The sequence below is a fragment of the Arcobacter caeni genome (assembly GCF_003063245.1).
GTDB lineage: Bacteria > Campylobacterota > Campylobacteria > Campylobacterales > Arcobacteraceae > Aliarcobacter > Aliarcobacter caeni.
The window spans coordinates 57,672-115,342 of record NZ_MUXE01000006.1; the positions used below are offsets into that span (position 1 = coordinate 57,672).

Below are 57,671 nucleotides of genomic sequence, written 5' to 3' on the forward strand. Positions count from 1 at the left end.
ATACACAAAAAATAATTGTTTGTCAATAGTTTTATTTTACTAATTTGACAAAGAAACAACACAATCTTTTAAGATATTTGGTTTTGATATTTTGATATTTAGCTTGTTTATTTTGTAACTATTTTGTAATAATGATTCAAAATATAAAATCGCATCTTCAAGAAGTAAGAACTTTTGTTTTTTCATAGTTTTTTTTACAAGTGTAGATATTTCTGAGTAGTCTATAAATAAATCTTTTGAAAAGTCGTATTCAAAAGAGATATTTATTATAACTTTTTGTTTTTTTGTTCGTTCGAAGTCTAAAATTCCTATTATACATTTAAATGTTAAATCAGTAATTTCAATTTTCATATAACTTTTTTCTCTTCACCTTTTATGATTCTTAGGATATTTGGAATATGTTTATATATAATGATAAAAGCAATAATATACATAGGAACATTTGAACCTACATTTAATCCGTCATTTAAAAAACTAGCACTTACAATAACTGCGATAAGTCCTAAAAGAGAAGATAATGAAGATATTTTTAAAACTTTTGCACAAACTATCCAAACAACAGCACCAATAAGTGTAGGAATTGGAATAAGCACTAAATAAACACCAAGTCCAGTAGCAACACCTTTTCCACCTTCAAGTCCTAAATATATTGAATAACAGTGTCCTAAAACAGCTAAAATCGCAATAGCCCAAAGTGTAGATGGACTAACTTCAAAATACATCGCTACGAGTAATACAACTGCACCTTTTAATGCATCTAATAAAACAGTTGCAATTCCTAGTTTTTTTGCTAGTTTTGGATTGGTTTCTTTTACCACTCGAAGAACATTTGTCGCTCCAATTGATTTACTTCCAGAGGCTGTAATATCAACTCCTGCAAATGTTTTTGCCAAGATTGAACCAAAAGGAATAGAACCCACTAAATAGGCAGCTAGAAAAAATAAAATATTTATATTTGTGAAAAAATCCATATATAACCCTTGTTTTAAGTGTGTGATTAAATGAGATTATAACTAAAGTTTTGTTATATTCACATTTAACAAAAATTTGAAGGTTTATTTTGAATTTAAAAGAAGAAATACTAAAATTAAAAAAAGAGTTAGATGTTACATTAGTTGCTCACTTTTACCAAAGGGACGAAGTATTTGAATTAGCTGATATTACAGGTGATTCATTGGAACTTGCTAAAAAAGTGATGCTTACAGATTCAAAATATGTTGTATTTTGTGGAGTTGGTTTTATGGGCGAGAGCGTAAAAGTTATGAGTCCAGAAAAAACAGTTCTTATGCCAAAAATCGCCTGTTGTGCAATGGCTAGGATGATCGATGTTGGATATTTTGAAGAGAATCTAAAAAAGATAAATGAAGCTGGAATTTCAAACGATGATATTTTACCAATAACTTATATAAATTCAAGTGCTGCTGTTAAAGCAAAAGTTGGACAAATGGGTGGAATGGTTTGTACTTCTTCAAATGCTTATAAGATTATTGAAAAAGGTTTGAAATCTGGTAAAAAAATATTTTTTGTTCCAGATAGATGTTTGGGACAAAATTTTGCAAAATCTTTAAATCTAAAATCTGCAATAGTTGGTGATGGAAGTGATTTAAATGAAGCTGATGTTATTTGTTATAACGGCTTTTGTTCAGTTCATCAACAATTTTCTGTAGAAGATATAGCGTTTTATAGACAAAAATTTCCAGAGATTTTGATAGCTGTTCATCCTGAATGTGATCCTAGTGTTTGTGATGCGGCTGATTTTGTTGGTTCAACTTCTCAATTGATTACTTATATTAAAAATCTAAAGCCAGAGCAAAAAATTGCAGTTGGAACAGAGTTTAATATGGTAAATAGATTAAGAGATAAAAATACTTATATTTTAAGTTCAACAAAACCAGAATGTCCAACAATGAATGAAACAACACTACAAGATGTTTACAATACTTTAAAATCTATAAAAGATAATAATATATCAAAAGAGTGTGAAATTGTTGTTTCACAAGATACAGCAAAGTGGGCGAAAGTTGCTCTTGAAAGGATGTTTGAAGTATGATAAATATTAAAAGATTTGTTAAAAATGCCATTATTGAAGATAATGGAAGAGGAGATTTATTCTTTGATGTTGCTCCAAAAGGAAGATTTACAGCTCGTGCGATTTGTAAATCAGATGGAATTTTAGCTGGTGTTCAATATGCAAAAGTATTAGCCAGAACTGAAAAGTTTGATTGTAAATTTTTGAAACATGATGGTGATGTATTAAAAAAAGGTGATGTTATTGCTGAACTTGAAGGAAAAGCATCAATTTTACTTTCATCAGAGAGAACTTTTTTGAATATGCTACAACACGCAAGTGGAATTGCAACTATGGCAAATAAATATGCAAAACTAATTGAGGGAACAGGTGTAGTTTTGCTTGATACTAGAAAAACAAGACCACAACTTAGAGATTTTGAAAAATATGCTTCTAGAGTTGGTGGAGCTATAAATCATAGACTAGGACTTGATGATTGTTTGATGTTAAAAGATACTCACTTAAGAACAATAGATAATCTTGAAGAGTTTGTAAAAAAAGCTAGAAAAAGAATTTCTTGGGTTACAAAAATAGAAATTGAATGTGAAACTTTTGAGCAAGTTAAAGAAGCTATGCATGCAGGTGGAGATATTATAATGTGCGATAATATGAATATTAAGCAAATCGAAAAAGTTGTAGCTTTTAGAAATGAAAAATATCCTCATATTTTATTAGAAGCTAGTGGAAATATTAATCTTGATACTATAAAAACTTATGCTTTATCAGGTGTTGATGCTATTAGTAGTGGAAGTATTATTCATCAAGCAACTTGGCTTGATTTTTCTATGAAGTTTGATTAGAGTTTGATTTGAAAAAAGATTTTATAACATGCAATAAAGTAGATATGTCTGAATATACAAAAGCTTTACAGCTTATTGAAAAAAGTAGATATATTTTAATAATTACTCATGTAAATCCAGATCCTGATTCGATTGGGTCTGCCTTGGCACTATCTAATTTATTTCATGAAAATAAGATAAAACATAAAGTTTTTAATATAAGTTCAGATTTACCACAAAACCTTGATTTTATACCAAGATTTGATAAAATTAGCGATCAGTTACCAGCGTTTTTTGATTTAGCTATTAGTGTTGATTGTGGAACTTATAAAAGATTGGGGTTTGAGCTTGATCCTACAATTCCACTAATAAATTTTGATCATCATAAATCAAATAATAATTTTGGAACAGTAAATATAGTAGATTCACAAAAAAGTTCAACTGCTGAATTGGTTTTTGAATTTTTTAAACATAATGGATTGTATATTACAAAAGATTCAGCGACAGCACTTTATGTTGGTATTTATGATGATACTTTAGCATTTTCTTTGGGAAGATGTGATGAAAAAACATTTGAAAAAATAAATTTTTTAGTGGAGTGTGGAGCAAGTCCCTCTGAAATAGCAAATAAACTTTTACGAAGAGATTCTTTGGCAAAATACAGAATTATTCCAAGAATTTTAGATAGTTTAGAGTTATTTAAAGATGGAGAAGTAGCTTCAATAGTTGCTTACGAAGAGTGGTTTAAGCAAACGGGCGCTCATAATAGAGATTGTGAAGATGCCCTTGATATGATTATGAGTATAGCAATTGTAAGAATTGCATTTTTTATAAGAGTAGTAAATGGAGTATCAAGGGTATCATTACGATCAAAAGGGCAAATAGATGTTTCTAAAATTGCAGGAGAATTTGGTGGCGGTGGTCATTTTAATGCTTCTGGTTGTACAATAGAAACAGCAGATGTTGAAAAAGCAAAAGAAATAGTATTAAAGGAAATTTTTGAAATTTACAAGTAAAAACGGAACAGCATTTGGGATTTTTATAATCCTTTTAGTATTGGTTTTGGCAATTGTTGCCTTTTTATTTTTATCACCTACATTCGAAAGGGTTGCTCCTAAAGTATTAGTTGAAAAAGAGATTTACTGGAACTTACAAAAACCAATAAAAATAAATATTACAGATAATAATGAAATAAAATCATATATGATTAGTTTTAATGATGGACAAAAACAAATTACATTAGATACAAAAGTTGTTAAAAATGAAAAAGGTTCACTAGAATTAGAAATATTACCTCCTTCATTTGATGAAAGTTATAAACCAAAAGAAGGAACGCTTAAATTTGATGTTTATGATGCAAGTAAATGGAATTTTTTTAAGGGAAATCAAACAGTTGTAACTTCTAAATTGATAATTGATAGAAAAAGTCCAATTGCAAATGTTATTTCAAATTCTTATTTATTAAGACAAGGTGGAGCTGGAGTTATTGTTGTTGAAGTTTCGGATGAGAATTTAAAAGATTATTATATTTCATTTAATGATGAAGAAGTTTTTGAACTTTTTCCTTTTTATAAAAAGAATTTTTATATATCTATTATAACTTGGCCTGTTCAAACTAAAGAGTTTAAAAGAGTAAATTTGGTGGCTGTGGATATGGCTGGAAATAAAACTGTAACAAAAGTTCCTTTTTATATTAAAAACTTTGTAGAAAAAACTGATGATATAAAGGTATCTGATGATTTTATTAATAGTGTAAGTAGACAAGTTTTAGAAACAAGTGAAATGAGTATCCCAAATGATGCTCCTGAAATATTTGTAAAATCTAATAAAGAACTTAGAGAAAAAAATATTAAAACTATTAAAGAAGTTGTGAAAAAGAATTTTTCTAATACTTTAATTACTTCATATGATATTAAACCTTTTTTAAGATTAGAAAATGCAGCAACAGTTGCTGGTTTTGGAGAAAGAAGAAGTTATTTTTATAATGATCAAAAAATTGATGAAGAGTGGCATTTAGGAAATGACTGGGCAAGTGTTAAAAGAGCACCAATTAAAACATTTAATGATGGAAAAGTAATATTTAAAGATTATTTAGGAATTTATGGAAATGCAATTATTTTAGATCATGGACTAGGAATTGCGAGTCTTTATGCACATACAAGTAGTGCAAATGTTGAATTAAATGATGAAGTAAAAGCTGGACAACAAATAGCAAATACAGGTGCAACAGGAGCTGTATTTGGAGATCATTTACATTTTGGTATGTTAGTTCAAGGAATAGAAGTAAATCCTAATGAATGGCTTGATTTTACTTGGATGAAAACTAATGTTACAAAAACAATAGAAGATTCTATAAAAATAATAAATGGAAGCACTAAATGAAGCAAAGAACAATAGCAAAATCTATTGAAATAGTTGGGATTGGACTTCATAAAGGAGTTCCTGTAAAAATGAAACTTGAACCACTTGATAGTGATATGGGAATTGTTTTTTACAGAGTTGATGCAGGAGTTACAATTCCATTAAAAAAAGAGTATGTAGTTGATACAAAAATGGCAACTGTAATAGGAAAAGATGGAGTGGTGATTTCAACAATTGAACATCTTTTATCAGCTGTTTATGCTTATGGAATTGATAATTTAAGAATAGTAATTGATAATGATGAAGTTCCTGTTCTTGATGGAAGTTCTGCTGGATATTGCATGTTACTTGAAGAAGCTGGAATCAAAGAATTAGAAAAATCAAAAAAAGCAATTAAAATCAAAAAAATGGTTGAAGTAACAACTCCTGATGGAAAAAGAGTTTGTTTAAAACCATCAAATAGAATTGTTTATGATTTTGAAATTGATTTTGAACATCCAGCAATTGGAAAACAAAAGTTTCATTTTGATTATTCGATTTCAGAATATAAAGAAAATATTAGTCGTGCTAGAACATTCGGTTTTTTACATGAAGTTCAATATTTAAGAAGTATTGGATTAGCTCAAGGTGGAAGTATGGAAAATGCTATTGTTCTTGATCAAACAAAAGTTTTAAATCCTGAGGGTTTAAGATTTGATGATGAGTTTGTAAGACATAAAATCTTAGATGCAATTGGTGATATGGCACTTTTAGAATATACAATGGTTGGAGAATATGATGCAATTGCTGGAAGTCATCATTTAAATCATTTACTTACGAAAAAACTTTTTGAGAGTGCTGAAAATTATGAAATAATTGATTTAGAAGAAGCAAGTAGTGAAGCTGTTGTATTTGAAATGGCTTATGCGAATGCTGATAACTAAGGTAAAAATTGATTGAAGTTTTAGTAATTACTATTTCAAATCCATTATTAATTGGAATTTATGAAAATAAGAAATTAATAAAAGAACATAAATTAGATGGTAAAACATCTGATTTATTACCAAGTTTATTTGAACAACTTCTTAAAGATTATAATATTGATAAAATAATTTATGTAAATTCACCAGGCTCATTTATGGCTATAAAAATAGCTTATATATTTTTGAAAACAATAAGCATAATAAAAAATATTAAGTTAGAAGCTTGTGAGGGCTTTGAATTTAACCAAAACTCACCAATAAAAGCTCTTGGAAAAAAATACTTTATAAGAAATGAAAATGAAGTTAAAGTGGATTTTTTAGAAAAAGAGTGTATAATCCACGACTTTAAATTACCAATGTGTATAGAAAAATATAATTTTAACGAAGAAACACTGCCAATATATAATTTACCAGCTGTTTAAAGTTTAAGAAGGAAATGGATGAAAGTAAGCGTTCCCGCTACTAGTGCAAATTTAGGCCCAGGTTTTGACTGCTTAGGTCTAGCAATCTCAATGAAAAACCAAGTAATCATAAGACCATCAAAATTTCATAGTGTTTCTCTAAAAGGTGAGGGTGCTAATAATCCTGCTTTAAAAGATAACAATATGTTTATTTCAATATTTAATGATTTTTATCATAATTTATCGTACAAAAAAAGACATTTTAGATTTGAATTTCAAAATGAAATTCCATTATCAAGAGGTTTAGGAAGTTCATCTGCTGTTATAGTTTCAGCAATTGCAAGTGCTTATGCGATTGAGGGAATTAAACTTGAAAAAGATAAATTATTAAATTTGGCTTTAGCTTATGAAAGTCATCCTGATAATATTACACCTGCTGTTATGGGTGGATTTAATGTGGCTTGTGTTCAAGAAAATGAAGTAAGATATATAAGAAAAGAAATACCAAAAAGTTTAAAAGCTGTTGTAGTTGTGCCAAATAGAGCAATTTCAACTCAACTTTCAAGAAAAACTCTACCTTTTAAATATTCAAAAGAAGATACAGTTTTTAATATTTCACATTCATCGTTATTAACAGCTGCATTTATGGCTGAAGATTGGGAAATGTTGAAGCATGCTTCATATGATCAAGTTCATCAAAAATATAGAATGAAACAAATGCCAGAACTTTTTGATGTTCAAAAAACTTCATTAAAAGAAGGTGCTTTAATGAGTACATTATCAGGTTCTGGATCAACTCTTTTTTCAATGAGTTATGCTGATGATAGTAAAAATTTAGAAAAAGCCTTAAAGCTTAAATTTCCTCATTTTAAAGTATTTGTTGCTGATTTTGATAATAGTGGTGTAAGAGTTGAAATTTGAAAATCTTTGATATTAAGTATATTTTAGGTATAATATTTGCCTAGTTTAAAAAATATCTTAAGAACTTGCGTTGTTTGCCGAGGCAAATTTGAACAAAAAGAGTTATTAAGACTAAAATGTGAAGAAAAAAAGTTATTGTTTTACAATAATTTTGGTAGAAGTTTTTATATCTGTTGTGAATGCGAAAAGCTATTACAAGCAGATATAAGTGGAAAAGATTATAAAAGAATCGAAAAATCACTTTGTAAAGAGTGTAAAAATAAAGATAAGTATGTCACACAACTTAAGGAGATGCTAACAGATGTCAGATAAAGTAAGAGTTTATGAAATTGCAGAAGAAGCGGGAGCAAGTAGCCAAGATGTTATTGCAAAAGCTAAAGATTTAGGAATAGAACTAAAATCACCCCAAAGTGCAGTATCATATGAAGATGCTGAAGAAATTACAAAATATATCATGACTGGAAACAGTTCAAAATTACCAAGTAAACCAGCATCTAAAGCAAAAAAAGTTATTGAAGACAAGACGCAAGAAATTGCTGAAGAAGTAAAAGAGACTAAAATTGAATTAGAAAAAGTTGAAGTTATTGAAAAAAATGAGCCTGAAGCTACAAAAAAACCAGAGTTAAAAAAAGTTATAATTTCAAAACCTATTTCAAAACCTGCTTTAAAATCTGCTCAAGAAGAATTTGATAAACCTGAAGTTAATCCTGATAATGCAAGTAAAATTGTACCTAAAAGAAGAGGTTTAGTTATTGTTAAAAAGAATAAACCTAAAGAGGAAGAAGTTGTTGTAAAATCATATGATTCTGATCTTCAAAACAAAAAGAAAATGAAATCATTGAGTGAAATTTTAGGTGTAAATGAAGAAGATGATAAATCAAATAGCAATAATTACAATTTAAGTGAAGAACAAAGAAGAAATAGAATTAAAAAAGAGAAAAAGAAAATTATAGTAAAAGCTCAAGATCATGGAAAAAGACTTGATGTAGATAGAGCTTATACTGATGATTTTGTTAGTTCTGATGATTCTTTACTTGGAGAAGAAGTTGTTTTATTAGATATGGGATTAAACGATAATCTTAAAATCTTTGATGAGCCAAAACCTCAAAATCCTGCTAAACAATCAAGAAGTTCAAGACCAGCTGCTTTTGGAAATTCACCTCAAGGTTTAAAAAGAGGGAAAAGAAAAAAAAGAATAGCTAGAACTCAAGAAGTTATTGAAATAACAGAAGTTGCAATTCCTGAAGATATTAGAGTTTATGAATTTGCAGAAGCTTGTGGTAAATCAACAGCTGAAGTTATAACTGTTCTATTTTCTTTAGGAATGATGGTTACTAAAAACGATTTCTTAAAACAAGATGAGTTAGAAATTTTAGGTGAAGAATTTGGTATTGAAGTAACAGTTAGAGATGCATTGGAAGATGTAAATTATGTTGGTGAATATCATGATGAAGAAACAGATGATGATAATTTAGTTACAAGACCTCCTGTTGTTACAATTATGGGACATGTTGACCATGGTAAAACTTCACTATTAGATAGAATTAGATCTTCTAAAATAGCTTCAGGTGAAGCAGGTGGAATTACTCAACATATTTCATCTTACACAGTAGAAAAAAATGGACAAAAAATCACATTTGTGGATACTCCAGGACATGCTGCTTTCTCTGCTATGAGATCAAGAGGAACTGCAATTACTGATATTGTTATTATTGTTGTTGCAGCTGATGATGGTGTTAAGCCTCAAACAGAAGAAGTTATTTCACATGCAAAAGCAAGTGGTTGCCCAATTATTGTGGCAATTAATAAAATGGATAAAGAAACTGCTAATCCAGATATGGTAAAAGCACAAATGGCTGAAAGAGGACTAACTCCAATCGATTGGGGTGGAAATACAGAATTCATAGGTGTTTCAGCTCTAAAAGGTACTGGAATTGATGAATTATTAGAAAATATTTTAATTCAAGCAGAGTTATTAGAACTAAAAGCTGATCCAACAGTAAAAGCAAAAGCTGCTGTTATAGAATCTTCACTAGAAAAAGGTAGAGGTCCAGTTGCCACTATTATTGTTCAAAATGGAACACTAAAAATTGGTGATAATATTGTTTGTGATACTACTTTTGGTAGAGTAAAAGCAATTACTGATGATAATGGGAATCCAGTTAAAGAACTTGGGCTTTCAGAAACAGGAACAGTTTTAGGATTAAATGAAGTTCCAATTACTGGTACTGTTATGGTTGTTATGGATACAGATAAAGAAGCTAGAGATATTGCAACAACTAGAGCTGAACATGCACGAGCTAAAGAGTTGTCAAAATCGACAAAAGTTTCATTAGAAGAAATGAGTGGATTAATTGCAGAGGGTAAAATAAAAGCTCTTCCTGTTATCATTAAAACGGATGTTGGTGGTTCTTTAGAAGCAATTAAAGGTTCATTAGAACAAATTGCAAATGATGAAGTAAAAGTAAAAGTAATTCATGCAGCTGTTGGTGGAATAACTGAATCAGATTTAGTTTTAGCTGGTGCATCTGATGGTTGTATTATTTTAGGATTTAATGTAAGACCTACAGGTTCTGTTAAATCAAAAGCAAAAGCTGATGGAATTACTATTAATACATATTCAATTATTTATGATTTAATTGATGATATTAAAGATACTTTATCTGGAATGATGAGTGCTGTTATTAGAGAAGAAAATACTGGTCAAGCAGAAGTTAGAGATACATTCGTTGTTCCAAAAGTAGGAACAGTGGCTGGATGTTTAGTAACAGATGGTAAAGTTATCCGTGGTGGACATGCAAGAATTATTAGAGATGGTATTGTTACATATACAGGTAAAATTTCATCATTAAAAAGATTTAAAGATGATGCTAAAGAAGTTGCTAACGGTTATGAGTGTGGTATTATGTTTGAAAAATTTAATGATATTAAACCAGGCGATTTTATTGAGACATTTATTCAAATTGAAGAGAAAGTTTCAGTAGATAAAAGATAATGAAAAGTATTAATTTACAAAGAACAGAATCTCTACTTATGGAGTTAATTCCTGAAGCACTATCAAATTTAGTTGATAGTAGAATTAACTCTTTAGCAATTACAGCAGTTAATTGCAAAAATGGTAAATATGATGCAATAGTTTATTTTGATGCTACTGATTATGACAAGGTTGAAATAAGAGAAATTATTGCTTTATTAAATAAGGCAAATGGAAGATTAAAGACACATATATTAGCAAGTACAGGTTGGTATAAATGTCCAAACTTTACTTTTCTAAATGATACATCTTTAGAAAAATCAAAAAATATTGAAGCATTATTTGCTAAAATAAGAAAACCAAAAAGTGAAGAAGAATGAGTTTAGAAGAATCAATTAAATTAGCAGTTGAAAGTTTAGGTGCTAATCTTTATGACATCGTAAGTACAAAAGAACATGATAGAAATATTTTCAGGGTTTTAGTTACAGCTGAAAATGGAATTAGTTTAGATAAGTGTGCAGAAATTTCAAGAATGATTTCACCTATTTTGGATGTAGATGAACCAATGGGTGGAGAATATATTTTAGAAGTAAGTTCACCTGGAATTGAAAGAAAACTTAGAAAAAAAGATCATTTTTTAGGTTCTGTTGGTGAAAAAGTTAAAATTAAAAACTTTGCAATGGAAATATTTAAAGGTGAATTAATTTCTGCTGATAATGAAAAAATAGTTGTTAAAACAGAATTTGGTGATGATGAAATTACTTATGATTCGATTTTAGCAGCAGCTACATACTTCGAATGGTAAAATAATAATTAATAGAGAGAACTCTCTATTAATTTTAACACTAATTAAAACTACTTTATATATATTAACTTCTTTAAAAAATCAGAAAAGTGAATTAAAATGAAAATAGATGATAACTTTTATATGAAATTAGCAATTGATGAAGCTTGGAAATATCAACTTTTAACTTATCCAAATCCAGCTGTTGGTTGTGTAATTGTTAAAGATGGAAAGCTTTTAGCAATAGAAGCCCATAAAGAAGCAGGACAAGCTCATGCTGAAGTTAATGCACTAAAAGCTGCATTTTTAAATTATAACCCAAATTCTGTACTAAAAACAAAACAAAATTCAGAGGATATACATGATTTTTTAATAAAAAATCATAATAATTTTTTTAATGATTGTGAAATTTATGTAACATTAGAACCATGTAATCATATTGGCAAAACACCTGCTTGCGCAAACCTTTTAAAAGAGCTAAAACCTAAAAGAGTAATTATAAGTGTTAAAGATACAAATAATATAGCTTCAGGTGGCATAGAAACCCTTTTAAATGAAAATATAAAGATAACAGTAGGTGTACTTGAAAATGAAGGAAATAACCTGATATTACCATTTCTTTCATGGCAAAATAAAACATCTATATTTTTTAAAATCGCTCAAACATTAAATGGGGCAACTAATGGAAAAATCTCTTCAAATAGAGGATTAGCTTATGTTCATGCATTAAGAGATAAAATAGATTTATTAGTAATTGGTGGAAATACAATTAGAATTGATAAACCAACTTTAGATACAAGATATATTCAAGGAAATAATCCTGATATATTTATATACAGTAAAAATAAAATCTTTGATAAAAATATTCCATTATTTAAAACAGCAAACAGAAAAGTAATAATTTCAGATGATTTATTTAAATTGCTTGATTATAAATTTGTTATGATAGAAGGAACTTATAATTTACTTGAAAAGTTAAAGCAAAGAATTGATTTTATTATATTAATTATTAGCCCAAAAATCAAGAACGGTGACAACGCTTCAAATGAAATAAATATGGATTTTGAAATAATGCATGAAAATTATATTGGAGAGGATAAGATAGTTTTTTTAAAAAGAAAATAAGAAAGTAAAATAGTAGCAAAGCTACTATTTTACTTTTTCTAAATATTCACCAGTTCTTGTGTCACATTTAATAATGTCACCTTCAAGAATATGAAAAGGAATTTGTACAACAGCACCTGATTCTAAAGTAGCAGGTTTTCTGCCACCTTGAGAATCACCTTTATAGTTTGGTGGTGTTTCTACAATTTTTAATTCAACAACCATTGGAGGCTCAACTGTGATAGCTTTTCCATTGTAATACATCATATCACAAGTCATTCCATCAATAATCCAATCAAAAGCTTCTCCAACTTGATCATAAGTTAAACCCTCTTGTTCATAAGTTGTGTTATCCATAAATTGTAATAATTCACCATCATCATATAAAAATTGCATTTGTTTTTGTTGTAAATTTGGAACTTCACACTTATCACCTGCATGGAAAGTTTTTTCAATTAGTTTTCCATTTAAAAATGATTTGATTTTACATCTAACAAATGCAGCACCTTTACCAGGTTTTACATGTTGATATTCTGTAATTTTATAAGGAATACCATCTACTTCAATTTTTAATCCTTTTTTTAATTCGCTCATACCAATTGCCATAGTTTCTCCTTATATTTCTGCGTATGCAACTGCAATTGCAGCTTCTAAATTATCTAGTTTTTTTAATATATCAGAATTAACTTTTTCATCAACAAGAATAACAGCTAAAGCACCATCTTTTCCTCTTGAAAGTCTAAAGTCAGCAATATTAATATTATTATTGCCTAAGATTTTTCCAACTTCACCAATCACACCTGGTACATCATTGTTTCTCATAACAATCATTTTACCTTTTGGTTCAATATCTAATGAGAATCCATTAATTTCAACAACTCTTTGTACATCTTCATTAAATACAGTTCCTGAAATTGTTTTTACACCAGTTGGTGTAGTGATTTTAATAGAAACTTTATTTTGGTAGCCACTATGATTAGATAATCCAGATGTAGTTAATTCTATACCTTTTTCTTTTGCAATAAAGTTAGCATTTACATAGTTAACTTCATCTCCTGAAGATACAGATAATACACCAACAGTAGCGAAAGTTTGTAAAGAATCAAGATATTCAGAAACTTGACCCTCAGCTGAGATATTAATTGATCTAATTTCGCTTTTACTTAATTGTGCAATTAAAAATGCCATTTTTTGTGTTAATTCAATATATGGTTTTACAAATGATGGAATTTTACTTTCATCAATTGGAAGATTTAATGCATTTGGATATGCAATTCCACGAGCTGATTCAATAGCATTATTTGCAGCTTGAACAGAGATTTCTCTTTGTGACTCTTTTGTATTTGCTCCTAAGTGAGCAGTCACAGTTACATTTGGTAAATCTAATAAAGGATGATTAGTTGCAGGTTCTTTGATAAATACATCAATTCCAGCCATTGCAATTTTTCCAGATTTTAAGTTTTCTACCAATGCATCTTCATTGTATAATCCACCTCTTGCGCAGTTAATTAAAACTACACCATCTTTCATTTTTGCAATTTCTTCAAAACCAATCATATTGATTGTTTCTTTATTTTTTGGCGTATGAATTGTAATAATATCACAAGATAAAATATCGTCAAAATTAGTTGTGTATTTTATACCTAAATCAGTTGCTTTAGTTGAAGGAATATATGGATCGTAAGTAATTACTTCCATTTCAAATGATTTAGCTCTAAGTGCAACTCTATGACCAATATTTCCAAAACCAATAACACCTAGTTTTTTACCATAAAGTTCATTTCCATACCAATCTTCTCTTTTCCAAACTCTATCAATTTTTAACTGATTATGAGCATAAGGAAATTTTCTCATACAAGATAACATGTGAGTCATAGTTAATTCAACTGCTGCTATTGTGTTTGCAGTTGGAACATTCATTGCGATTATCCCTCTTTTGCTACAACCCTCAATATCAACATTATCATAACCAACACCAGCTCTAATAATTGCTTTTAAATTAACAGCTGCATTTAAAAACTTTTCATCAACATCAGTTGATGATCTAGTAATTGCAACATGCGCATCTTTGATAATATTTAATAATTCTGTTTTATTTACATCTGCTGCATATATATAATTTACATCTTCAGTATTTTGAAGAATTTGTAACCCAGCTTCATGTATATGGTCACAAACTACAATTGTATGTTTACTCATCTAAATAAATCCTATTATTTCATTTGATCTTTTATAATGTCACCTAAAGTCATAGATGAGTCATCATTTACAGATTTTAAAACTTCTCTTTCTAATTGTTGCTCTAATCTTCTAACAGATAATCTAACTCTATTTTTTTTAGTGTCAATATTTACAACAACAGCTTCAATTTCATCACCATTTTTTACTTCATCAGCTTTTAATGGACCAAAATCTTCATTTCTAATTAAACCATCAAGATTATTTTCAAGTTTTATAAAGATACCAAATTCTTTTGCATCTTTAACAATCCCTTTTACAATATCTCCGATTTTATAGGCATCTTGGAATTTTTTAGCAGGAGAATCAGCAATTTCTTTAATTGATAATGAAATATTTTCTTTTTCTTTATCTATTTTAATAATTCTAACTTCAACTTCATCACCTTTTTTATAAAGTGTTTTACATTTTGCATTTGGTTCCCATGAAGCTTCTTCGTTATGTAATAAACCATCAACATCTCCGATACTAACAAATGCACCAAAATCAGTTAATGTAGCAATTTTACCTTTAATTACATCACCAATTTTATGTTCATTTGTGAATTTTGCGAAAGGTTTTTCTTGAAGATTTTTTAAAGAAACTCTTAATCTTTTTTGTGCGATATTTAATTCAATAACTTCAACATTGATTTCTTCACCAATTGTTAAAAGTTCTTTTGGATTTTTTAAGTTTTTATTCCATGAAATTTCTGAAATATGTAATAAACCTTCAATATCATTTCCTAAATCAACAAATGCACCATAAGATTCGAAATTAGAAACTGTAACTGTAATAGTATCTCCAACTTCTAATTCATCTTTGATTTCTTCCCAAGGATTAGAAAGTGCAGCTTTGATAGATAATGATAAATGTTGTTTTATTTTGTCATAAGATAAAACTACAACAGAAACTTCATCACCTTCGTTGTAATAATTTGCAGGATTTACAGGACCTTTGTACGAGATTTCATTGTAGTTTACTAAACCATCAATTCCACCTAAATCTACAAACATTCCATAAGAAGTAATTTTTTTGATAGTTCCAATAACTGGTTCTTTATTGTCTAAAATTTCAGTTACTTTATTATCTTTTACAGCTTTTGATTCTTCAATTAATTTTTTTCTTGAAACAATAATTGAATTTTGTTCTTTATTTACTTTAATAACTTTTGCTTTAACAGTTTTTCCAATTGCTCCGATAGCTTTTAAATAAGATTGTGCCATAGGCATGAAATATTCACAACCATCAATATCTTCAATTATAAAACCACCTCTTTGTTTAACAGAAACGATTTTACCTTCAATAGTTACATCTTCTATATTTTCACCATGAGTTTTTACAAAAGCATCAAACTTTTCTTTTTGTAAAACTTTTTTATGTGAAATACTTGGTCTTTCACCTCTGCTTCCCATTAACATAACAGGAATTGTGTCACCAACTTTGTATTTAACTTCACCACCAATTGTAATTTCTGAAATGTTTAATTGACCTTCGATTTTTTGACCAACATCAACTAAAACTCTTTCACTATTAATTTCAACAATTACACCATCAACTACAGAGTTATTTTCTGCATTCTCGAAAGACTCATTAAGCATTTGCTCAAAATCAAAGTCTTCACCTAAATCAATATCTTCGATACCCATTTTATTCCTTCATATTTACCAGTTTTATTAAATGGGACGATTATACAAAAAATTGGCTTAAAAACTCTTAGTTAATTGATTCTATTTTGTCTACAACTTGCTGTATTATCCAATCAGGAGTACTAGCACCTGCTGTTACACCACATAACTTTTTATTTAAAAACCAGTGATTATCTAGTTCAGTTTGGTTCTCAATTAAGTAAGAATCAGGACAATTTTCTAAACAAATTGAGTGTAATTGTTTTGTATTTGATGAGTTTTTTCCTCCAATTACAATCATGACATCTACTTCTTTTGAAAGTTCTCTTGCAGCATCTTGATTTTCAAATGTTGCATCACAAATTGTATTAAAAACTCTGACTTCTTTATTTTTTAGAATCAAATAATTTACAATTTCTAGATATTTTTCTTTCTTTTTTGTTGTTTGTGCAACTGTTGCAATTTTATTATTTTTGAAAATAATGTTTTTTAAATCATGTGGTTCTAATACAATATGAACATCATCTTGATTTTCTGCATAAGATTGAACACCTTTAACTTCTGGATGATCTGCATCACCAAAAATAAGAATAGAATAGCCCTCTCCTGACATTTTTTTAACTATTTGTTGTGGAGTTGTAACAAATGGACAAGTTGCATTTATGATTTTTGCATTTAATGTTCTTAAATGTTTCAAATCATTTTTTGGAATGCCATGGGTTCTAATAATAACTGTATCGTTGTCTTTTACATCACTTAAATTATTATATAATCCTACTTTAAAATCATTTTTCAATCTATTTATTTCATCTTGATTATGAATAAGAGGACCCATTGTTGCAGAATTATCATACTCCTCTGCTATTTTAATTGCTCTTTTTACACCAAAACAAAATCCATAATTTGATGCTAATTTTACTTTCATATTAATTTGCCTTTATTTATATAAAGAGTCTAGTATTTCTTTAAAATTTGGGAATGAAGTATCTATACATTGTGTATCTTTAATCTCCATATCACTATTTAGTCCAGCAATTGCAAAACTCATAGCAATCCTATGATCTCCATGTGAGTTTATTGTGGCTTTATTCATTGTTCCACCAATTATCTCATATCCATCTTCAAATTCTGTATATGTAACTCCACAAAGCTTTAGGTTATTTACTACCCTTGAAATTCTATCTGACTCTTTTACTCTTAACTCTTTTGCATTTGAAACTTTTGATTTTCCATTTGCTAAACTCATAGCAATTGATAAAGCTGGTAACTCATCAATTAACCAAGATATATTTTCACTTACAACAACCCCATTTAATTCATTATTGATTATTTCAATATCACCAATTGGTTCATAAATATTTTCTTTTTCAATGAAATTTACGATAACACCCATTTTTTTTAAAACTATATAAGCTTCTATTCTTGTTGGATTTAAAGTTACATTTTTAATAAAAACTCTTGAACCTTTTGTTATAGCAGCAGCTAAAGCAAAGAAAAATGCTGATGAAGGATCAGTTGGAACCGTAATATTTAACGGTTTTAAATGTCCAGATAAAGGATGAATATTTATAAATCCATCTTTATCATTTTCAAGTTTTGCACCCATTCCTTTTAACATTCGTTCGGTATGATCTCTAGTTAATTCATTTTCTTTATATTTTGAAATACCAGAGGCTCTAAGAGCCGCTAGAATCATTGCTGATTTTACTTGTGCTGAATCCACTGGCGAATGATAAGTAAATGGCTGTAATTCTTTTACACCTCTTATAAATAAAGGAGCTTTATTTCCATTTTCTCTTCCATCTATTAATGCACCAATACTTCTTAAAGGAACAGCAACTCTATTCATTGGTCTATTTCTTAAGTATTTATCTCCTGTTAATGTAAATGCACCATCAATTGAAGCCAATAAACCACAAAACAGTCTCATTGCAGTTCCAGAGTTTCCGCAATCAAGTACATCGGATGGTTCATTTAAAATAGGAGTTGGAGTTATTTCAACACTTGAGCCATCTCTTTTGATAGTTGCTCCAAGTTGTTCCACGATACTTAAAGTATTTAGAGTATCCTCAGCTGTTAAATAATTTTTTATATATGAAGTTTGATTTGAAAAAAGTGAAAACATCGCACATCTGTGAGATATAGATTTGTCACTTGCAATTGAATCTATTTCTATATCAAATGCTTTTGTTAATTTTTTTATAGTAAATTTTTCCACTTTTTTCCTTTTGTAATTATTGTCTTAAACCAATTGATAATTCATTATTTAGTACATCTAAAATTGAGTTTATAGTTTTTGTAATATCTTCTTCTTCCATTGTTTTTTCATCATTTTGTAAAACAAATCTTATTGTTAAACTTTCATTATCTGCTAATTTTTCATCATGATAAATATCAATTAAATTAAACTGTTTAATATTTTTATTATTTAAAGAATTAATTACTTTTTTTACTTCTTTATATTCTAACGATTTTGGAGCAATAATAGTTAAATCTTTTTTTGATGATTGAAACTTTGAATAAGAACCTGTTTTAATAATCTCATTTTTAATTGCTTCAAAATCAATTTCAGCAATAAATGTATCATTTAAATCATAATCTTCACAAACACTTGGATGTAGTTTACAAATATATCCAACTACTTTCCCATCAATTAAAACATTAGCATTTTGGTATGGATGAATAAATAAATTATCTATTTGTGTCATTGGTTCTAAATCAAATTTTCCAATTGTATTTAATACTTTTTTTGAAAAAGAGAAGAAATCAATATTCTTTGGTTTTCCAGCATTTGAAATCTCTTCTTGCTCAATTGAACCTGTTTGAATAAATGAAATCTTTTTAGATTCATTTCTATTCTCATCAAAAATAGTTCCTATTTCAAAAAATGCGGTTGATCTAGCTCCAACTTTAAAATTATTTGCACAAGCTTCTACTAAATTTAATAAAATTGTACTTCTAAAAGTATTTAGTTCTTTCACAATTGGATTGATTAAATCAAGTTCATCTTTTACTGTTTTAAAACCATATTTTTCTAAGCTTTCTTTTGAAGAAAATACATAAGTTAATGTTTCATAAAAACCATTTTCTATTGCTTTAAATCTTAATTTATTTTTTTTAATTAAGTCATTTGAAGTTTTATTAACTCTATTTACTTCATCGATTTGCAAAGGTTTTGCAATAATGTTATCAATTCCAATAATTCTTACAATCTCTTCTGTAATATCTGCAATATTTTTTATGTCATGTCTATAATAAGGGATTTTTATAACTAAAACACTACCAATATCTTTAACTTCAAAACCTAATGAAATAAGAATTCTTTCAATTTCAATTTTAGGTATTTCTTGACCAATAATAGCATTAATTTTATTTACACTTATATCTAATGTTAGTTTTTCTTTATCTTCTACAAAAGTTTCACAACCACCATAAACAGAAGCACCAAATTTAGAAACTAATGTTGAAAGATAATTCATACCAAAATCAATATTTGGTTCACTTCCTCTTGAAGCTCTATAATAAACTTCTCCAGTTTTTATTTTTGCATCAAAAACTTTTTTTGATATTAATTCGGGATTAATATATGAAGCTTCGATAATAAAGTTTGTATAATCTTTTTCTATATCATTGTGTTCAACACAAACTTTACTTAATTGCTCTGTTCCATAAATGTTATCAAATCCTAATTCATCTTTTTTAATATACATAATATTAAGATTTTCACCTTTTATAGTTTTTTCTTTAGGATATGCATTTAAAATTACACCAGTTGTATGAGTTGTATAAGTTAAAATATTTTTTACATCATTATCTTCTTGGAATTTACCAATTATTGCAGTTCTTAGTTTTTGTAAAATATTTAGTTTAAAATCTGAAAAATCAATAACAATAAAAGATAAAGATGAATCAATATATTTATCGCATTCTATTTCTAAAAGTTGACCAATACCTAATTTATTGTAATTAATTTTTTTATCACATTCAATTAATACAATTGAATAAAATGCACTTAATTCTCTTACTATTCCATATATACTTAAACAATCACCTCTATTTGCAGTTAATCCAATTTCAATAATGTCATCATTTAGTTTTGAATATTCTTTTAACTCTTTTCCTAAAACTAATTCACCAATAGAATCATCAAGTTCTAATATTCCATCATTTAATTTTGGAAGTCCAAGTTCAGTTGAAGAACAAATCATTCCATTTGATTCAACACCTCTTAATTTTGCTTCTTTAATGATAAAATTATTTCCTAAATCACATCCTACTGTTGCAACTGGTACAAATTGTCCCGCTTCAACATTTTTTGCACCACAAACTATTTGAACTTGATGAGTTCCTAAATCAACTTGACAAATATTTAATTTATCAGCATCTGGATGTTTAACTTTTTCTAAAACTTTTCCAACTACAACTTTAGGAGCAATTGTAATTTTTTCTAAACTATCAACCTCAAAACCAATAGCATTTAGAGTTTTACAAATTTCATCTGTTGAAATTTTTGAAATATCAATAAATTCTTCTAACCAACTTCTAGTAATTATCATTTGAATTGTCCTAATAGTCTTGTATCACTTTCAAATAGTGATCTTAAATCTCCAATATTATGAATTAGCATTGCGAATCTTTCAACTCCTAATCCAAAAGCATATCCTGATTTATTTTCATAACCAACAGCTTTGAATACATTTTCATCTACAATTCCACAACCTAAAACTTCAAGCCATCCTGTTTGTGAACAAACTCTACAACCATCACCTTTACAAAACACACATGAAATATCAACTTCAGCAGATGGTTCTGTGAATGGGAAAAAAGAGGGTCTAAATCTAACTTCTACATCTCCAAACATATGTTGTAAAAATTCAACTAAAACATGTTTTAAATTTGCAAAAGATACTTTGTCCGCAACATCCACAACTAATGCTTCAATTTGGTGAAACATAGGAGTATGAGTAATATCAAAATCTCTTCTAAAAACAGTTCCTGGAGCTATCATTCTAATAGGCGTATTTGGGTCTTGTTTTAGCATAGTTCTTATTTGAACAGGTGAAGTATGTGTTCTTAATAATGTGTAATCTTTGTTATAAAAAGTGTCTTGCATATCTCTTGCTGGGTGATATTTAGGAAGATTTAATGCTTCAAAATTATGAAAATCATCTTCAACAAGAGGTCCTTCTTCCACTGCAAAATTTAGATTTTGGAAATATCTTATAATTCTATCCATTGTTTCAACAACAGGATGTGTTGCACCACAAGTTAATTCATTATTAAATCTTGTTACATCAATTTTTTCATTTTCTAGTTTATTATTTAGTGCAATTTTTTCTAAAACAATTTTTTTTGATTCTAGTGTTGCTGTAATTAACTCTTTTTGAGTATTTAAATTTTCTGCAAAAACTTTTTTTTCTTCGTTTGGAACACTTTTCATTTTAGCAAATTCTAAAGTTAAGATACCTTTTTTACCTAAAGTATCAATTCTAAGATTTTCTAATTCTTCAAGTGATGTTGCATTGGTTATTTTTTCAATCCACTGTGTCACTTTTTTCTCCCTAAATTTATAAATAATTATCTTGGATTTTAATTATTTGTATCAGTATTTTAGGGATTATACATAAAGATTTATTAGAGTTTGGTTATAATATTTTACTATTTAATTTCAAGGAAAGATAATGTGTATATTCTGTAAGATTGTAAAAGGTGAGATACCAAATCAAACTATTTTAGAGGATGAAAAGTTTTTAGCATTTAATGATATTAATCCTACAAGAAAAGTTCATGTATTAATTATTCCAAAAGAACACTATGCTTCTTTTGATGTAATACCTTCTCATGTTATGGTTGAAATGACAGAATTTATTCAAAAAGTAGCTGGTATTTTAGATGTAAAACAGAGTGGTTACAGATTAATTACAAATGTTGGAGATGATGGCGGACAAGAAGTTCATCATTTACATTTTCATATAATTGGTGGTGAACCAGTTGGTAGATTAGTTAGATAACAAGAAGTTTTAAAACTTTTTGTTATCTTTAAACTTATTTTTCTAAAAAAGAACCTAAGTTCATGATTTTTTGATATTTATTTTCTAACCTTTTTTCAGGAGTTAATTTTTTTAACTGCTCTAAAGATGATAAAAAATATTCTTTTAAAGCTAAAATAGCTTCTTCTTTTTTTCTATGTGCTCCAATTAAAGGCTCATTTATAACATCATCAATAAGTTTTAACTCTTTTAAATTTTCTGCAGTAATCTTTAATGCATTCGCTGCCGTTTCAACTTTTGTAGGGTCATTCCATAAAATTGCACTACAGCCCTCAGGCGAAATAACAGCATAAACTGAATATCTCATCATTGCTAGTTTATCAGCAACTGAAATAGCTAATGCTCCACCTGAACCACCTTCTCCGATTACAACCGAAACAGTAGGAGTTGTTAAATCCGCAAATTCATATAAATTTCTAGCAATTGCTTCACTTTGACATCTTTCTTCAGCTCCAATTCCTGGATAGGCACCTGGAGTATCAACTAGCATAAGAATAGGAATTTGAAATTTTTCAGCCATTTTTGCAGCTCTTAATGCTTTTCTATATCCCTCAGGGCTAGGCATCCCAAAATTTCTGTGAAGTTTATCTTTTGTTCCTCTACCTTTTTGTTCACCAATAACTAGTACTTTTTGAGTACCAATATATCCCAAATAACATACTATTGCATGATCATCAATATAGTGTCTATCCCCATGAATTTCATAAGCATTAGTTAATAAAGCATTTATGTAATCTAATGAATAAGGTCTGTCTGGATGACGAGCAAGTTGGAGTTTTTGATAATCACTTAAGTTTTTAAAAGTTTTTTCAACTTCTTTTTCTAGTTTTTTTTCTAAAATATCAACAGCATGTTCATCTGATTTTGTTTTTGCTGTAATTATCTCGTCTTCAATCTTTTTGATTTTGTCTTCAAATTCTAAGTAAGTTGCCAATTTTTTCCCTTTAAAAAAAAAGAGATAATCTACAATTATCTCTTTTACACTTAGGTTTTATTTTAATTATTTTATGTATTTTCTAAATATTACAGAACCATTAGTTCCACCAAAACCAAAATTATTGCTCATAACTGTAGTTAAGTTAGCTTTTCTAGCAATATTTGCTACATAATCTAAATCACATTCAGGGTCTTGATTATCTATATTGATTGTTGGAGGAATAATTCCCTCATTTAATGCTTTAATAGTAAAAATTGCTTCAATTGCACCAGCTGCACCCAAACAATGTCCAATTTGACCTTTTGTTGAAGATACCAATGGAATATCTTTTCCATCAAATAGTGCTTTAATTGCTGCTGTTTCATTTTTATCACCAACAGGAGTTGATGTTCCATGAGCATTGATATAATCAATTTTTGGATATTCTCCAGTGATATTCTTTGCCATTTCAAATGCCGCTTTCATAGCTCTTAAAGGACCATCCATAACAGGTGAAGTAATATGATTTGCATCACCTGATTCACCAAATCCAATAATTTCAGCATAAATTTTAGCACCTCTTGCAAGAGCAATTTCTAAATCTTCTACAACTAAAGCTCCAGCACCCTCACCCATAACAAAACCATCTCTATCAATGTCAAATGGTCTTGATGATTTCTTTGGATCATCATTTCTTGTAGATAATGCTTTCATTGCAGCAAATCCTGCAACACCTGCAGCACAAACAGCACTTTCAGCTCCAACAACTAAAACTCTGTCAGCTCCACCAATCATAATAGTTTTTACAGCATCATTTAATGCATGAGTTGAAGCAGCACAAGCAGTTACATGTGCTAATGATGGACCTCTTAAATTATGTTCAATAGAAATAAATCCACTTAGCATATTAGCTAGTGATGATGGAATAAAGAAAGGTGAAACTTTTCTTGAACCTTTTGTTTCACAAACAACAGAGTTTCTTTCAATAGTTGATAAACCACCAATTCCAGAACCTGAAATCATTCCAAATCTATCAGCAATTGAGGCATCAACTTTTTTATTTTCTTGCGTTATATAACCTGAATCAATCATTGCTTCAAGAGCTGCTTTAATACCTAATTGAATAAATCTATCAGCTTTTTTTACTTCTTTTTTGTCCATTACAGTTGTTGGATCAAAATCTTTTACTTCTCCAGCAATCTTTACAGAAAATTCACTTGCATCAAATAGTGTAATAGTGTCAATACCACAAACACCATTTACAACAGCTTCAAAAGAATCTTTTACATTATGTCCTGTAGAATTAATAGTACCAATACCCGTTACAACAACTCTTCTCATTTAAATATGCTCCATGTTTTTATATTATTTGAATTATTCAATCTTTTACAAAAAAACTCAATAGTTTAAATATAAATAGAAGAATTAATCTTCTATTTAAAATAGCGTATAAATTACGCGTTATTTTCGATGTATTTTATAGCATCAGCAACAGTTAAAATTTTTTCAGCATCTTCATCTGGGATTTCAATGTCAAATTTTTCTTCTAAAGCCATAACTAATTCAACAACATCTAGTGAATCTGCACCTAAGTCTTCAATAAACTTTGAATCTTCTTTTACTTCTGCTGGGTCACAATCTAATTGCTCAATAACAACTTCTTTTACATCATCTAATAATGCCATATTTATTTCCTTTTATAAAATTATTTATGTATTATAACAAAAAAGTTTTTAAAAACTCTTTTAAATTAAATATTTGAACTCTTATTAAAAATATTAAACGTACAATCCACCGTTAACTTTTAATATTTCACCTGTAATATATGAAGCATGATCACTTAATAAAAATGCCACTGCATCAGCTATTTCTGCGGGTTGACCAAATCTTGAAAGAGGAATATTTTTTTCATATTCAGCTTTAACTTCGTCTTTTAATTCATGTGTCATATCTGTTTGAATGAATCCAGGAGTTACTGCGTTATATCTAATTCCTCTTGAAGCTGCTTCTTTTGCAAATGATTTTGTCATTGCATTTAATCCACCTTTTGAAGCAGAATAGTTAGTTTGACCAGCATTTCCCATCTCTCCAACAATAGATGAAATATTTACAACTGCACCAAATCTTTTTTTACTCATTACTTTTAAAGCTTCTCTACATCCAATAAATGAAGATGTTAAGTTTGCATTTATTACATCATTAAAATCAGCAACACTCATTCTTAAAGCCAATTTATCTTTTGTAATACCTGCATTGTTTACTAAATATGCTAATTCACCATCTGAATCAATAATCGTTTTTATTGCTTGTGAAAACTCTTCTTCATTTGTAACATCTGCTTTTATAATTGCAGCAGTTCCACCAGCTTTTTCAATCTCTTCTTTGATAGCAAGTGCAGCATCTGCACCACTTCTATAATTTATCCAAACTTTTAGTCCAAAAGAGCCAAGTGTTTTTGCAATTTGAGCTCCAATTCCTTTACTTGCACCTGTGATTAATACATTAGAACCTGTAAATTTCATTTATATCCTTTTAATTTTTTACATTAATTGTTTATTATATCAACACTTTTATAATAAAAGCATTTTAATTTTAAACACCTCTTTTATTATCCCAAACTCTAATATGCAATCTATCACAATATTTAAAACCATTTTCTATTGCCATATTTATTACATCTTCACAATTTTTATTAATTTCATTTGCTGTATCGCCAAGTGGCATAAGATAAACCTCGCATTTTGGAATATCTTTTAAAATCTCTTGTATTTCACTGTTTGCTTCTTGTAAAAAGTCTTTTCCAATTACAAATTTTAAATATGATTCACTTGTATTTGTTAGAATTTTTGCAATTGTTTCTTTATTTATTCTTTTTTTAAAAGGTTCAAGTGAATTACTAAGTTTTACACTCATTGAAAATAGAATATATTTTTGATAATCAAATTCAAAATTTAGATTTAAAGAAGCATTTGTTTCAATTGTGACTTTATGTCCATCATTTATATAGTGTTTTAAAAGTTTCTGAAACTCTTCTTTATTCCAATATAATAAGGGTTCACCACCTGTTATTACAATATCTATTTTATAATTATTAGGATATTTAGAAAGTAAAGTATCAACTTTACTTACAATTTCTTCATAAGATTTATATTTTGTCCAAGTATCTCTAAACTCCATATCAACAGCATAAAATGAATCACAAGCGCATTTTTTGATTCCACTTGGAGTTTCATACTCTACTGAAAAACCCTCACATTTGAAATTACATTTCCCAAATCTTATAAAAATTGAGGGAGTTCCTACAAGTTTTCCTTCGCCTTGAATTGTTGGACCAAAAATTTCATTTATTTCAAGCATAAAATGTGCTTCTACTTTTTGGTGTTTCTAAAAATTCCACATGAGAAACTTTGACATTTAATTTATCCATCTTCTTTTGAACAATTTTTAAAAACCATGCAGATAAATTTTCACTTGTTGGAACAAAATCTACAATTATATAACCTTCATAAAGTTCTTTAATATGAATTTCATCATCTTTAAATTTTGTAAGATTTACTAAATAATAACCTTCCTCAAAGTTAATTAATTCATTTTTATTTACATTTGGAATTAATGTAAAAAATAAAGGATCATTAATATCTAAAATAAATTTATGGTCAAGAATATCATCAATAAATTGTTTAAACCAATTTAAATGCTTAAAATCTGTAACCATTCCATCTTTTAATTCTTGTGCTTCTAAATAAACTAAGATTTTTCCTTGATGTCCATGTAAATGTCTACATTTTAAACATGAATCTAATGAAAATTCTGTATCTAAAGTTTGTGACCAAACTCTGTGACCATAACAAAACTCAAATTCTTTTGATATTTTCCAATGCATTATAAAACCTTATAAGTTATTGGATCAGTTTGGTTTGCAACTTTAAATCCATTAAGTCTAAGTCTACAAGAATCACAAATTCCACAAGCTTCATTTTCTTCTTTATAACATGACCAAGTATGTTCAAGTGGCACATTTAATTTTATGGCTTCTAAAACAATTTGAGCTTTTGATAAATGAACTAAAGGTGTAATAATATTAATATGCGTATCTTCTCTTGTTCCTTGATTTATAGCTTTTTTCATATCAGCTATAAATTCGTCTGTACAATCAGGATAACCTGAACTATCTTCTTGTACAACTCCAATATACATAGCAGTTGCCTCTTCTTTTTCAGCAATTGCTGCTGCTATTGATAAAAATATTCCATTTCTAAATGGAACATAAGTAATAGGAACTCCAGCTTCAATTCCTCCTGTTGGAACATCAATATTTTTATCTGTTAAAGCACTTGCACCAATTTGTGTAAAAAAAGGAATATCAACTTCATATTTTTCTAAAATTTTTAAATCATTACAAATATCTCTAAATGCTTTTAATTCTCTATCTTGTGTTCTTTGTCCATAATTAAAATGAACAGCAATTATTTCATAACCGTCATTTTTTGCCATATATGAAGCAAGTGTGGAATCCATTCCACCACTTAAAATACATATTGCTTTTTTTGTTCTGATATTACTCATGTGTTAAAAAGTCCTTTTTTTTATCGCTAAAGAATTTCCAATTTATTGGTAATATTTTTATTAAACAATTTTTTTCTAATTTCTCAACTTTATCATCTATTATAATCATTGAATTACAAGAACTTAAAACGCAAACCATTCCCGCTGATCTTTTTTGAGAAGCTTCAAAATATTCACCATCAAAAAAACCAGGAATTAGCGTAGTTTTTCCTTTTTTTGTTGAAAAGTCATCTTTTAATTTTCCTAAAATATAATTTGAATAAATATTTCTTGAACCAATAAGTTTTTGAATTAGGATTTTTCCAAACATTTCAAATATTAATGCAGATGCAAGAGGATTTCCTGGAAGATTTAGAATATAAGTATTTTTAATTTTTCCAAAAACTGTTGGTTTACCTGGTTTTACATCAATTCCATCAAAAATAGTTTCAATGTTTAGTTGATTAAATGCTTCTTTTGTAAAATCCGCATCTCCAACTGAAACTCCACCAGAAGTGATTAATAAATCTGCATCTAAAGAGTTATTAACCAAAGTTTTTATATCTTCAATTGTATCTTTTGCTTGACCTATAAAAACTACATCACAACCTAATTCTTTTGCTCGACTTATAAAAGTTGGTGTATTAGAATTATAAATTTGAAAAGATTCTATTTTTTCATAATGAAGTTTTAACTCTTCACCACTTGCAAAAACTACAACTTTTGGTTTTTTATAAACTTTTATATGTGAAATTCCTTGACTTGCAAGTAGGGTGATTTTTGAGAAATTAATGTCATCACCAATATTTATTAAAAGTTCGTCTAATTTTATATCTTCACCAATATATCTTATATGTTGAAATTCTTTAACATTTTTTAAAATTTTAATTTTATTATCATTAAGTTCTTCTACATCTTCTTTTGGAATTATTGCCGTTGAATTATCTGGCATTTTTGCGCCAGTCATTATTTTTATACAAGTATTTTTTTCTAATAATTTATTATTGTTATCACCTGCAAAAATAGTATCAATTATTTCTAATTCATTGTCTTTATCTTCATAAATTATTGCATATCCATCCATTGCTGAATTATCAAATTTTGGTAAAAAACTTGTGGCAAAAATCTCTTTTGCACATATTCTTCCCGTTGCATTTTCTATGGGGATAATTTCAAAATTTAAATCTAAAGTTAAATTTGAAATGATTTCTATAGCAGTTTGTACATTTATAGCCATATTATTCCTTTTTGTAGTTAAAATAAAAACTTATGACAAGTTAGATATAATACCAAAATTTTTTAAAAGTGAGATAAACAATAATGGAATTAATGCACAGTGCGGTTCAAACCCACATTTATACAATATATTTTTTCTTAGCAATTATGGTATTTAATCTATATTCTGTATATAAAGAAAAGGAGTTTATAGTTTTAGCAAAACGACTAAAATTTTTGACACCTTTATATCATTCAATAAATGCAGTAGTAATTTATACAGGGACAATAGTGGCTTTTTATGCACAAACTTTTAGTTTTACAATAGCTTTAATGATTCCAGCTTCTATATTTTTATTAGTTATTGAAATAAAAAGATATAAAAAAATGAGAGTTATAAAACATGACCAAATTGAATTACAAAATGAGTTTTATATTTATGCTAAAAAGATTTATACGATAGAAATTTCGGTAATTATTGCTGTTTATATTTTAAGTAAGGTATTTTAATGCAATTTACTTATGATGAATTTTGTGGAAGTGATATTTTTGAAATAAAAGATGAAGTTTATAATTATTTGATAAAAGCTAGACGACACAAAATTGATGATGAAATATATTTTAGAAATTTAAAAGATGATAATATTTATTTATATAAAATTAATTCTATTGATAAGAAAAAAGCATATTTGAATTTAGTTTCAAAGGAAGAAAAAATTGTAATTAATGAAAAAAAATTACATCTTGGTTGGTGTGTTGTGGATCCTAAAACAGTAGAAAAAAATATAACTTCATTAAATGAAATGGGAGTAAATAAAATCACATTTATTTATGCTGATTATTCGCAAAAAAACTTTAAAATTAATATTGAAAAGTTGGAAAAGATTTTAATTAACTCTTCAAGCCAATGTGGAAGATCGGATATTATAAAACTTGAAGTTTCAAAAAGCTTAGAAAATTTTATAAAAGAAAATAGTGATGTTTATTTTTTAGATTTTTCTACAAAAATGATTGATGATAAAAAAGATGAAATTAAAACTTTAGTTATTGGATGTGAAGGTGGTTTTTCTAAAAATGAAAGAGAAAAATTTAACAAAGAAAATATTGTAGGATTCAATTCAAATTTAATACTTCGTTCTGAAACAGCAATAATAGCTGCAGGAACAAAAATACTCTTATAAAAAAAGATAAACTTTTAAAGTTTATCTTTTTATTTCCTTACCAATTTCTAACTATTGAGTGGCAGCTAGAACATGCGTTTAACATATCAGAATAAGCATTTGTAGCTTTTATAAATGCTTTATTATCCAAATTAGATTCTAATTCAGTAATATCTAAAGATATTCTTTTTGAAGCATTTTCAGCCATATTTACCATATGCTTTTTATTGTCAGGTAAATATTGGTTTATAACTTTTGTATCTGAGAAAAGTGCATTTCCCTCTTTCACAAGTTTAGTTCCCTCTTTAATCAAATCAAGGTTATTATTTAAAAAACCTTTTTGAATTTGAGTCATACCTTTTTCCATAGTTGACATTGAGTTTTGCATTACATCATTTGCATTTACGATTCCAAATACTAATGAGCAAGCTAAGATTATTTTCGTGATTTTCATTTTATGTTCCTTCTACTTTTGGCTTTAAATATTACTATCTAAGCATTTAAATAAAACTTAAATTATTAAAATATAAGATTATAATTAATTTACTTTGATTATGTACAAAAAAAAAGGCTTAGGAAAAAATCCTAAGCCTTTTTTATTTTATGAAGGGTGTTCTAGTGAACATCTCTCCATTTACTTGCTTTCCATAAGAAACCAAAGATTGCAAAAATCACTAGATAAATTAAGAATTTAGGTCCTAATTCTTCTCTTTGAGATTTTTTAGAATCACCAATTTCTTCTAGGTAAGAAACAACTTGCTCTTGAGCTTCTTCATTTAATCCAACTCTAGGCATTGCTGTACCTTCTAAATGTTTCTCAGGATCATTAACAAATGTTTCCAAATATTCATGACCTCTTGATCTAATAAATTGAGATAAGTCAGGAGGTAATTTCCCCATATAGTGTTTAATGTCAGCATTTGGTGTAAATGCAACCATTGTCCCACCTTTCATATCAGCATATTTAATAGAGTGACATCTTTGACAAGCGTCATGAAAAACTTCTTTATTAGTCATTTCTTTTGGTGCAATTGATTTTAAGAAAGCAACCATATCAGCTACTTCTTGTGGTTGCATCCAATCATAAGCAGGCATTGGATGAACTCTACCTTCAACAAATTTATGAGAAACTTTTGAAGCTTTAGCAGGATTTTTAATAAATGCTGCTAAATAATCTGCATTATAAAGTTTTCCAGCACTACTTAAATCAGGAGGAGTTACTCCATAAGCAGCAGCAGAACTTGCATTATCCATAACTGCCGGGAAGCCTTTTGCTTCAATTGAGTGACAAGCTGTACAGTTTGATGTAACTAATGTTTCACCATTTACTGCATCACCTTGTAATGCTTTAATATCTTTTATATCTTCTTGAACATCAGAAAATGTAAAATCAGCAGGAGCAACATGAGGGTGCATTTGAGAGTGAGCAAATGGCTCAACTCCCCAGTATGTAATTAGCGTTAAAGCAACTACTACTGCTAATATTTTTAATTCTCTCATAGTGATCCCCTTTTCTTAGCATCAATTTTAGTAACAATTGGAAGTATAATAAATAATAATATAAATGAAACAGCTGCAAAGAATCCAACCCATGCATTAGCACCTGTTGGTGGTAATTTACCATAAACAGTTAATACAATTAAGTCAATCATTAAAATCCAGAACCATGCAAAGAAAACTGGTCTTCTATGAGCTGGTAAAATTTTTGGATCTCTATCTAACCAAGGTAATAATAAGAAAATAACATTTGCAAATGCAAATGCAATTAGTCCAATATTAAATGCTTTAAATCCAAACATATCAAAGAAGAATCCTCTTAACACTTCGTATGACCATAAGAAATACCACTCAGGATAAATATGAGCTGGTGTTACCATATTATTTGCAGGATCAAAGTTTACAGGGTCCATAGCAAAATCATAATGGAAGAATACTAAGTAGAAATAGAAAATTAAGAATACACCAAGTACTGCTAAATCTTTTGAGATAAATACAGGCCAGAAAGGAATAACTTTTGACTCTTTTTTATTTCCAGCTAAATATTTTTCAGCTTCAGTATCAAAATCAAATTCGTCAGAATTTTGATTATTAACATGAGGAATTCTAAGAGTATAGAAGTGTAAAGCAATAATTCCCATAATTGTAATTGGTAATAAGAATACATGCAACATAAAGAATCTTGTTAAAGTAGCATCAGCCACATTAAAGTCACCTCTAATCCATACAACTAAAGCATCTCCAATAACAGGAACTCCACCAAATAAGTTAGTAATAACCATTGCTGCCCAGTAAGACATTTGTCCCCATGGTAACATATATCCAGAGAATCCAGCAGCACTGAATGTCATAAATAATAACATACCAGAAATCCAAATCATTTCTCTACCTTGTTTGTAAGAACCATAATAAATTCCTGTAAACATGTGAATATAAATAACTAAGAAAACAACTGATGCTGCAACCCCATGAATATGTCTGAATAACCAACCAAATGCAACTTCTTGCATAATTGTGTAGTTAACTGAGTCAAATGCTAAGTTAATATCTGGTTTGTAATACATCATTAAGAAGATTCCAGAAATAATTAAAATACCAAATGTAGTAGCTAATAATACACCCATTGCCCATAAGAAGTTAATATCTTTTGGAATCCAATATTCAGTCATCATTACTTTGTTGAAAGTAGTTAAATTTAATCTTTGATCTAACCACTCACCAACAGAGTTAGATTTTTCAAATTTTGCCATTAATTAACTCCTTATGCTTTCATCGCAGCTGCGATAGCTTTGTATTCTGGACCTTCTTCACCTAAAACGATAGAAGTACCTTTTACACTAAATGATGGTAAATCAAGAGGTCTTGGTGGTGGTCCAAAAACTTGTTTACCACTTGGATTAAATTCCCCTCCATGACATGCACATTTCCATTTATCTTTTTTCCATGCAGGAATACAACCTAAGTGAGTACAAAGACCAATAGCAACGGTAAATCTATCTGCACCTACTACTAGATCTCTAGTACTTGCTTCCATATCTGGAGTTTTCTTTAATACAAATATTGGTTTTCCTCTCCATGTAAAAGTTTCTGGTTCACCAGCTTTTATAGCTGATAATTCGATTTCAGTAAATCCCCCAGCAAGTACACTTGGAAGTGGATCCCAAGCTTGTTTCATACCAACGAGCGAAGCAGCACCACCTACTGCAGCAACTGCAGCAAATGAGTAACCAATAAAATCTCGTCTATTTATTTCTTTAGACATATTTGGCTTCCTTTTTTTTAATTTAGAATTCGATGATTATAGTACGAAATTACTTAAAATGAATTGACTTATGTCAGTTAAATGATGTTTTAAAAGAGTTGCTGTGAATTTATTACACAGTGTATATTTTTTATATAGGTATAATTTCTTGCAGAGATTATTATTAGAGAATCTTATGATTCTCTAATAAATTTCACTATTTCTAGTTCAATATTTTCTTTATCAATAACTAAAGAGTGATTTATTTTTGCTGAAAATAACTCTTTTATACTTTGTGGTAAAGTTGCATTATATTTTGATGAAATTTCTTCTAATGCTTCTTTATCAGCATATTTTTCATTATTTTGTTTTAATGCATTTAAAACAGTTGGCGAAAATTTTGTCCATTCAGCAGTTGAATAAATAACAGTTTTTAATGGTTTGTCTTTAAGCTCTTTATATGCTTTTATACAAGTTGCAGTATGAGGATCCATTAAGTATCCATTATCCAAAAATTCTTTAATTGTTGTAGTACCAAAAGTATCATTTGAATTAATCGCTGAAAAATATTTTTGAACTTCTTTTGTTTCTTTTTGACTCATTGTGAAGATATTATTGTTATTTAAGTCTTCCATCAATTCTTTTGTTCGTTTTGCTCCAAATAATGAAAATATTACTCTTTCAATATTTGATGATTTTAAAATATCCATTGCAGGAGAAAGTGTTAGTTTTAACTCTTTTCCTCTAATATCATAAATACCTGTATTTATCCATTGCGTTAAAATATTGTTTTCATTAGATGCAACTAAAAGTTTTTCAATTGGTAAACCCATCTCTTGAGCATAAAATGCACCTAAAACATTTCCAAAATTTCCTGATGGTACAACTAAATATATTTTCTCGCCATTTAAAATTTCATTTTGTTTTAAAAGTTGAATATATGACCAAAAGTGATAAATTATCTGAAAAATGATTCTTCCAAAGTTTACAGAGTTTGCAGCACTAAGTTTAATATTATCTTTTTCTAACTCTTCTTTAAATGTTTTTGAAGCCAAAAGTTTTTTTAGTGCATTTTGTGCATCATCAAAATTTCCTTTTATTCCTAAAACTTTAAGATTTTTTCCATCTTCACAAACCATTTGAAGTCTTTGAACATCACTTGTTCCACCATCAGGATAAAGACATACAACTTGAATATTTTCTTTATTTTTAAAAGTATTTAAAGCTGCTGGTCCTGTATCTCCAGAAGTTGCTGCTAAAATTAAGTATTTTTCATTTCTTTTTTTTGCAATTGATGAAAGAATTGAACCAAAAGGTTGTAAAGCCATATCTTTAAAAGCCCTTGTTGGTCCATGATATTGTTCATGTACAAATAAATCATCTTTTACTTTTACCACAGGACAAGGATTTGAGGCATCATCAAAGTTATCATATAAAGCTAAAGCTTTATTTATTTCTGTTTCTTCAATATCAATTTCAAATGCTTTTAAAATATCAAATGCTAATTCTTTGTAACTTGAGTTTACATGATTTAAAATAAAATTATCTTCTAATGTTGGTAAGTTTTTTGGTACATATAATCCACCAAAAGAAGTACTAGGATTTAGAATTGCTTCACTAAATGGTACTTCAATTGGTTTTATACCATCATTTCCTCTTGTTTCTATAAAATTCATTTTTCGCCTTTTAATCGTTTAATAATTTCTCTAAATCTATCCCATTATTAGGGTTATCAAGTCTCACAAATTGAGTTCCAATTCCATCACTTGTAAATAATTCAAGTAAGATTGAGTGTTCTACTCTTCCATCAATTATATGTGCTTTATTTACTCCATTATGTATTGCATCTATGCAAGAATCAACTTTTGGTATCATTCCACCAGCGATTGTTCCATCTTTTTTGTAGTTTTCAACACTTTGTTTATCCAAAGTCTGAATTAATTTTCCCTCTTTATCTAAAACACCAATTGTGTCTGTTAAAAATAGAACTTTTTGTGCTCCAACTGCAGCTGCAATTTCGCAAGCTGCAACATCTGCATTTATATTAAATCCTGGATGATTTGGTTCAGCACTATCAGCAATTGGTGCAATTACTGGAATAAAACCCTCTTTTATAAGATTATTAATCATACTTCCATTTACTTTTGTGATTTCGCCTGTATATCCAAATCTTCCATTATCTTTTGGAATTGCATTTATTAAAGCTGAATCTTTTCCTGAAATACCAATAGCTTTTGCTCCATGATGATTTAGTAAAGATGTAATATTTTTATTGATTTCACCACTTAAAACCATTTCAACAACTCTCATACTTTCTTCACAAGTAACTCTATGTCCATCAACAAAATGTGAAGGGATTTCTAATTTATTTAATAATTCAGTAATTCTAGCCCCACCACCGTGAACAATTACAGGTTTTATTCCTAAAAGTGAAAGAAAAACTATATCTTGTGCAAATTTTTCTTTTAAATCAGGGCTTGTTTGTGCAGAACCACCGTATTTAATAACAATTGTTTTTCCGAAAAATTTTTTAATATATGGTATTGCATCAAGTAGCGTTTGTACTTTTTGATGTTTATTTTGCATATGCATAATCCTAAGTGATTTTTGAGTGCTGATTATATCTAAAAGAATCTTATTAATAAAAAATTTAGTATCATTAGACCATGAAAAAATACTTAGCCCTAAAAGCTAGTGCTGGAAGTGGAAAAACTTTTGCATTAACTGTTCGATATATAACACTTATGTTACTTGGTGCAAAACCAAATGAGATTTTGACTCTTACTTTTACAAATAAAGCAGCAAATGAAATGAGTGAAAGAATTTATAAAACTCTTTTAACTTTAGGTGATGATGAAGCATATTTAAGTGCAATTGTTGAACAATCAGGCTTAAGTAAACAAGAGATTCTTGGCAAAAAAGGTTTTCTCGTAAAATCATTTTCAAATGCCAGTTTATCTATTTTTACTATTGATAAATTTATAAATAAAATCTTACGAGAATTTTGTGGATATATTGGAATATCAGATGATTTTGAGATAAAAGTTGATGATATTGAAGCTTTGAGTATGAAGTTTTTACAATCTTTAAATGCAACTCAATTTGAAACTTTAATTGATTTTTCTCACTATGAAAAAAAGAAATTTAACTCTATTTTTGAATTATTTAAAAATTTACTTGAAAAAAATGAAACAGTTGATATTGTAAATATTGATGCAAAACTAATTGATTTACAAAAACAAAATGTTTTAGAGTTTGCCTTTAAAATAAAAGAGCAAATTTTAAATTGTAGTGGAGCCAGTGCTAGTGCTATAAAAGCTGTTGATTTTGAAACTTTTGATGAGTTATTTGGTAGAACTTGGCTTGAAAAAGACATATTAGCTGATTATTCATATTTTAAAAAATGTGCAAATGAAACAATAGAGTCTTATTTTTCTAATCTAAAAGATGAAATTTCAATTTATTATAAACTAAGAGCTGGATATAGTTTGAGTAAACTTTTTGAGCTTTATTTGATGTTTAAAGATTTTAAATTTACTTTTAATAAAAACAAAAACTATTTGGAATTTAATGATATTTCAAATTTAGTTTATGAACTGTTATCTACAAAAATTGATAAAGATTTTTTATATTTTAGACTTGATTCTTCGTTTTCACATATTTTAATGGATGAGTTTCAAGATACTTCACTTTTACAATATAGAATTTTAGAGCCATTGATTAAAGAAATACTTGCAGGTGATCAAACAAAATTTAAAACATTTTTTTATGTGGGAGATATAAAACAATCTATTTATAGGTTTCGTGGTGGTAAAAGAGAGCTTTTTGATTATGTTGCTAATTCAAATAAAATTCTTGAAGTTGAAGTTTTAAATACAAATTATCGTTCTTGTGAAAACATAATTTCTTATGTAAATTCACTTTTTTTAAATATTCCAAATTATGAATATTTTGAGCAAGAATCTGTTTCAAAAGGAGGATATGTTGAAGTAATTGTTGATGAAAAACTAGATGAAGAAAATAAGTATGAAAACATTGCTTCAAAAATCGCACAACTTTTAAAAGAGGGTGTTAATTCAAATGATATTGCAATTTTAACTTATACAAATGATGATGTTTTAAATCTTTATTATTATCTAAAACAAAAATTCCCATCTTTAAAAATCACAACAGAAATGACCTCAAAACTTATAAATCAACAAAATGTAAAAGCTGTAATAAATGCAATAAAATATCTTTATTTTAAAGAAGAGATTTATAAAGAAAATTTAAATGCACTAATAGGAAAACCAATTTTAAATGAACTAAATTTAAATATAGATTTAGAAGAAAAATCAATTCAAGAAATCATAAAAGAGTTAGCAAGTAAACTAAAAATAATTGATGAAAATATAATAAAACTAATTGAAGTTAGTTCAGTTTTTTCAAATATTGTTGATTTTGTTTATGAGATTGATAAATTAGATTCTAATATGGAAAATTCAGAATCAGTTGGACTTCAAATTTTAACTATTTTTAAATCAAAAGGTTTAGAGTTTAACACAGTAATTTTGCTTGATAGAATAAAAAGAAAAAATGTGGATAAATCATCTTTATTATTTGAGTACGAAAGTGTGCAATTAAAAAATATTTTTTATAAAATCAAAGGTTATGAAAATTATAATAAAGATTATGAAAAAGCACTTAAAAAAGAGAAAGCTTTGAGTATTGAAGATGAGATAAATATTTTGTATGTGGCATTAACACGGGCTAAAAATAATATGATTATTTTCAAAAAAGCTAAATCATCAGTTTTTGATGTGTTAAATATGAAACCTACACAAATTGGAACAGTTATTCAAAGTGAAAATATCTCAAAAAATTATGAAAATGTTACAAAAATTTTATATAAACCTTTGGATTTGGGAACTCAAGAAAAACAGATTTCAAAAGAAAAAGAGTTTGATGAAAATCATTTAAAAGCAAAATATTTTGGAATCGCAACTCACTATTGTCTTGAAATGATGAATGAATTTAATATTAGTAATATTGATTATTCATTGAATCTTGCAAAAACTAGATACTCAAATTTTTTAGATGAAACTGATTTTATTGATATAAAAAATAGGTTGTCTTTATTGGTAAATAATGAGAAATTTATTTCACTTATTTTAGATGCAGAGTTTATTAGTGAACAATCTTTAGTATATAAAGAAGAGATAAAAATTATTGATTTATTACTTTTTAAAGATGGAAATTATTACATCATTGATTATAAAACTACAAAAGAAACGCATGTGGAACACACAACTCAAGTAACCTTTTACAAAAAAGCTATAAAAGATATTTTCCAAACTCAAAATGTTTTTTCTTATTTGGTTTATTTACAAGCAAATGAAATTTTAATTAGTGAAGTTTAAATAAAATATCTAATAGAAGCAATTCCATAAGCTTTTGTTTTAGATATTTGTTCTATTTGTTCTTCGTTTATAATTCCACCAAGAGCAATAATATTTATATCTTTAAAACTGTTTATTGCTTCTTGTAAAACTTCTATTCCTTTTGCTTCGCCTTTATTAGGTGTTTGAAAAATTGGAGAAAAGGTAACTGCATCTGCAAGATATTCTATAGCTTTTTGTATATCTTCAAATGTATGACAAGAAATAATTACATATAAACCTAACTCTTTTGCTTCTTTGATTTTATCAAATTGAGAAGAAGTAAGGTGAACACCATTTGCATTTAATTTTTTTGCTAATAAAAAATCACTATTTATTAGTATTTTATAGATATTCTTTTTTTTACAAATTTTAATAAATACTTTTGCTAATTCTTCAAAATTAGAAGATTCTTTATCTCTAAAACAAGCAATATCAACTTTTTGTTTATTTAAAATATTTATTAAAATTTCTTCAAATTTTATTTTATCATTTGTATAATATTTTGGATCTGTTATTAAATATTTATTCATTTTAAAATCCTTATATAAAAAAAGGGAGAAAGTAAAAACTTCCTCCCTTTTTGATTTACAATCACTAATAATTAGTGTTCGTCGTGTTCCATCATAACAGAACCAGCAATATAAACATAAGTTAATATACTGAAAATAAACGCTTGTAAGAAACCAAACGCTGTTAATAGGAAAAATCCAGGTAATGGTAATAACCAAGGAACTAACATTAAAAGTACCATAAGGAACATATCATCACCTCTGATTGATCCAAAAAGTCTGAATGATAATGAAATAATTCTTGAGATATGAGAAATAATTTCAATAGGAAACATTAATGGTGCTAATACAGGCATTGGTCCCATAAAATGTTTAAAATAGTTAATAAAACCATTTGTTTTAATACCTAAGTAATTGTAATAAACAAAAACTATTAAAGCTAAAGATAAAGTAAAGTTAATGTTACTTGTTGGAGCTTCAAAACCTGGGATAACTCCCATCATATTACTCACAAAAATTACAATAGCTAAAGATGCAATTAAAGGCATATAAGTTCTTGCATTTTTTTCACCCATTGTATCAGTTCCCATTTTGATGATACCATCAACGAATGTTTCCATTACATTTTGAGCACCAGTTGGAACTAATTGTAATTTTCTAGTTGCAGCTCTTGCAATTAAGAAAATAATACCAAGCACTAAAATATAGTGCGATAAGATTATCCATTCTTGTCCGTGTCCACCGATTGTACCCAAGAATGTAAACAGTCTTCCTTCCATGTTCTTCCTTTTTTTTGTTCTACTACATACTAAATTATGGTTGCATTATAATATTTATTTTCTAAAATCTTTCTAAAGATAATAAATTAAGTTAAATTTGCTTGAATCTAAACCCGCTTTGTTTCAAATTTTCCCTTATTAGTTCTTGATGCTCTTCACCTTTTGTTTCTAAGGCAATTGTAACATGTGCCTCTCCAAACTCCAGTTTTACAGACTTTCTATCATAATCTATTTGAACTATGTTTGCGCTACTTTTTGTGAATACTTCTGTTAAATGCATCAAAGTTCCTGGTTTATCCATAAGTGTTACGATTAGATTCATTTTTCTATTTGATTTTACCAAACCTTTTTCAATGATTAAAGATAACATAGTTACATCAATATTTCCGCCACTTACAATGGCACAAACTTTTGAATTTTTAACATCAATTTTTTTATGCATAAGTGCAGCAGTTGCAACTGCACCTGCTCCTTCAACTACAAGTTTATGTTTTTCTAATAAAAATAAAATGGCATTAGCCGTTTCATTATCTGTAACTTCAACAATTTCATCAACATATTCTAAAATAATATCAAGAAGTTTTGGTGTTACATCACGAACTGCAATTCCATCTGCAATTGTTCGAACGGTTACAGAATCAATAGGCATTCTAGCTTCAAATGAATCTTTCATTCCTCTAGCACCACTTGCAACAACACCTATGATTTTAATATTTGGATTAATGGCTTTAGCAGCAATTGCAATTCCAGAGATTAATCCACCACCACCAATTGGAACAATAATTTGCTCTAAATCTTTTAGCTCTTCTAAAATTTCTAAAGATATTGTTCCTTGACCAGCGATTACTTCATCATCTGCAAATGGATGAATGAATTCTTTATTATTTTCTTTGGCAAATTTTGTAGCGGCTTCATATGCTTCATCAAAATTTTCACCAATTAAAACAACATTTGCACCATAAGATTTAACACCTGAAACTTTTGTAAGAGGTGTTGCTTCTGGCATAAATATTGTAGCTTCACAAGAGAAGTATTGTGCCGCATATGCTAAACCTTGAGCATGATTTCCTGCACTTGCAGCTACTACACCTGCATCTTTTTGTTCTTTTGTTAAGGTAGCTACTTTATTAAATGCACCTCTTAATTTAAAACTTCCTGTTAATTGTAAGTTCTCTTTTTTTAAGAAAATTTCTGCATTTAATTCTTTGCTTAAAATTGGTGCTTTTGCAATTGGAGTATTTACAGCTATATTTTCAAGATTTTTTCTTGCTTCTTTAATATTGTTAAGTGTTATCATGATTTCTTTTCTTAATTTTTTTGAGATACTATCTAAAAAAAGTTTTAGGCTAATTAAAACTTTTTTTAAATAGAGCAAAAGCTCTATTTAATTTCTTCATTTTTAATGATATTTACGGCTTTTACCATATTTATTAAACTTTCTTTAACTTCTGGCCATTTTCTTGTTTTTAATCCACAATCTGGATTTATCCATAATTGTTCTTTTGGTAGAACTTCAAGTAATGATTTTATTTGTAAAACCATTTCTTCTACACTTGGAACTCTTGGACTATGAATATCGTAAATTCCAGGTCCAATTTCTTGCTTATAAGCTACATCTTTAAAAATTCTTAAAAGTCTATTTCCACTTCTTGCTGTTTCTATTGAAATAACATCCGCATCCATAGCTTCGATTGTTTTAATAATATCATTAAATTCACTATAACACATGTGAGTATGAATTTGAGTATCAATTAAAGCACTACTAACACTTAATTTAAAATTATCAACTGCCCATTGAGCATAGCTTTTCATATTTTCAATTCTTAAAGGATAACCTTCTTTAAATGCAGCTTCATCAACTTGAATCATTTTAATTCCTGCATTTTGTAAATCATTTACTTCTTTACAAATAGCAAATGCAATTTGACGCGTAACTTCACTTCTTGGAATATCATCTCTAACAAAAGACCAATTTAAAATAGTAACTGGACCTGTTAACATTCCTTTCATTACTTTTTTAGTTTTACTTTGAGCGTATTTAATCCACTCAACAGTCATTGGATTTTCTCTATTTACATCTCCATAAATAACAGGTGGTTTTACACATCTACTTCCATACGATTGAACCCAAGCATTTTGAGTAAATGCAAATCCATCTAACATTTCACCAAAATATTCAACCATGTCATTTCTTTCAGGTTCTCCATGAACTAGTACATCAAGTCCAATTTCATCTTGAAAAGCAACACAATCATCTATATATTTTTTAATCTCTTGTTCATAAACTTCCTTTGAGATTAAATTTGCTTTATAATTTTTTCTATTTTCTCTAATTTCAGGAGTTTGAGGAAATGATCCAATAGTTGTCGTTGTTAAGAAATCATAATTAAAAAACTCTCTTTGCACTTTTATTCTATCTTTGAATTTATCAGCTCTTTCAAAAGTTTTTAGATTTTTTATTTCATCTTGAATTTTAATATTATGAATTTTTGAAGATATTTTTCTTTGATTATTTTCTTCAACATTTTTTCTAATAACTGCAATTTCATCTAAATTTAATTTAAAATCAAAAAATTGTTTACTCACAAGTGAAAGTTCTTGAAGTTTTTCATTAGCAAATGAAAGCCATGATTTTATCTCTTTATCTAAATTGTCTTCATATTTTAAAGTAAAAGGAACATGTAATAAAGAACAAGAAGTTGCAACAATAATATTTTCTTTATTAATGATTTTTGAAATTTTATTTAAAAGTTCAACTTTATCTTGGAAATTACTTTTCCAAATATTTCTTCCATCAATTACACCTGCAATTAAAACCTTATTTGAATTTTTAATAAGTTCTAAACTTTCAAGATTTTTATTTCCATGAATAAAATCCAATCCAAGCGCCCAAATAGGAGTATTAACTAAAACTCTTGTAGCTTCATTTGAGTGTTCAAAATATGTTGTAACTGCTATTTTAATATTTGATGCAACTTTAGTTAAAGCATCATAAACAGGTTTGATTAAAGATAAAACTTTTGTATCTAAATCTTTTACAAATAAAGGCTCATCAAATTGAACAATAACTTCATCATCAAGTTCTGAGATTTCTAATAATAGATTTTTATAAACTTCAACTATATTATTTATATGTAAAAAAATATCGCTATTATCAACACTTTTTGATAACCCTAAATATGTAATTGCACCTATCAGGTTTATTTTTGTTTTAATTCCTAACTCACGAGCTTCTTTATACTCTTCAATAACTTTTTTACTATTTAGTTTAAAAGATGTCTCTTTTGAGATTTCAGGAACGATATAATGGTAGTTTGTATTAAACCATTTCGTCATTTCCATTGCAACACAAGTTTCATTTCCTCTTGCCATTGCAAAATATAATTCTTCATCTTTTAAGTTTTCAAATCTTTTTGGAATTGCTCCTAATAAAATAGAAGTATCTAACATATTGTCATAATATGAAAAATCATTTGAAGAGATAAACTCTATTTTTGCTTCTTTTTGATAATTCCAATGTCTTTTTTTAAGCTGTTCAGCTACATATTTTACTTCATTAAAATCTGTTTGTTTTGCCCAATATTTTTCTAGAACTTTTTTAAGCTCTCTTTTTTCTCCAATTCTTGGAAATCCTATTACATAATTTTTTGACATAATTAATCCTATTAATATTTTTTTGTTTTGATTTTTGTTTGTGAGATTAATTAAAAAATTGGAGGATGAACGCCAGTTCTTCTAAATGCGAAGAATGTGTCATAATAAGGACATCTAGGAATGAATTTAAAAAGTGCCACAACTAATGCTGTTTTTCTTTTAAAAAGACAATCACAATGACAAGGTTTTTTATTTTGTAAAAAACAAGAGATTAAAGTTTCATCTAAACTAATAGAGGATTCCTCTTCTTCTTTTTTATCTTCTGAAGATAATGATAATTTTGTAGTTAAATGATTTTTGTATGATGTAATAACACTATGTAATTTTGGAGCAACAGCAAATGCTTGAATTGAACAAAGTGTAAAATATTTTTTTCCAAAACCATTTAATAATTTCAAGTAAACCCTCATGTAATTTATATAAGCACGAAGTGTAAATAATTAATGCTTAATTGTAAATAAAACTAAATATGGTATCATTCCACAAAAAAAAAGGTAGATTTTCTTTTGAAATTTACATTTGTAACACTTTTCCCGAATTTAATTGAACCATATTTTCATGATTCTATTTTAAAAAGAGCAATTGATTCGAACTTTATATCTTATGAGTTTTACAATCCTAGAGATTTTACAACTAATAAACATAAAAAGGTTGATGACCAAATGGTTGGCGGCGGAGCTGGAATGCTTCTTACTTGCCAACCATTATTTGATTGTTTAAATGAAATAAAAAGTAAAGATTCAAATGCTTATATAATTTTTCCATTAGCTGCTGCAAAACCATTTAGACAAAATGATGCAAAACGCTTGGCAAAGAAAGAAAATATAGTATTTGTAAGTGGTAGATATGAGGGGATTGATGAAAGAGTTATAGAAAAATATGCAAATGAGGTATTTTCTATAGGAGAATTTGTATTAACAGGTGGAGAATTACCATCTTTAGTAATGGCTGATGCAATTGCTAGAAATGTTAAGAGCGTACTTGGGAATGCTGATTCTTTGGATGTTGAAAGCTATGAAAACAATCTTTTAGAAGCTCCATCTTTTACAAAACCTGAAATTTTCCAAAAATTAAGTGTTGTTAAAGAATTCTTAAAGGGAAACCATAGTAAAATTTCCGACTTAAAAATCCAGATGTCCAAATGTAAGACAAAATATTATAGACCTAATAAGGAAAAAAGATGAAAAATAGATATATTGCTAGTTTTGAAGCAGCTCAAATTGCGACAAAAGTTATCCCTCAATTTAGAGCAGGAGATACTGTAAAACTTGGTGTTGAAATTAAAGAAGGTGAAAAAGTTAGAATTCAGCTTTTTGAAGGAATTGTAATTGCAAGAAGTGGTAATGGTGTAGATTCAACTTTTACAGTTAGAAAAATTGGTGCAAACTCAATTGGTGTTGAAAGAATTTTCCCATTATATTCTGATTCATTAAAATCAATTGATGTATTAAGAAGAGGAAGAGTTAGACGAGCTAAACTTCATTTCTTAAGAGAATTAAAAGGTAAAGCTGCAAGAATTAAAGAATTAAAAAGATAATAAACAACAAGGCTTAAGCCTTTTTGTTTGATTTTATGTCAAAAATCTTAATTCACACAACCTCAATAATCGAAGCAAATCCGATTATTGATTTTTTTAATTTGAAAGAATTAGAAAACTCTATCGAAAATAAAATATATTTCAATGATGATATCCTACTTATAATTTCTGGAGTAAGTAAAGATTTAATAGTTAAGTCTTTGGATTATATTTTTAAAAACTACTCAATTTCAAAAGCATTTGACTTAAGTATTGCATCTTGTAGTGATGGAAGTATTGCTTTAGGAACACTTTTTTGTACTAATAGATTTATTGGCGGATTGAATTTTGCTAATATTACTACTATTGAAAAACCACTTGAAACCGATGAAAATTTAGAAACTTTACTTGTTGATAAACAAGCTTTATTTTTTTCTCAAATATGTAAGAAAAATATAAAAGATTTTTATATTCTAAAAATTGTTTCTGATTATTTTGATGAGGTTGAACCAACAAATGATAAAATCTTTGAACTAATCAATAACTCAATTTCTAAATGGAAAAAATTAATATAAAGGCAAAAATTGCTTACAAGCATAATTGATTTTATAGTACAAACTGTTAGTAGTTTGGGCTATCTTGGTATTTTTATTATGATGTTTTTAGAAAGTTCTTTTTTCCCTTTTCCCTCAGAAGTTGTTATGATTCCTGCTGGATATTTGGCTTATAAGGGTGAAATGAATATCTATTTAGTTGTTTTATTTGGTCTTTTAGGCTCACTTAGTGGGGCATTATTTAACTACTATTTTGCTATAAAACTTGGAAGAGTTTTTTTAATGAAATATGGAAAATATATTTTAATTAGTGAAGAAATTATTTTAAAAATGGAAGAGTTCTTTCAGAAACATGGACATATCTCAACTTTTTCTGGAAGATTAATTCCTGTTGTTAGACAATATATTTCTTTACCTGCTGGACTTGCTAGAATGAATATTTTAATATTTTCTTTTTATACAAGTTTAGGTGCTGGAATTTGGGTGATTATTCTTACTCTTTTAGGATATTTTTTAGGTGATAATGAGGGATTAATAAAAGAATATTTACATTATATAATTATAATTATTCTAATATTATTGGCTATCTTAGCTTTTTGGTATTATAAAAAAACAGCAAAACAAAAGTTAAATAAATAAAATGTATAAACGAATAATAAATTTATTTCTAATTCTTTTAGTATTTATTTATTTAATATTTGAAGAGCTAATTTGGGAAAAGTTTGCTAAACCTATAATAAATTTAATTTCTAGTTTACATATCTTTACAAAATATATTCCAAAAATACAAGCTTTAAATTCTTATTTTATTTTGATATTTTTTCTTACAATTTTTGTGATTGTTGAATTAATTGGTGTTTATGCAGGAGTTTTATTTGTTTCTGGACATATTTTTAGTGCTATATTTATTTATATATTAAAAATACCAGTTGCCGCTTTTATTTTTTGGTTTTTTAATATAGTAAAACCTAAATTACTTGAATTTAAATGGTTTGAATTTATTTATAATCATTTACTCTCAATAATTTATAGAATCAACCACTATTCAATTTATATTATGATTAAAGATAAATCATTTAATATAACAAAATCACTAAAAGAAAACTTCTTTTCAGCAAAAAGAGGATTAAAATATAAAATAGTTCATATCTATAAACTATTAAAATTAAAAATAAAAAAATAGAATTTTATAATTACCCACCATTAGCACATTTTCGAATGTTAATCTTTTATTTATAATTACAAAGGGAGAAATATGAAAAATATTATTAAGTTAAGTTTAGGTGTATCAATTATTCTTGTAACAACTCAAGGTTTAGGTGCAGATACTCTTATAAAGGCATTTGAAGAGGGTAAAGTAAGTGGAGAGATTAAATCTTTATATTTCCAAAAAGAGGTTTCTGATAAAAAAGTTAGTGTTTGGACTAATGGAGGTAACTTATCATATAAAACAGGTAATTTTTATGGATTTAATGCTGGTGTTACGGTTCAAGCTTCAACTGTAACGGCAAGTGATTTAGATAATGCCCCAACTGCCTATAATCAAGATCAAAATGTTTCAGGTGCTGTTTTATCACAAGCTTATTTACAATATTCAAGAGATAATACAACTGCGAAAGTTGGTAGACAATACATTTCTTCTCCATTACTAGAAGGTTCAGGTTCAAGAATGTTTAAAGAATCATTTGAGGGTGTTGTTTTAACAAATACAGATATATCTAATACAACAATTCTTGCAGCTTATGTTGATAAAGAACAATATAGAACAAATATAGCTTCAGGGGGAACAGATGTTAAAGATGTTTCTGATTTTGAACAAATTCAAAATGGTGCATATACATTATATGTAAATAATAAATCAATTGAAAATTTAAATGTTGATGCTCAATATCTTCAAATAAATAGTGATACTACTTTAGATGACACAAAAGCACTATATACAGCAGTTTCATATGGTATAAAACCAATTACAGTAGCACTTCAATCATATCAAACAGATAATGGGAAAGATGAAAATTCTAGAGGAAAAGAGTATGGAATTAATGTTACTTCTAAATTAGATAAATTATCTTTAGGTGCAGCATATACATTGATTGAGGATAGTGGTGATATTGTTCCTGGAATCGGGAATGGTGCGGATTATAGTTATACTGCTTCATGGATTTATGGTGGAATTTATGATGCTGATACTGATGCATATAGATTATCTGCTGGATATGAAATAATTGATGATTTAACATTTGAACTAATATATTCTGCTTGGAAAACAGGAAAAGAACAAAGAGCTTCTGAAACAGATTATGTAACAACTTATGAGTTTAACAAAAACCTATCTACAACTTTTGCTTTAGCAACTTATGATAAGTTAGCTGAAGAAAGTTATAGATCAAGACTTTATGTTTCTTATAAATTTTAATTAAAAAAGGCTTATTAAGCCTTTTTTACAAACAACTTTTTATAAGTTTTATACCTTTTTCTATTTGTTCAAAACTAGAGTGAGTGTAATTAAATCTAATTTCTCCATTTGGTATTTTGTCAATATAAAACTGATTTCCAGGAACATAAACAACTTTTTTCTCTATACATTTTTGAACTAATGCAAAAGAGTCAACTCCTTCTAGATTTCCATATAAAAACATTCCACCTTTGGGTTTTTGATATTTAAACTCTGGTAAATATTTATCTAATTGCTCACAAAAAAAGTTTGCTTTTTTCTCATAATCATCTCTAATATCTTGAAGATGATTTTCATATTTTACTTCATCTTCTAAATATTCATTTAAAATATATTGTGAAATTCCACATGAATGTAAATCAATACTCTCTTTTATAATTAATAAAGATTTTATCAAATCTTCATCAGCTCGAATCCAACCAATTCTAAGACTTGGAACCAAAGTTTTAGAGAAACTTCCTAAATGAAAAGATTTTTTAGGAATTTTTGAACTAATACTAATGTTTTTTTTATCAAAATACAACTCACTATATGGGCTATCTTCAATTAAAATTCCATCTTCTTCTTCAACTATTTTTGCTATTTCTTCTCTTTTTTTATCACTATAAGTTGTCGCACTTGGATTTTGAAAATCTGGGATAATATAAGCTAATTTTGTATTTTTAAAACTTTTTTTAAAACCTTCAATATTAATTCCGTCATCTTCTAGTTTTATTCCATGCATTTTTAAATGATTTAATCTAAAAATATTCATAGCTCCCAAATAAGATGGTTCTTCAATTGTAATATCTTTTGATTCATAAAATTTTGCAAGAATATACATAGCTTGTTGGCTTCCAGTTGTAATTAAAATATTATTTTTATTTGTAGGAAATCCTTCTTTTGTATATCTTGCAGCTATTTTTTCTCTTAATTCAGTAATTCCATTACTCAGTCCATATTGAAATGCTTTTGGATTATCAAATATTTTCATTGTTGCAGTTTTTAAATCTTCTCTTGGAAATAGTTTTTCACTTGGAAGTCCACCTGCAAATGAGATTGTATTTTCATCTATTGATTCAAGAATCTCTCTAATAAATGATCTTTTCATAATTTTACCTTTGTTTTATTTATATAAGAATACTCAAAATTTTATTTTTATTCTTTACTATAAATGCTTTTATTATTAGCTATTCTTGCTAATTCTTTTCACTAAAAATGCTATAATTTTTTATGAAAAAAAATACTTATGAAAAAAGAGCCAAAATTGCAAATGATGTGATGAATTATATCTATAAATATATTGATACAAATATTAATATTGATGAATTAAGTATGGAATTAAATGTAAGTAAGTTTCATCTTCATAGGATTTTCAAAGATGAATTTGGAAAAAATATTTATGAAAGTATAAAATCAATAAGACTTCAAAAAGCTTCAAATTTATTAATAACAAATAAATATTCTACAATCACAGATATATCTAAAATGACGGGATATAGTTCTCAAACATCATTTTTACGAGCATTTAAACAAAGATTTAATATGACTCCAAAAGATTGGAAAAATGGTGGTTATAAAGAATATTCTAATAAAATTGTGGAAGAAATCACAAATCAAAATGAGAATATAAACTTGTTTGATATAACTCCAACTATTGTAAAAATGCCAGAGATAAAAGGTTATTATATACGACATCAAGGTTATGATAAAAGTATTAAAAAAACATGGCAGAAACTTCAAACTTGGATTTATACAAATGATATAAAAGAGTATAAACAGCTCGCTCTTCATCATGATAATCCAATTATTACGCCACTTAAAGAGTGTGGGTATATTGCAATTGTAAGATTAGAAAATGATGATTTAAAAGATGTTACGCTTCCTAGTTTGATTATTCCAAAAGGAATTTATGCAAAATTTCCATTAAGTGGAAAATATGGAGATGTAATAAAACTTATTCAATGGGTTTATCACTATTGGTTAATTGATAGTGGTTATGAAACAACAACAAATCCATCTTATACAATTTATCATAAAAACCATTTTTTGAGCGATGATGAAGAGTTTGTATTGGATTATTATTTACCAATTAAATATGTGTAAGGAAAAAAAATGAGTAATACAAGTTTAGAAAAAATAGGATGTTTTAATACTATTCTTGACCCATATAATGGAATAACAATTGAATCAAAAGATTTACCAAAAACCAAAGAAGAGTTTGAAAATAATCTTGATTTTTTAATTGAAAATGTAAAAAATAGAAGATTCTTAATTTGGATTTATATAGACATAAAAAAATCAGATTTTATTCCAATAACTACAAAAAAAGGATTTGTTTTTCACTCTTGTGATGAAAATTATATTTTGCTTGTTAAAAGATTAAAAGAAAACGCAGTAATTCCAACAGCTTCAAATCATACTTTGGGAGTTGGAGCGGTTGTAATAAATGATAAAAATGAACTTTTAGTAATAAAAGAGAGAGTTTCAACAGCTGGATACAAACTTCCAGGTGGACATATTGATGATGCTGAAATGATTACAACAGCTCTTGAGAGAGAAGTTTTAGAAGAAACAGGGATTATTGTGCAGTTTGAATCTATCATCTCTTTAGGGCATTTTTATCCACATCAATTTCATAAATCAAATCTATATATTTTATGTACGGCAATTCCTAAAAGTTTTGAAATAAATATACAAGATTGCCATGAAATAATTGATGCAAAATGGATTGATGTAAATGAGTATTTAAATGATGAAGAAGTTTTGGATTATTCAAAAGCAATAGTAATAGCTGCAATTAAATCAAAGGGATTTGCAAGAACAAATCAAGAAACACTTTGTCATATTAAAAAAGATTTTGAACTGTTTTTCCCAATAGAAAGTTAGAAGTTTGTATAATACTTTTTAAAAAAATAAAGGAACTAAATGAAAAAGATAATTTCAACACCAAAAGCACCAAGTGCAATCGGACCATATAATCAAGCAACAGCTTTTGATAAATTGATATTCACATCTGGACAAATCGCTCTAGATCCACAAACTATGGAAATAGTAATAGGTGGAGTTCAAGAACAAACTAAACAAGTAATGGAAAATCTAAAAGCAGTTTTAGAAGAAGCAGGAAGCTCTTTTGAAAATGTATTAAAAACTACTTGTTATTTATCAGATATGGATAACTTTGTCGCTTTTAATGAAGTTTATGGGCAATATTTCAAAGCAGAAACAGCACCTGCAAGATCAACAGTAGCAGTTAAAACATTACCTAAAAATGTTTTAGTTGAAGTTGATACAATTGCTTTTAAAAACTAGAGTTTAACTCTAGCTTTTAAACTGTAAACATAAATTTTGCAATAATTACTATTAAAATACCAATAAATAAAACGAATTTATGAAAATGTTTCATAATAGGATGAGGTGTTTTTTTAAGAACCTTATTTGCTAAAGAATAAACAACACCAGACGCAATTGTAAGTGCTAAAAGTGCTTTCAAAATCAAAAGTAACTGCAAGTTTGAATTAAAAACTCCTAATTCAGAATTTATATATTTTGCAAACATATAACCACCACTTAATAAAAGAATTAAAAGACTAAGCGGAAAAATCATTCTAGCTCTTCTTGAAATTGCAGCCGTTACTTTTTGATATTCATCTTCATTTAAAACTTTTTTCATAGCAGGAAGTACGAATAAATCTGCAAATACAAAACCTATAAAAATTATTGCACACAATAAATGTATGATTTGAACTAATGTATATTCCATAATAAAATCCTTTTTATTTGTTGATAAGTATAATCAATATAGTAACAAAAAATATTGACTGGAATCAATTAAGATTGAAGAGTTAATTAAACAATATGAAATAAAAATTGGGAAAAAGAAATTAAAAAAGCTATAGATTCTTATAATCAAAGAATTAAAAAATCTGATCTTTTTTCTGATGGGTTGAGACAGTTTTAAAGATTTCTGATTGAGGATGCTTTTTTCTTTTCTTTTTAGTAAAGAAAAGAAACAAAAGAAAAGCGTTCGTAGGGATTCAAAATAGCTAAAAAATTTATAGAATTCTAAAATTTGAAAACTCGACTTCGTACCTCAGTCTTCAAACAGTTCAAATTTCTTTACGAATTTATATAAATTTTTTTTTACGCTATTTTGAAAATACTCACATTTTTTTATTTATTAGATAACAAGCACTATTAAATCCTATTGTAATTTCTTCATCTGTTAATACATATTTAGGAATAAAATTAAATCCATTATCTAATAGTTTATCAATTGGACAAATAAAAATTCCTTTCCCTTCTCCCATTGTTGAAAGTATTTTATTTTTAAGTATAATGGGAGAAAGGTTTGAATACGCAGTTCTACATATTGAAATATCACATAGATAATTTCCAAAATAATCCAACAATGACCATCCCATTCTAAATTTGTTTTTTTAAATAGTGCCTTGAAATCATCACTTTCATTGTGAAAAACTTTTTTATTATCAATATATAAAGAACCAGCAATAGCATGAATAGGATAATTAGTATTATCTCTAATTAATGAAGTTAATAGCGAAGACAAAGGTACACATGCTCCTGGAATATTTGGAAAAATACTTAGTGCTTCTTTTGCTGCTTCTATTAATGTATCAATCTCATTTTCTTTTGGTTTGAAATTAGCATAATTTTCAGATTCTTTTTCATTATATGATAATGATATAAGATTTAATATTTTTTCCATCTAAATTCCTTTTTATCTCAAACTCACCCCGACCCTCTGTTTCTCTAAATCCACGCTAAGAATTTTCAAATTTTTAAGTTGTTGATTTATACTTAAAACATCCATTGGATGAGAGATTCTTTTTTCGCTTATTTGTGAAATATGAAGTAGGGCATCATTTTTTAAACCTATATCCACAAATGCACCAAAATCTGTGATGTTTCTTACAACTCCACTTACTATGAAACCTTCTTTTAGGTCTTCTATTGTTTTTATATCTTTTGAAAATTCTACTTCATTAAATTCACTTCTTACATCAAATCCTGGTTTTAAAAGTTCAATGATAATATCTTTTAAAAGTAAAATAGGGCAGTTTAACTCTTTTGATATTTGTTGAATATCAGTATCTTTTATCTCTTCTATTTTATATTTTTTTTGTAATTCTTCAACTACATCATAATTTTCAGGATGAATTGCAGTATTATCTAAAATAGATTTTCCATCTTTTATTCGTAAAAATCCAACTGATTGTTCATAGGCTTTTGCTCCCAGACCTTTTACTTTTAGAAGTTCTGATTTTGTTTTGAAATTTTTGATTTTTTCTTTGTGTTCTATTATATTAAGAGCAAGTTTTTCCGAAATTCCTGAGATAAATGAAAGAAGTTTATATGAAGCTGAGTTTATATCAACTCCTACTTTATTTACCAAATCCACGGTTACATTTTCTAGTTTTGTATTTAAATCTTTTTGATTTACATCGTGTTGATATTGTCCAATTCCTAGTGATTTTGGGTCTATTTTTACTAAAGCTGCCATTGGGTCACGAAGTCGCTGTGCTATTGAAATTGCTCCTCTTATTGTCACATCAAGAGTTGGATATTCTTGAATAGCTATTTTTGAAGCTGAATAAACACTTGCTCCTATTTCACTCACAACTGCGTATTTTACATCCAAGTTATATTCATTTATAAGTTTTGAAATAAAAGCTGCTGTTTCTTGAGAAGCTGTTCCATTTCCTATTGCGATTGAGTTTATTTTGTATTTTTTGATTAACTCTAAAACCACTTTTGAAGAGTTTACAAAATCCTCTTTTGGTTTGGTAGGATAAATCACATTTGAAGCTAAATAGTTTCCATTTTCATCAATGACTGCAAGTTTACAACCACTTACAAATCCTGGATCCATTCCTAAAATCACTTGATTTACAAGAGGTGGAGTAAGAAGTAATTCTTTTAGATTTTTCCCAAAAAGATTGATTGCTTCACTCGAAGTTTTTTCTTTTAGTTCACTTAATGCTTCTCTTTTTAAACTAGGAAGAAGTAATCTTTTTAGTCCATCTTTATAAGCCTCAAATACTAACTCTTTTGAACTATTTGCACTTGATGGGATTTTATATTTTTTAATATTTTCTAAAATATAATTCTCATCAACTTCTATTTTTACTGTTAATTCTTTTTCATTAACTGCTCGATTTATGGCTAAAAATCTATGTGATTTGATATATTTTATTTTTTCACTTATATTAGCAACACTTGTATAAACGCCATTTTCAGTAAATGTTTTTGTTTTTTTAGTCTCTATTATTCCATAGTTTAAAACTATATTTCTAATAACTTCTTTTGTTCTAAAATCATCTGCATATCTTTGGGCGATTATGTCACTTGCGCCATTTATGGCATCTTCAATATTTGTGATTTCTTTATTTAAAAACTGTTTTGCTTTTTGATTTATTTCATCAAGTGAATATTTCATTGATTGAATAATATTTGCTAAAGGTTCAAGACCATTTTCTATTGCATTAGATGTTCTTGAAGATTTTTTATCTTTAAATGGAGCGTAAATATCTTCTACCATTTGTAAAGTTGTTGCACTATTTATATGATTTAAAAGTTTATCATCCAAAAAATTCCGCTCTTTTAAGATGTTGATAATCTCTTCTTTTTTATTAAGAAGTTTTAATGAATAATTGTAAATATCTTCAAAATCACGAAGTTGTTCATCTGTGGCATTTGAAGTTAAATCTTTTCTATATCTAGCAATAAAGGGAATTGTGCATCCATCTTCTAAAAGTTTTAGTATGTTTTGTATAATATTTTTAGAAAAATTAGTTTTTTCTTCTAAAAGTTGTAATAAATTATTAGTCAAGAATCACCTCTTTAAAATCACTTCTTGTATTTTTTGTTGGTTTATTTGAAGCAGCTCTTACTGTATAAACAAAAGAGATTTTTGCTTCATTTGAAATATTTTTATTTGCATGATGTAGTGTTTTACAGTGAAATAAAACAACATCACCTTTTTTTAGATTCGTATGAACTTTTGTTTCTATTAGTTTTTTATTCTCTTCGTTTTCATCTAAAAAATTATCAACTTCATCAAATCTATCTTTTGAAAATTCTATTTTATGAGATTTTGGGATAAACTCTAAAAGTCCATTTTCCAAAAACTCATCACCCAAACTTAACCAAACAGAAACTAAATTATTATTCTTAAAATCCCAATATCTTCTATCTTGATGCCAAAAAGTTCTTGTACTTTCATGTGGAAGTTTTGTCATAATTGAGTTATGATGAGCTAAAGTCAAAACTGGTGTATCATTTAAGATTTGTTTTAAAATGGGTCTTATTTCTTCATTTCTCATCCAATCTTGAAAGACTGTTTCTCTATCGTAAACTTGTCTTAATCTTCGAACAGTTACTTTTTCAAGATCTTTTTGAATATATTCTTGTTCAGTTTCAATAGGAGCTATTTTATTTTCAAGATGACTTTTAGCTTTTTCTAAAATCTTTTCACAAAGTTTTGTATCTGCAAAGTTTTTAAGAACTAAAAATCCATTTTCATGGAACTCTTTTAGTTGATTTTCATCTAATTTCATGGCGTCTCTTATTTTTTATAATTTGACGCAATTATAGTTAAATAAGCTTTTTTTTAATTGATAATTGCGTTATGCCATTGAACTAAACTTATTCTTCTTCCTTTTATTACTTTTAAAACTTCATGGGTGAAATATGGATTACTTAAAAATACTAACATCATTCCAGCTTTTGGTTTTAGTTTTATTTCATTTCCATCTTTGTCACATAAAAAATTAAACAAAAGCTCACCACCTAAAAAAGTGTTATCACTTGGATTTTCATTATTTGAAGTTGTAAATAAAACAGTTGAGATTTTTCTTTGTTTCGCAACAGCTGTGAATCCTATTAGTTCTTTATTTTTGTATAACATACTTGAATCATCACTGTGCATGGCATAAAAAGAGTCTTTCAAATATTCTAAAACTTGAACTTTTGTTGAAGTTGTAATTGCTAGTTTAAAATAATCTTCAATTTTTGCTTGATATTCTAAAAATCTATTTGTATAAATTTCTAAATATTTTTCACTTAATTTATAGATATTAGTTTTTCTAATTTCTTCATTTGTTTGAGATTTAATCAGTAAATCTTTTATTTTTACCTGAGCTTGTTCATAATCATCATCTTCTTTAACTTTTTTATTAATATCATCACACTCGTGGCTACTTAAAAAATCTTCAATAATTAAATAAGGATAGTCGTAATAAGGATTAGGTAATAATTTTGTTTTTATATCTAATGAAATTAAAAAATCAGCGCAATATATATTATTGCTAATTTGTGTCATTTATAGCCTTTCATAAACAAAAATGTTTATGAAAGCTGCTTAGTAAGTTTAATTAAATCACCAAGCACCCAAATATCTATAATTTTGCCATCTTTAAATTTAAAAAATGATGCCCCACTATAGACAATTTTATTGTTACTTGCTTCATAATCAAATAATTTTCCAGTATGTCTACCATTATATAATGCTCTAACAGCGATATTATCATCTTCACAAACCATAGTTAAAATACTATGAAATAAATTCGGAATTCCTGTTAAAATGGTGTCCATATACTCTTTGAATTTTTCTTTTCCTACAACTGAAATATCTAAAGAACCATGAAAAGTTATATTGTCATCAAATAAGATGTCAATATAATCTTTGTTTTGTTTGTTCCATAATTCATTATAATATAATTTTACTAACTCTTTATTAGTCAATTTCTTCATTATTTCCCTTATTACTTGAACCATAATCATCATCAAAATCAAGATTATCATATTCATCATAATCTACTGTAAATATTTTTTGATAACCCAATTTTTGAAGTTCTTTATCAATATTTTCTTCTGTAAATCTATTTTTTACTCTATCCATGATTAATTCAATGTGTTCTTCTTTCACATCGTTTGCTCTTAATTCATAAATAATCGCTAAATCCATAATTTTAATTCCTCTAATTAATATATATTTATTTTGATTCTAAACTACTTTATATTAGGCTTTTTATCAATATATAAACTGCTTAATATATGTAAAATTGATTTAACAGCTTTTATTGAAGCTGTTTCTTCGACTGTATGATAACCTGTTGTTGGTATTTGTAAAGTTGCTCCTTGGATAGTTCCTTTTGATTCCATTACTATCCTACCAAGTTCTGTACTTCCAAGAGTAAGCAAAGGTAGATTTTTTTCTTTTCTCACTTTATTTTTTTCTTGAATAAAAGTATCTTTACATGAAAAATTAATTCGATTCTTATGACAAAAGTTTTTTAATTGTTTTAAAATTGGAGATTTAAATCTAGCATTTGCATCCCTATTTCTTAAAACTACTTGTTGAACATCTGCTTCAACTCTTGTATCATAAGGACTTGTATCTAAAACTAACAATTCATTTGTCGTTACTTTATTTTTTCTAAACCACTCATAAACATATC

62 protein-coding genes and 1 pseudogene (1 of these 63 only partly in view) are annotated in these 57,671 nt (G+C 27.5%); 26 read left to right on the forward strand and 37 right to left on the reverse strand.

What is annotated here, in order from left to right; all coding sequences use genetic code 11:
* Positions 1 to 39 precede the first annotated feature (39 nt).
* Together B0174_RS05615 and plsY are read right to left on the reverse strand one after the other, a co-directional pair.
* Positions 40 to 351, reverse strand: coding sequence for a dihydroneopterin aldolase (locus B0174_RS05615; RefSeq protein WP_108558681.1), 312 nt, complete (start codon positions 349 to 351; stop codon positions 40 to 42).
* Positions 348 to 971: a glycerol-3-phosphate 1-O-acyltransferase PlsY gene (gene plsY, locus B0174_RS05620; RefSeq protein ID WP_108558682.1), complete on the reverse strand. Its 624-nt coding sequence runs from the start codon at positions 969 to 971 to the stop codon at positions 348 to 350. The genes B0174_RS05615 and plsY overlap by 4 nt, the downstream gene beginning before the upstream one ends.
* Positions 972 to 1,060: 89 nt before the next feature.
* On the opposite strand from plsY, the gene nadA reads away from it, so the two are divergent.
* The 12 genes from nadA to ribD all read left to right on the forward strand — a co-directional run bounded on the left by nadA (position 1,061) and on the right by ribD (position 12,375).
* Positions 1,061 to 2,050, forward strand: coding sequence for a quinolinate synthase NadA (gene nadA / locus B0174_RS05625; protein WP_108558683.1), 990 nt, complete (start codon positions 1,061 to 1,063; stop codon positions 2,048 to 2,050).
* The gene (gene nadC, locus B0174_RS05630; RefSeq protein WP_108558684.1) at positions 2,047 to 2,868 is read left to right on the forward strand and encodes a carboxylating nicotinate-nucleotide diphosphorylase; all 822 of its coding nucleotides are present in this window, start codon (positions 2,047 to 2,049) and stop codon (positions 2,866 to 2,868) included. The genes nadA and nadC overlap by 4 nt, the downstream gene beginning before the upstream one ends.
* Before the next feature lie 44 nt (positions 2,869 to 2,912).
* A complete protein-coding gene (locus tag B0174_RS05635; protein WP_228156422.1) occupies positions 2,913 to 3,863 on the forward strand; it encodes a DHH family phosphoesterase in 951 nt (316 codons plus the stop codon).
* Positions 3,847 to 5,229, forward strand: coding sequence for a M23 family metallopeptidase (locus tag B0174_RS05640; protein ID WP_108558686.1), 1,383 nt, complete (start codon positions 3,847 to 3,849; stop codon positions 5,227 to 5,229). Before B0174_RS05635 ends, B0174_RS05640 begins: the two co-directional genes overlap by 17 nt.
* Entirely contained in the window at positions 5,226 to 6,131 is a 906-nt protein-coding gene (gene lpxC / locus B0174_RS05645; protein WP_108558687.1) for a UDP-3-O-acyl-N-acetylglucosamine deacetylase, read from the forward strand. The genes B0174_RS05640 and lpxC overlap by 4 nt, the downstream gene beginning before the upstream one ends.
* A gap of 8 nt (positions 6,132 to 6,139) precedes the next feature.
* Positions 6,140 to 6,592: a hypothetical protein gene (locus B0174_RS05650; protein ID WP_108558688.1), complete on the forward strand. Its 453-nt coding sequence runs from the start codon at positions 6,140 to 6,142 to the stop codon at positions 6,590 to 6,592.
* 18 nt (positions 6,593 to 6,610) lie between these two features.
* Entirely contained in the window at positions 6,611 to 7,492 is an 882-nt protein-coding gene (gene thrB, locus B0174_RS05655) for a homoserine kinase (protein ID WP_108558689.1), read from the forward strand.
* 36 nt (positions 7,493 to 7,528) lie between these two features.
* Complete coding sequence (locus B0174_RS05660) at positions 7,529 to 7,804, forward strand: YlxR family protein (protein WP_108558690.1); 276 nt, start codon at positions 7,529 to 7,531, stop codon at positions 7,802 to 7,804.
* On the forward strand, positions 7,794 to 10,487 hold the full coding sequence (infB, locus tag B0174_RS05665) for a translation initiation factor IF-2 (protein WP_108558691.1): 2,694 nt from the start codon (positions 7,794 to 7,796) through the stop codon (positions 10,485 to 10,487). Before B0174_RS05660 ends, infB begins: the two co-directional genes overlap by 11 nt.
* Positions 10,487 to 10,846: a 30S ribosome-binding factor RbfA gene (gene rbfA, locus B0174_RS05670; protein WP_108558692.1), complete on the forward strand. Its 360-nt coding sequence runs from the start codon at positions 10,487 to 10,489 to the stop codon at positions 10,844 to 10,846. The genes infB and rbfA overlap by 1 nt, the downstream gene beginning before the upstream one ends.
* On the forward strand, positions 10,843 to 11,271 hold the full coding sequence (gene rimP, locus B0174_RS05675) for a ribosome maturation factor RimP (protein WP_108558693.1): 429 nt from the start codon (positions 10,843 to 10,845) through the stop codon (positions 11,269 to 11,271). Before rbfA ends, rimP begins: the two co-directional genes overlap by 4 nt.
* A 99-nt stretch (positions 11,272 to 11,370) precedes the next feature.
* Positions 11,371 to 12,375, forward strand: coding sequence for a bifunctional diaminohydroxyphosphoribosylaminopyrimidine deaminase/5-amino-6-(5-phosphoribosylamino)uracil reductase RibD (gene ribD, locus B0174_RS05680; RefSeq protein WP_108558694.1), 1,005 nt, complete (start codon positions 11,371 to 11,373; stop codon positions 12,373 to 12,375).
* Between the two features lie 24 nt (positions 12,376 to 12,399).
* On the opposite strand, the gene efp is transcribed toward ribD, so the two are convergent.
* The 7 genes from efp to pheS all read right to left on the reverse strand — a co-directional run bounded on the left by efp (position 12,400) and on the right by pheS (position 21,750).
* Positions 12,400 to 12,960 (reverse strand): elongation factor P, encoded by a 561-nt coding sequence (efp, locus tag B0174_RS05685; protein ID WP_108558695.1) that lies wholly within the window; start codon positions 12,958 to 12,960, stop codon positions 12,400 to 12,402.
* A gap of 9 nt (positions 12,961 to 12,969) precedes the next feature.
* Positions 12,970 to 14,553 carry a phosphoglycerate dehydrogenase gene (gene serA / locus B0174_RS05690; protein ID WP_108558696.1) on the reverse strand — a complete coding sequence of 528 codons (1,584 nt, stop codon included), beginning with the start codon at positions 14,551 to 14,553 and terminating at the stop codon, positions 12,970 to 12,972.
* A gap of 14 nt (positions 14,554 to 14,567) precedes the next feature.
* Complete coding sequence (locus tag B0174_RS05695; protein WP_108558697.1) at positions 14,568 to 16,220, reverse strand: 30S ribosomal protein S1; 1,653 nt, start codon at positions 16,218 to 16,220, stop codon at positions 14,568 to 14,570.
* Between the two features lie 67 nt (positions 16,221 to 16,287).
* Entirely contained in the window at positions 16,288 to 17,124 is an 837-nt protein-coding gene (locus B0174_RS05700; protein ID WP_108558698.1) for a 4-hydroxy-3-methylbut-2-enyl diphosphate reductase, read from the reverse strand.
* 12 nt (positions 17,125 to 17,136) lie between these two features.
* Positions 17,137 to 18,417 (reverse strand): 3-phosphoshikimate 1-carboxyvinyltransferase, encoded by a 1,281-nt coding sequence (gene aroA, locus B0174_RS05705; protein ID WP_108558699.1) that lies wholly within the window; start codon positions 18,415 to 18,417, stop codon positions 17,137 to 17,139.
* Between the two features lie 16 nt (positions 18,418 to 18,433).
* The gene (pheT, locus tag B0174_RS05710) at positions 18,434 to 20,755 is read right to left on the reverse strand and encodes a phenylalanine--tRNA ligase subunit beta (RefSeq protein ID WP_108558700.1); all 2,322 of its coding nucleotides are present in this window, start codon (positions 20,753 to 20,755) and stop codon (positions 18,434 to 18,436) included.
* Positions 20,752 to 21,750 (reverse strand): phenylalanine--tRNA ligase subunit alpha, encoded by a 999-nt coding sequence (gene pheS / locus B0174_RS05715; protein ID WP_108558701.1) that lies wholly within the window; start codon positions 21,748 to 21,750, stop codon positions 20,752 to 20,754. Before pheS ends, pheT begins: the two co-directional genes overlap by 4 nt.
* Positions 21,751 to 21,880: 130 nt before the next feature.
* Between pheS and B0174_RS05720 the strand changes: the two genes are divergently transcribed.
* Complete coding sequence (locus B0174_RS05720) at positions 21,881 to 22,210, forward strand: histidine triad nucleotide-binding protein (protein WP_108558702.1); 330 nt, start codon at positions 21,881 to 21,883, stop codon at positions 22,208 to 22,210.
* A 34-nt stretch (positions 22,211 to 22,244) separates the two neighbouring features.
* Here B0174_RS05720 and accA read toward each other — a convergent pair whose 3' ends face one another.
* The 8 genes from accA to B0174_RS05760 form a co-directional block, all read right to left on the reverse strand.
* Positions 22,245 to 23,183, reverse strand: coding sequence for an acetyl-CoA carboxylase carboxyl transferase subunit alpha (gene accA, locus B0174_RS05725; RefSeq protein WP_108558703.1), 939 nt, complete (start codon positions 23,181 to 23,183; stop codon positions 22,245 to 22,247).
* Positions 23,184 to 23,249: 66 nt separating this feature from the next.
* Positions 23,250 to 24,506, reverse strand: a complete 1,257-nt coding sequence (locus B0174_RS05730; protein WP_108558704.1) for a beta-ketoacyl-ACP synthase II — start codon at positions 24,504 to 24,506, stop codon at positions 23,250 to 23,252.
* Between the two features lie 113 nt (positions 24,507 to 24,619).
* The gene (gene acpP, locus B0174_RS05735; protein ID WP_108558705.1) at positions 24,620 to 24,850 is read right to left on the reverse strand and encodes an acyl carrier protein; all 231 of its coding nucleotides are present in this window, start codon (positions 24,848 to 24,850) and stop codon (positions 24,620 to 24,622) included.
* Positions 24,851 to 24,943: 93 nt separating this feature from the next.
* Positions 24,944 to 25,687, reverse strand: a complete 744-nt coding sequence (fabG, locus tag B0174_RS05740) for a 3-oxoacyl-ACP reductase FabG (RefSeq protein WP_108558706.1) — start codon at positions 25,685 to 25,687, stop codon at positions 24,944 to 24,946.
* A gap of 70 nt (positions 25,688 to 25,757) precedes the next feature.
* On the reverse strand, positions 25,758 to 26,522 hold the full coding sequence (locus B0174_RS05745) for a 7-carboxy-7-deazaguanine synthase QueE (protein WP_108558707.1): 765 nt from the start codon (positions 26,520 to 26,522) through the stop codon (positions 25,758 to 25,760).
* Positions 26,515 to 27,048, reverse strand: coding sequence for a 6-carboxytetrahydropterin synthase (locus B0174_RS05750; protein ID WP_108558708.1), 534 nt, complete (start codon positions 27,046 to 27,048; stop codon positions 26,515 to 26,517). The genes B0174_RS05745 and B0174_RS05750 overlap by 8 nt, the downstream gene beginning before the upstream one ends.
* On the reverse strand, positions 27,048 to 27,731 hold the full coding sequence (gene queC / locus B0174_RS05755; protein WP_108558709.1) for a 7-cyano-7-deazaguanine synthase QueC: 684 nt from the start codon (positions 27,729 to 27,731) through the stop codon (positions 27,048 to 27,050). Before queC ends, B0174_RS05750 begins: the two co-directional genes overlap by 1 nt.
* A complete protein-coding gene (locus B0174_RS05760) occupies positions 27,724 to 28,947 on the reverse strand; it encodes a molybdopterin molybdotransferase MoeA (RefSeq protein ID WP_108558710.1) in 1,224 nt (407 codons plus the stop codon). The genes queC and B0174_RS05760 overlap by 8 nt, the downstream gene beginning before the upstream one ends.
* An 83-nt stretch (positions 28,948 to 29,030) precedes the next feature.
* On the opposite strand from B0174_RS05760, the gene B0174_RS05765 reads away from it, so the two are divergent.
* A complete protein-coding gene (locus B0174_RS05765; protein WP_108558711.1) occupies positions 29,031 to 29,435 on the forward strand; it encodes a hypothetical protein in 405 nt (134 codons plus the stop codon).
* Positions 29,435 to 30,106: a 16S rRNA (uracil(1498)-N(3))-methyltransferase gene (locus tag B0174_RS05770; protein WP_108558712.1), complete on the forward strand. Its 672-nt coding sequence runs from the start codon at positions 29,435 to 29,437 to the stop codon at positions 30,104 to 30,106. The genes B0174_RS05765 and B0174_RS05770 overlap by 1 nt, the downstream gene beginning before the upstream one ends.
* A gap of 37 nt (positions 30,107 to 30,143) precedes the next feature.
* On the opposite strand, the gene B0174_RS05775 is transcribed toward B0174_RS05770, so the two are convergent.
* The 6 genes from B0174_RS05775 to argB all read right to left on the reverse strand — a co-directional run bounded on the left by B0174_RS05775 (position 30,144) and on the right by argB (position 35,909).
* Positions 30,144 to 30,539: a hypothetical protein gene (locus tag B0174_RS05775; protein ID WP_108558713.1), complete on the reverse strand. Its 396-nt coding sequence runs from the start codon at positions 30,537 to 30,539 to the stop codon at positions 30,144 to 30,146.
* Positions 30,540 to 30,700: 161 nt separating this feature from the next.
* Entirely contained in the window at positions 30,701 to 31,585 is an 885-nt protein-coding gene (locus B0174_RS05780; RefSeq protein WP_108558714.1) for a c-type cytochrome, read from the reverse strand.
* On the reverse strand, positions 31,582 to 32,832 hold the full coding sequence (locus tag B0174_RS05785; RefSeq protein ID WP_108558715.1) for a cytochrome b: 1,251 nt from the start codon (positions 32,830 to 32,832) through the stop codon (positions 31,582 to 31,584). Before B0174_RS05785 ends, B0174_RS05780 begins: the two co-directional genes overlap by 4 nt.
* An 11-nt stretch (positions 32,833 to 32,843) precedes the next feature.
* Positions 32,844 to 33,344 (reverse strand): Rieske 2Fe-2S domain-containing protein, encoded by a 501-nt coding sequence (locus B0174_RS05790; RefSeq protein WP_108558716.1) that lies wholly within the window; start codon positions 33,342 to 33,344, stop codon positions 32,844 to 32,846.
* Positions 33,345 to 33,517: 173 nt separating this feature from the next.
* A complete protein-coding gene (gene thrC / locus B0174_RS05795) occupies positions 33,518 to 34,999 on the reverse strand; it encodes a threonine synthase (RefSeq protein ID WP_108558717.1) in 1,482 nt (493 codons plus the stop codon).
* A 10-nt stretch (positions 35,000 to 35,009) separates the two neighbouring features.
* Positions 35,010 to 35,909 (reverse strand): acetylglutamate kinase, encoded by a 900-nt coding sequence (gene argB / locus B0174_RS05800; protein ID WP_108558718.1) that lies wholly within the window; start codon positions 35,907 to 35,909, stop codon positions 35,010 to 35,012.
* 80 nt (positions 35,910 to 35,989) lie between these two features.
* Between argB and B0174_RS05805 the strand changes: the two genes are divergently transcribed.
* Positions 35,990 to 38,722 carry a RecB-like helicase gene (locus B0174_RS05805; RefSeq protein ID WP_108558719.1) on the forward strand — a complete coding sequence of 911 codons (2,733 nt, stop codon included), beginning with the start codon at positions 35,990 to 35,992 and terminating at the stop codon, positions 38,720 to 38,722.
* Here B0174_RS05805 and B0174_RS05810 read toward each other — a convergent pair.
* The 5 genes from B0174_RS05810 to B0174_RS05830 form a co-directional block, all read right to left on the reverse strand.
* Complete coding sequence (locus B0174_RS05810; protein ID WP_108558720.1) at positions 38,719 to 39,273, reverse strand: thiamine phosphate synthase; 555 nt, start codon at positions 39,271 to 39,273, stop codon at positions 38,719 to 38,721. The two genes, B0174_RS05805 and B0174_RS05810, sit on opposite strands and share 4 nt — an antisense overlap.
* Before the next feature lie 71 nt (positions 39,274 to 39,344).
* Entirely contained in the window at positions 39,345 to 40,031 is a 687-nt protein-coding gene (locus B0174_RS05815; protein ID WP_108558721.1) for a F0F1 ATP synthase subunit A, read from the reverse strand.
* A gap of 91 nt (positions 40,032 to 40,122) precedes the next feature.
* Positions 40,123 to 41,328: a threonine ammonia-lyase gene (ilvA, locus tag B0174_RS05820; RefSeq protein ID WP_108558752.1), complete on the reverse strand. Its 1,206-nt coding sequence runs from the start codon at positions 41,326 to 41,328 to the stop codon at positions 40,123 to 40,125.
* 83 nt (positions 41,329 to 41,411) lie between these two features.
* Positions 41,412 to 43,685, reverse strand: coding sequence for a 5-methyltetrahydropteroyltriglutamate--homocysteine S-methyltransferase (gene metE / locus B0174_RS05825; RefSeq protein ID WP_108558722.1), 2,274 nt, complete (start codon positions 43,683 to 43,685; stop codon positions 41,412 to 41,414).
* 50 nt (positions 43,686 to 43,735) lie between these two features.
* Positions 43,736 to 44,083: a hypothetical protein gene (locus B0174_RS05830; RefSeq protein ID WP_108558723.1), complete on the reverse strand. Its 348-nt coding sequence runs from the start codon at positions 44,081 to 44,083 to the stop codon at positions 43,736 to 43,738.
* A gap of 108 nt (positions 44,084 to 44,191) precedes the next feature.
* Between B0174_RS05830 and trmD the strand changes: the two genes are divergently transcribed.
* From trmD to B0174_RS05860, 6 genes are all read left to right on the forward strand, one after another.
* On the forward strand, positions 44,192 to 44,869 hold the full coding sequence (trmD, locus tag B0174_RS05835) for a tRNA (guanosine(37)-N1)-methyltransferase TrmD (protein ID WP_108558724.1): 678 nt from the start codon (positions 44,192 to 44,194) through the stop codon (positions 44,867 to 44,869).
* Positions 44,866 to 45,222, forward strand: a complete 357-nt coding sequence (gene rplS, locus B0174_RS05840) for a 50S ribosomal protein L19 (RefSeq protein WP_108558725.1) — start codon at positions 44,866 to 44,868, stop codon at positions 45,220 to 45,222. Before trmD ends, rplS begins: the two co-directional genes overlap by 4 nt.
* A 23-nt stretch (positions 45,223 to 45,245) precedes the next feature.
* Positions 45,246 to 45,776, forward strand: a complete 531-nt coding sequence (locus B0174_RS05845) for a nucleoside phosphorylase-I family protein (protein WP_108558726.1) — start codon at positions 45,246 to 45,248, stop codon at positions 45,774 to 45,776.
* Positions 45,777 to 45,785: 9 nt separating this feature from the next.
* Positions 45,786 to 46,394, forward strand: coding sequence for a DedA family protein (locus tag B0174_RS05850; protein ID WP_108558727.1), 609 nt, complete (start codon positions 45,786 to 45,788; stop codon positions 46,392 to 46,394).
* Position 46,395: 1 nt separating this feature from the next.
* The gene (locus B0174_RS05855) at positions 46,396 to 46,938 is read left to right on the forward strand and encodes a hypothetical protein (protein ID WP_108558728.1); all 543 of its coding nucleotides are present in this window, start codon (positions 46,396 to 46,398) and stop codon (positions 46,936 to 46,938) included.
* A gap of 72 nt (positions 46,939 to 47,010) precedes the next feature.
* Positions 47,011 to 48,171: an OprD family outer membrane porin gene (locus B0174_RS05860; protein WP_108558729.1), complete on the forward strand. Its 1,161-nt coding sequence runs from the start codon at positions 47,011 to 47,013 to the stop codon at positions 48,169 to 48,171.
* Positions 48,172 to 48,196: 25 nt separating this feature from the next.
* On the opposite strand, the gene B0174_RS05865 is transcribed toward B0174_RS05860, so the two are convergent.
* The gene (locus tag B0174_RS05865) at positions 48,197 to 49,300 is read right to left on the reverse strand and encodes an aminotransferase-like domain-containing protein (protein WP_108558730.1); all 1,104 of its coding nucleotides are present in this window, start codon (positions 49,298 to 49,300) and stop codon (positions 48,197 to 48,199) included.
* A 122-nt stretch (positions 49,301 to 49,422) separates the two neighbouring features.
* Here B0174_RS05865 and B0174_RS05870 point away from each other — a divergent pair, with 122 nt between their 5' ends.
* Genes B0174_RS05870 through B0174_RS05880 form a run of 3 tightly spaced genes read left to right on the forward strand, consistent with a single transcriptional unit; the run spans position 49,423 to position 51,501 of the window.
* Positions 49,423 to 50,295 carry an AraC family transcriptional regulator gene (locus B0174_RS05870; RefSeq protein ID WP_108558731.1) on the forward strand — a complete coding sequence of 291 codons (873 nt, stop codon included), beginning with the start codon at positions 49,423 to 49,425 and terminating at the stop codon, positions 50,293 to 50,295.
* Positions 50,296 to 50,304: 9 nt separating this feature from the next.
* The gene (locus B0174_RS05875; RefSeq protein ID WP_108558732.1) at positions 50,305 to 51,078 is read left to right on the forward strand and encodes an NUDIX hydrolase; all 774 of its coding nucleotides are present in this window, start codon (positions 50,305 to 50,307) and stop codon (positions 51,076 to 51,078) included.
* A gap of 39 nt (positions 51,079 to 51,117) precedes the next feature.
* Positions 51,118 to 51,501 (forward strand): RidA family protein, encoded by a 384-nt coding sequence (locus B0174_RS05880; protein WP_108558733.1) that lies wholly within the window; start codon positions 51,118 to 51,120, stop codon positions 51,499 to 51,501.
* A gap of 16 nt (positions 51,502 to 51,517) precedes the next feature.
* Here B0174_RS05880 and B0174_RS05885 read toward each other — a convergent pair whose 3' ends face one another.
* Positions 51,518 to 51,952, reverse strand: coding sequence for a hypothetical protein (locus B0174_RS05885; RefSeq protein ID WP_108558734.1), 435 nt, complete (start codon positions 51,950 to 51,952; stop codon positions 51,518 to 51,520).
* 114 nt (positions 51,953 to 52,066) lie between these two features.
* Here B0174_RS05885 and B0174_RS12440 point away from each other — a divergent pair.
* Positions 52,067 to 52,150: pseudogene (locus tag B0174_RS12440) on the forward strand (type II toxin-antitoxin system CcdA family antitoxin); the annotation flags it as partial.
* Between the two features lie 300 nt (positions 52,151 to 52,450).
* Here the strand turns inward: B0174_RS12440 and B0174_RS05895 are convergent.
* The 7 genes in view from B0174_RS05895 to B0174_RS05925 are tightly spaced (at most 53 nt apart) and all read right to left on the reverse strand, a layout consistent with a single transcriptional unit that may run on beyond the window.
* Positions 52,451 to 52,918, reverse strand: coding sequence for a hypothetical protein (locus B0174_RS05895; protein WP_108558735.1), 468 nt, complete (start codon positions 52,916 to 52,918; stop codon positions 52,451 to 52,453).
* A gap of 12 nt (positions 52,919 to 52,930) precedes the next feature.
* Positions 52,931 to 55,042, reverse strand: a complete 2,112-nt coding sequence (locus B0174_RS05900; protein ID WP_108558736.1) for a helix-hairpin-helix domain-containing protein — start codon at positions 55,040 to 55,042, stop codon at positions 52,931 to 52,933.
* A complete protein-coding gene (locus tag B0174_RS05905; RefSeq protein ID WP_108558737.1) occupies positions 55,035 to 55,769 on the reverse strand; it encodes a phytanoyl-CoA dioxygenase family protein in 735 nt (244 codons plus the stop codon). The genes B0174_RS05900 and B0174_RS05905 overlap by 8 nt, the downstream gene beginning before the upstream one ends.
* Positions 55,770 to 55,822: 53 nt before the next feature.
* Positions 55,823 to 56,533: a 2OG-Fe(II) oxygenase gene (locus B0174_RS05910; RefSeq protein WP_108558738.1), complete on the reverse strand. Its 711-nt coding sequence runs from the start codon at positions 56,531 to 56,533 to the stop codon at positions 55,823 to 55,825.
* 26 nt (positions 56,534 to 56,559) lie between these two features.
* Positions 56,560 to 56,964 (reverse strand): ester cyclase, encoded by a 405-nt coding sequence (locus B0174_RS05915; protein WP_108558739.1) that lies wholly within the window; start codon positions 56,962 to 56,964, stop codon positions 56,560 to 56,562.
* Positions 56,948 to 57,178 (reverse strand): hypothetical protein, encoded by a 231-nt coding sequence (locus B0174_RS05920; protein ID WP_108558740.1) that lies wholly within the window; start codon positions 57,176 to 57,178, stop codon positions 56,948 to 56,950. The genes B0174_RS05915 and B0174_RS05920 overlap by 17 nt, the downstream gene beginning before the upstream one ends.
* Positions 57,179 to 57,222: 44 nt before the next feature.
* Positions 57,223 to 57,671, reverse strand: partial view of a peptidase M42 gene (locus tag B0174_RS05925; protein WP_108558741.1) — the 3' end only. Its footprint extends 649 nt past the window's final position; 449 of the gene's 1,098 nt are visible here — the last part of the coding sequence; its start codon lies off the right edge, out of view — the gene reads right to left on this strand; the stop codon is at positions 57,223 to 57,225.

Bases quoted from the DNA above. Each gene is read 5' to 3' on its own strand.
- B0174_RS05695 (WP_108558697.1), bottom strand. From the start codon at position 16,220: ATGGGTATCGAAGATATTGATTTAGGTGAAGACTTTGATTTTGAGCAA.
- B0174_RS05865 (WP_108558730.1), bottom strand. From the start codon at position 49,300: ATGAAAAGATCATTTATTAGAGAGATTCTTGAATCAATAGATGAAAAT.
- rplS (WP_108558725.1), top strand. From the start codon at position 44,866: ATGAAAAATAGATATATTGCTAGTTTTGAAGCAGCTCAAATTGCGACA.
- B0174_RS05760 (WP_108558710.1), bottom strand. From the start codon at position 28,947: ATGGCTATAAATGTACAAACTGCTATAGAAATCATTTCAAATTTAACT.
- B0174_RS05700 (WP_108558698.1), bottom strand. From the start codon at position 17,124: ATGAAAGTAAAATTAGCATCAAATTATGGATTTTGTTTTGGTGTAAAA.
- ribD (WP_108558694.1), top strand. From the start codon at position 11,371: ATGAAAATAGATGATAACTTTTATATGAAATTAGCAATTGATGAAGCT.
- B0174_RS05615 (WP_108558681.1), bottom strand. From the start codon at position 351: ATGAAAATTGAAATTACTGATTTAACATTTAAATGTATAATAGGAATT.
- B0174_RS05765 (WP_108558711.1), top strand. From the start codon at position 29,031: ATGGAATTAATGCACAGTGCGGTTCAAACCCACATTTATACAATATAT.
- B0174_RS05770 (WP_108558712.1), top strand. From the start codon at position 29,435: ATGCAATTTACTTATGATGAATTTTGTGGAAGTGATATTTTTGAAATA.
- B0174_RS05720 (WP_108558702.1), top strand. From the start codon at position 21,881: ATGTGTATATTCTGTAAGATTGTAAAAGGTGAGATACCAAATCAAACT.
- B0174_RS05920 (WP_108558740.1), bottom strand. From the start codon at position 57,178: ATGGATTTAGCGATTATTTATGAATTAAGAGCAAACGATGTGAAAGAA.
- B0174_RS05895 (WP_108558735.1), bottom strand. From the start codon at position 52,918: ATGGAAAAAATATTAAATCTTATATCATTATCATATAATGAAAAAGAA.
- rbfA (WP_108558692.1), top strand. From the start codon at position 10,487: ATGAAAAGTATTAATTTACAAAGAACAGAATCTCTACTTATGGAGTTA.
- B0174_RS05855 (WP_108558728.1), top strand. From the start codon at position 46,396: ATGTATAAACGAATAATAAATTTATTTCTAATTCTTTTAGTATTTATT.
- ilvA (WP_108558752.1), bottom strand. From the start codon at position 41,328: ATGATAACACTTAACAATATTAAAGAAGCAAGAAAAAATCTTGAAAAT.
- B0174_RS05860 (WP_108558729.1), top strand. From the start codon at position 47,011: ATGAAAAATATTATTAAGTTAAGTTTAGGTGTATCAATTATTCTTGTA.
- B0174_RS05870 (WP_108558731.1), top strand. From the start codon at position 49,423: ATGAAAAAAAATACTTATGAAAAAAGAGCCAAAATTGCAAATGATGTG.
- thrB (WP_108558689.1), top strand. From the start codon at position 6,611: ATGAAAGTAAGCGTTCCCGCTACTAGTGCAAATTTAGGCCCAGGTTTT.
- thrC (WP_108558717.1), bottom strand. From the start codon at position 34,999: ATGAATTTTATAGAAACAAGAGGAAATGATGGTATAAAACCAATTGAA.
- B0174_RS05875 (WP_108558732.1), top strand. From the start codon at position 50,305: ATGAGTAATACAAGTTTAGAAAAAATAGGATGTTTTAATACTATTCTT.
- B0174_RS05730 (WP_108558704.1), bottom strand. From the start codon at position 24,506: ATGAGAAGAGTTGTTGTAACGGGTATTGGTACTATTAATTCTACAGGA.
- infB (WP_108558691.1), top strand. From the start codon at position 7,794: ATGTCAGATAAAGTAAGAGTTTATGAAATTGCAGAAGAAGCGGGAGCA.
- B0174_RS05780 (WP_108558714.1), bottom strand. From the start codon at position 31,585: ATGAGAGAATTAAAAATATTAGCAGTAGTAGTTGCTTTAACGCTAATT.
- fabG (WP_108558706.1), bottom strand. From the start codon at position 25,687: ATGAAATTTACAGGTTCTAATGTATTAATCACAGGTGCAAGTAAAGGA.
- nadC (WP_108558684.1), top strand. From the start codon at position 2,047: ATGATAAATATTAAAAGATTTGTTAAAAATGCCATTATTGAAGATAAT.
- B0174_RS05905 (WP_108558737.1), bottom strand. From the start codon at position 55,769: ATGAAATTAGATGAAAATCAACTAAAAGAGTTCCATGAAAATGGATTT.
- acpP (WP_108558705.1), bottom strand. From the start codon at position 24,850: ATGGCATTATTAGATGATGTAAAAGAAGTTGTTATTGAGCAATTAGAT.
- queC (WP_108558709.1), bottom strand. From the start codon at position 27,731: ATGAGTAATATCAGAACAAAAAAAGCAATATGTATTTTAAGTGGTGGA.
- B0174_RS05790 (WP_108558716.1), bottom strand. From the start codon at position 33,344: ATGTCTAAAGAAATAAATAGACGAGATTTTATTGGTTACTCATTTGCT.
- lpxC (WP_108558687.1), top strand. From the start codon at position 5,226: ATGAAGCAAAGAACAATAGCAAAATCTATTGAAATAGTTGGGATTGGA.
- plsY (WP_108558682.1), bottom strand. From the start codon at position 971: ATGGATTTTTTCACAAATATAAATATTTTATTTTTTCTAGCTGCCTAT.
- B0174_RS05775 (WP_108558713.1), bottom strand. From the start codon at position 30,539: ATGAAAATCACGAAAATAATCTTAGCTTGCTCATTAGTATTTGGAATC.
- B0174_RS05885 (WP_108558734.1), bottom strand. From the start codon at position 51,952: ATGGAATATACATTAGTTCAAATCATACATTTATTGTGTGCAATAATT.
- B0174_RS05880 (WP_108558733.1), top strand. From the start codon at position 51,118: ATGAAAAAGATAATTTCAACACCAAAAGCACCAAGTGCAATCGGACCA.
- efp (WP_108558695.1), bottom strand. From the start codon at position 12,960: ATGGCAATTGGTATGAGCGAATTAAAAAAAGGATTAAAAATTGAAGTA.
- metE (WP_108558722.1), bottom strand. From the start codon at position 43,685: ATGTCAAAAAATTATGTAATAGGATTTCCAAGAATTGGAGAAAAAAGA.
- B0174_RS05635 (WP_228156422.1), top strand. From the start codon at position 2,913: ATGTCTGAATATACAAAAGCTTTACAGCTTATTGAAAAAAGTAGATAT.
- B0174_RS05815 (WP_108558721.1), bottom strand. From the start codon at position 40,031: ATGGAAGGAAGACTGTTTACATTCTTGGGTACAATCGGTGGACACGGA.
- B0174_RS05785 (WP_108558715.1), bottom strand. From the start codon at position 32,832: ATGGCAAAATTTGAAAAATCTAACTCTGTTGGTGAGTGGTTAGATCAA.
- B0174_RS05810 (WP_108558720.1), bottom strand. From the start codon at position 39,273: ATGAATAAATATTTAATAACAGATCCAAAATATTATACAAATGATAAA.
- B0174_RS05805 (WP_108558719.1), top strand. From the start codon at position 35,990: ATGAAAAAATACTTAGCCCTAAAAGCTAGTGCTGGAAGTGGAAAAACT.
- serA (WP_108558696.1), bottom strand. From the start codon at position 14,553: ATGAGTAAACATACAATTGTAGTTTGTGACCATATACATGAAGCTGGG.
- pheT (WP_108558700.1), bottom strand. From the start codon at position 20,755: ATGATAATTACTAGAAGTTGGTTAGAAGAATTTATTGATATTTCAAAA.
- argB (WP_108558718.1), bottom strand. From the start codon at position 35,909: ATGCAAAATAAACATCAAAAAGTACAAACGCTACTTGATGCAATACCA.
- B0174_RS05910 (WP_108558738.1), bottom strand. From the start codon at position 56,533: ATGACACAAATTAGCAATAATATATATTGCGCTGATTTTTTAATTTCA.
- B0174_RS05745 (WP_108558707.1), bottom strand. From the start codon at position 26,522: ATGCTTGAAATAAATGAAATTTTTGGTCCAACAATTCAAGGCGAAGGA.
- rimP (WP_108558693.1), top strand. From the start codon at position 10,843: ATGAGTTTAGAAGAATCAATTAAATTAGCAGTTGAAAGTTTAGGTGCT.
- B0174_RS05915 (WP_108558739.1), bottom strand. From the start codon at position 56,964: ATGAAGAAATTGACTAATAAAGAGTTAGTAAAATTATATTATAATGAA.
- B0174_RS05750 (WP_108558708.1), bottom strand. From the start codon at position 27,048: ATGCATTGGAAAATATCAAAAGAATTTGAGTTTTGTTATGGTCACAGA.